Annotated in this window: 37 protein-coding genes and 1 pseudogene; 27 read left to right on the top strand and 11 right to left on the bottom strand. The window is 62.8% G+C overall.

What is annotated here, in order from left to right; all coding sequences use genetic code 11:
* Positions 1–109: 109 nt before the first annotated feature.
* The 3 genes from fabB to EGJ86_RS21920 form a co-directional block, all read right to left on the bottom strand.
* Complete coding sequence (gene fabB / locus EGJ86_RS21935) at positions 110–1,330, bottom strand: beta-ketoacyl-ACP synthase I (protein WP_125836618.1); 1,221 nt, start codon at positions 1,328–1,330, stop codon at positions 110–112.
* A gap of 11 nt (positions 1,331–1,341) precedes the next feature.
* The gene (gene fabA / locus EGJ86_RS21930) at positions 1,342–1,857 is read right to left on the bottom strand and encodes a 3-hydroxyacyl-[acyl-carrier-protein] dehydratase FabA (protein WP_106732153.1); all 516 of its coding nucleotides are present in this window, start codon (positions 1,855–1,857) and stop codon (positions 1,342–1,344) included.
* Between the two features lie 484 nt (positions 1,858–2,341).
* Positions 2,342–4,240, bottom strand: a complete 1,899-nt coding sequence (locus EGJ86_RS21920) for a response regulator (RefSeq protein ID WP_177432907.1) — start codon at positions 4,238–4,240, stop codon at positions 2,342–2,344.
* A gap of 282 nt (positions 4,241–4,522) precedes the next feature.
* On the opposite strand from EGJ86_RS21920, the gene EGJ86_RS21915 reads away from it, so the two are divergent.
* From EGJ86_RS21915 to EGJ86_RS21865, 11 genes are all read left to right on the top strand, one after another.
* The gene (locus EGJ86_RS21915) at positions 4,523–5,545 is read left to right on the top strand and encodes an NAD(P)H-dependent glycerol-3-phosphate dehydrogenase (protein WP_125836616.1); all 1,023 of its coding nucleotides are present in this window, start codon (positions 4,523–4,525) and stop codon (positions 5,543–5,545) included.
* Positions 5,546–5,574: 29 nt separating this feature from the next.
* Positions 5,575–5,922 (top strand): DUF4389 domain-containing protein, encoded by a 348-nt coding sequence (locus EGJ86_RS21910; RefSeq protein ID WP_106732157.1) that lies wholly within the window; start codon positions 5,575–5,577, stop codon positions 5,920–5,922.
* Complete coding sequence (sixA, locus tag EGJ86_RS21905; RefSeq protein WP_125836615.1) at positions 5,919–6,377, top strand: phosphohistidine phosphatase SixA; 459 nt, start codon at positions 5,919–5,921, stop codon at positions 6,375–6,377. Before EGJ86_RS21910 ends, sixA begins: the two co-directional genes overlap by 4 nt.
* Positions 6,378–6,559: 182 nt before the next feature.
* Complete coding sequence (locus tag EGJ86_RS21900) at positions 6,560–8,227, top strand: AMP-binding protein (protein WP_125836614.1); 1,668 nt, start codon at positions 6,560–6,562, stop codon at positions 8,225–8,227.
* A gap of 53 nt (positions 8,228–8,280) precedes the next feature.
* Complete coding sequence (locus tag EGJ86_RS21895; RefSeq protein WP_099523817.1) at positions 8,281–8,724, top strand: hotdog fold thioesterase; 444 nt, start codon at positions 8,281–8,283, stop codon at positions 8,722–8,724.
* A 58-nt stretch (positions 8,725–8,782) separates the two neighbouring features.
* Positions 8,783–9,586 carry an AraC family transcriptional regulator gene (locus tag EGJ86_RS21890; RefSeq protein WP_106732161.1) on the top strand — a complete coding sequence of 268 codons (804 nt, stop codon included), beginning with the start codon at positions 8,783–8,785 and terminating at the stop codon, positions 9,584–9,586.
* 41 nt (positions 9,587–9,627) lie between these two features.
* Complete coding sequence (locus tag EGJ86_RS21885; protein WP_125836613.1) at positions 9,628–10,260, top strand: LysE family translocator; 633 nt, start codon at positions 9,628–9,630, stop codon at positions 10,258–10,260.
* 99 nt (positions 10,261–10,359) lie between these two features.
* The gene (locus tag EGJ86_RS21880; RefSeq protein ID WP_099523823.1) at positions 10,360–11,163 is read left to right on the top strand and encodes an alpha/beta fold hydrolase; all 804 of its coding nucleotides are present in this window, start codon (positions 10,360–10,362) and stop codon (positions 11,161–11,163) included.
* On the top strand, positions 11,160–12,023 hold the full coding sequence (locus tag EGJ86_RS21875; RefSeq protein WP_125836612.1) for an alpha/beta fold hydrolase: 864 nt from the start codon (positions 11,160–11,162) through the stop codon (positions 12,021–12,023). Before EGJ86_RS21880 ends, EGJ86_RS21875 begins: the two co-directional genes overlap by 4 nt.
* 139 nt (positions 12,024–12,162) lie before the next feature.
* Positions 12,163–12,966 (top strand): DUF4892 domain-containing protein, encoded by an 804-nt coding sequence (locus EGJ86_RS21870; protein WP_106732165.1) that lies wholly within the window; start codon positions 12,163–12,165, stop codon positions 12,964–12,966.
* A 74-nt stretch (positions 12,967–13,040) separates the two neighbouring features.
* On the top strand, positions 13,041–14,126 hold the full coding sequence (locus EGJ86_RS21865; protein ID WP_125836611.1) for an AI-2E family transporter: 1,086 nt from the start codon (positions 13,041–13,043) through the stop codon (positions 14,124–14,126).
* On the opposite strand, the gene EGJ86_RS21860 is transcribed toward EGJ86_RS21865, so the two are convergent.
* Complete coding sequence (locus EGJ86_RS21860) at positions 14,127–15,137, bottom strand: patatin-like phospholipase family protein (RefSeq protein ID WP_106732167.1); 1,011 nt, start codon at positions 15,135–15,137, stop codon at positions 14,127–14,129. It abuts the gene before it with no gap.
* Positions 15,138–15,370: 233 nt separating this feature from the next.
* Between EGJ86_RS21860 and EGJ86_RS21855 the strand changes: the two genes are divergently transcribed.
* The 9 genes and pseudogenes from EGJ86_RS21855 to EGJ86_RS21820 all read left to right on the top strand — a co-directional run bounded on the left by EGJ86_RS21855 (position 15,371) and on the right by EGJ86_RS21820 (position 24,088).
* Positions 15,371–15,649 carry a hypothetical protein gene (locus EGJ86_RS21855; protein WP_099523833.1) on the top strand — a complete coding sequence of 93 codons (279 nt, stop codon included), beginning with the start codon at positions 15,371–15,373 and terminating at the stop codon, positions 15,647–15,649.
* On the top strand, positions 15,649–16,254 hold the full coding sequence (locus EGJ86_RS21850) for a flavin reductase family protein (RefSeq protein ID WP_125836610.1): 606 nt from the start codon (positions 15,649–15,651) through the stop codon (positions 16,252–16,254). Before EGJ86_RS21855 ends, EGJ86_RS21850 begins: the two co-directional genes overlap by 1 nt.
* A gap of 168 nt (positions 16,255–16,422) precedes the next feature.
* Positions 16,423–17,532, top strand: a pseudogene (locus EGJ86_RS25715) (HAMP domain-containing protein); the annotation flags it as partial.
* Positions 17,515–18,390 (top strand): methyl-accepting chemotaxis protein, encoded by an 876-nt coding sequence (locus EGJ86_RS25710; RefSeq protein ID WP_370605065.1) that lies wholly within the window; start codon positions 17,515–17,517, stop codon positions 18,388–18,390. The pseudogene EGJ86_RS25715 and the gene EGJ86_RS25710, both read left to right, overlap by 18 nt.
* A gap of 95 nt (positions 18,391–18,485) precedes the next feature.
* Positions 18,486–19,403 (top strand): MoxR family ATPase, encoded by a 918-nt coding sequence (locus EGJ86_RS21840; protein WP_125836608.1) that lies wholly within the window; start codon positions 18,486–18,488, stop codon positions 19,401–19,403.
* A complete protein-coding gene (locus EGJ86_RS21835) occupies positions 19,403–20,359 on the top strand; it encodes a DUF58 domain-containing protein (protein ID WP_125836607.1) in 957 nt (318 codons plus the stop codon). Before EGJ86_RS21840 ends, EGJ86_RS21835 begins: the two co-directional genes overlap by 1 nt.
* On the top strand, positions 20,356–22,341 hold the full coding sequence (locus tag EGJ86_RS21830; protein ID WP_125836606.1) for a DUF3488 and transglutaminase-like domain-containing protein: 1,986 nt from the start codon (positions 20,356–20,358) through the stop codon (positions 22,339–22,341). Before EGJ86_RS21835 ends, EGJ86_RS21830 begins: the two co-directional genes overlap by 4 nt.
* A 72-nt stretch (positions 22,342–22,413) precedes the next feature.
* Positions 22,414–23,184 (top strand): CHAD domain-containing protein, encoded by a 771-nt coding sequence (locus tag EGJ86_RS21825; protein ID WP_125836605.1) that lies wholly within the window; start codon positions 22,414–22,416, stop codon positions 23,182–23,184.
* Positions 23,185–23,290: 106 nt separating this feature from the next.
* Positions 23,291–24,088, top strand: a complete 798-nt coding sequence (locus tag EGJ86_RS21820; protein WP_125836604.1) for an acyl-CoA thioesterase II — start codon at positions 23,291–23,293, stop codon at positions 24,086–24,088.
* A 149-nt stretch (positions 24,089–24,237) separates the two neighbouring features.
* Here EGJ86_RS21820 and EGJ86_RS21815 read toward each other — a convergent pair whose 3' ends face one another.
* A complete protein-coding gene (locus EGJ86_RS21815) occupies positions 24,238–25,701 on the bottom strand; it encodes a methyl-accepting chemotaxis protein (protein ID WP_125836603.1) in 1,464 nt (487 codons plus the stop codon).
* 98 nt (positions 25,702–25,799) lie between these two features.
* Positions 25,800–26,612 carry a TatD family hydrolase gene (locus EGJ86_RS21810; protein WP_125836602.1) on the bottom strand — a complete coding sequence of 271 codons (813 nt, stop codon included), beginning with the start codon at positions 26,610–26,612 and terminating at the stop codon, positions 25,800–25,802.
* A gap of 274 nt (positions 26,613–26,886) precedes the next feature.
* Here EGJ86_RS21810 and EGJ86_RS21805 point away from each other — a divergent pair, with 274 nt between their 5' ends.
* Complete coding sequence (locus tag EGJ86_RS21805; protein ID WP_106732177.1) at positions 26,887–28,302, top strand: transglycosylase SLT domain-containing protein; 1,416 nt, start codon at positions 26,887–26,889, stop codon at positions 28,300–28,302.
* A gap of 105 nt (positions 28,303–28,407) precedes the next feature.
* Positions 28,408–28,842, top strand: coding sequence for a DoxX family protein (locus tag EGJ86_RS21800; protein ID WP_106732178.1), 435 nt, complete (start codon positions 28,408–28,410; stop codon positions 28,840–28,842).
* A 63-nt stretch (positions 28,843–28,905) separates the two neighbouring features.
* Here EGJ86_RS21800 and EGJ86_RS21795 read toward each other — a convergent pair whose 3' ends face one another.
* Positions 28,906–29,841, bottom strand: coding sequence for a LysR family transcriptional regulator (locus EGJ86_RS21795; RefSeq protein ID WP_125836601.1), 936 nt, complete (start codon positions 29,839–29,841; stop codon positions 28,906–28,908).
* Between the two features lie 149 nt (positions 29,842–29,990).
* Between EGJ86_RS21795 and EGJ86_RS21790 the strand changes: the two genes are divergently transcribed.
* Positions 29,991–31,220, top strand: coding sequence for an acyl-CoA dehydrogenase (locus EGJ86_RS21790; RefSeq protein WP_099523860.1), 1,230 nt, complete (start codon positions 29,991–29,993; stop codon positions 31,218–31,220).
* A 62-nt stretch (positions 31,221–31,282) separates the two neighbouring features.
* On the opposite strand, the gene EGJ86_RS21785 is transcribed toward EGJ86_RS21790, so the two are convergent.
* The 4 genes from EGJ86_RS21785 to xthA all read right to left on the bottom strand — a co-directional run bounded on the left by EGJ86_RS21785 (position 31,283) and on the right by xthA (position 34,920).
* Positions 31,283–31,462 carry a hypothetical protein gene (locus EGJ86_RS21785; protein WP_106732179.1) on the bottom strand — a complete coding sequence of 60 codons (180 nt, stop codon included), beginning with the start codon at positions 31,460–31,462 and terminating at the stop codon, positions 31,283–31,285.
* Positions 31,463–31,471: 9 nt separating this feature from the next.
* Entirely contained in the window at positions 31,472–32,461 is a 990-nt protein-coding gene (locus EGJ86_RS21780; RefSeq protein WP_125836600.1) for a TerC family protein, read from the bottom strand.
* 162 nt (positions 32,462–32,623) lie between these two features.
* On the bottom strand, positions 32,624–34,006 hold the full coding sequence (locus EGJ86_RS21775; protein ID WP_125836599.1) for a substrate-binding domain-containing protein: 1,383 nt from the start codon (positions 34,004–34,006) through the stop codon (positions 32,624–32,626).
* Between the two features lie 101 nt (positions 34,007–34,107).
* Positions 34,108–34,920: an exodeoxyribonuclease III gene (xthA, locus tag EGJ86_RS21770; RefSeq protein WP_125836598.1), complete on the bottom strand. Its 813-nt coding sequence runs from the start codon at positions 34,918–34,920 to the stop codon at positions 34,108–34,110.
* A gap of 135 nt (positions 34,921–35,055) precedes the next feature.
* Between xthA and EGJ86_RS21765 the strand changes: the two genes are divergently transcribed.
* From EGJ86_RS21765 to tpx, 4 genes are all read left to right on the top strand, one after another.
* Positions 35,056–35,700 carry an N-acetyltransferase gene (locus EGJ86_RS21765; protein ID WP_099523871.1) on the top strand — a complete coding sequence of 215 codons (645 nt, stop codon included), beginning with the start codon at positions 35,056–35,058 and terminating at the stop codon, positions 35,698–35,700.
* A gap of 68 nt (positions 35,701–35,768) precedes the next feature.
* Positions 35,769–37,496: an autotransporter assembly complex family protein gene (locus EGJ86_RS21760; protein WP_125836597.1), complete on the top strand. Its 1,728-nt coding sequence runs from the start codon at positions 35,769–35,771 to the stop codon at positions 37,494–37,496.
* On the top strand, positions 37,493–41,176 hold the full coding sequence (locus EGJ86_RS21755) for a translocation/assembly module TamB domain-containing protein (RefSeq protein WP_125836596.1): 3,684 nt from the start codon (positions 37,493–37,495) through the stop codon (positions 41,174–41,176). The genes EGJ86_RS21760 and EGJ86_RS21755 overlap by 4 nt, the downstream gene beginning before the upstream one ends.
* Before the next feature lie 174 nt (positions 41,177–41,350).
* The gene (tpx, locus tag EGJ86_RS21750) at positions 41,351–41,851 is read left to right on the top strand and encodes a thiol peroxidase (protein ID WP_125836595.1); all 501 of its coding nucleotides are present in this window, start codon (positions 41,351–41,353) and stop codon (positions 41,849–41,851) included.
* Positions 41,852–42,061: the final 210 nt, after the last annotated feature.

The following is a 42,061-nucleotide window of genomic DNA, read 5'->3' as shown; positions in this document are numbered from 1 at the left end:
AACGACAATGCCCCCATCGACTGATGGAGGCATTGTCTTCACCTTGCACTCAGACTGCTAGGTTTTCACACAGTCTGCGAGGGCGCCGTTTCCTTTACCGCAGCAGCAGTTACTTGCCGGTCCAGCGCTTGAGCACCAGGGTGGCGTTGGTGCCGCCGAAGCCGAAGCTGTTGCTCATCACGGTATCGAGCTTGGCGTTCTCAACGGTGCTGAGCTGGATCGGCATATCAGCCACTTCCGGGTCGAGTTCGTCGATGTTGGCCGACGCGGCGATGAAGTTACCTTCCATCATCAGCATGCAGTAGATCGCTTCCTGCACGCCGGCAGCGCCGAGGCTGTGACCGGACAGGCTCTTGGTCGAGCTGATGGCTGGGGCCTTGTCGCCGAACACAGCGCGCACGCCTTTGATTTCCGCAACGTCGCCAACCGGCGTCGAGGTGCCGTGGGTGTTCAGGTAATCGATCGGGGTGTCGACAGTGGCCAGCGCCTGCTGCATGCAGCGGATAGCACCTTCACCGCTTGGGGCGACCATGTCGTAGCCATCGGAGGTCGCGCCGTAGCCGACGATTTCCGCGTAGATCTTGGCGCCACGGGCCAGAGCGTGTTCCAGCTCCTCGACCACGACCATGCCGCCACCGCCGGCGATGACGAAACCGTCACGCTTGGCGTCGTAGGCGCGCGAGGCTTTTTCCGGGGTCTCGTTGTACTGGGTGGAGAGGGCGCCCATGGCGTCGAACAGGCAGCTTTGGCTCCAATGTTCTTCTTCACCGCCGCCGGCGAAGACCACGTCCTGCTTGCCCAGCTGGATCTGCTCCATGGCCTGGCCGATGCAGTGTGCGCTGGTGGCGCAGGCCGAGGAGATGGAGAAGTTGACGCCCTTGATCTTGAACGGAGTGGCCAGGCACGCGGATACGGTGCTGCCCATGGTGCGAGTTACACGGTATGGGCCGATGCGCTTGACGCCTTTCTCGCGCAGGGTATCGATGGCTTCCATCTGGTTGACGGTGGAAGCACCACCGGAACCGGCGATCAGACCGGTACGCGGGTTGGAAATCTGCTCTTCGCTGAGGCCGGAGTCCTTGATCGCCTGTTCCATGGACAGGTAGGCGTAAGCCGCAGCGTCGCCCATGAAGCGGAACAGTTTGCGGTCGATCAGCTCTTCCAGATTCAGGTTGACCGAACCGGAGACATGACTGCGCAGGCCCATTTCGGCGTACGAGGGGTTGAAACGGATGCCTGATTTGCCCGCGCGAAGGCTGCCGGCAACGGCTTCTTTGTCATTGCCCAGGCAGGAAACGATGCCCAGACCGGTGATCACTACACGACGCATGTGCAAGTCCTTCAGAAACTGTCGGTGGAGGTGAACAGGCCGACGCGCAGGCCTTCGGCGCTGTAGATCTCGCGCCCGTCGACGGCCACGGTGCCATCGGCGATGCCGAGGATCAGCGAGCGGCTGATGGTGCGCTTGATGTGAATGTTGTAGGTGACCTTCTTGGCGGTCGGCAGTACCTGACCGAAGAATTTCACTTCGCCGCTACCCAGGGCGCGGCCGCGGCCGGGGTTGCCTTGCCAGCCGAGGTAGAAGCCGACCAGTTGCCACATGGCGTCGAGACCGAGGCAGCCTGGCATTACCGGGTCGCCCTCGAAGTGGCACGCAAAGAACCACAGGTCCGGATTGATATCGAGCTCAGCGACGATTTCGCCCTTGCCGTACTTGCCGCCGGTTTCGCTGATGTGAGCGATACGATCGATCATCAGCATGTTTGGGGCGGGCAGTTGCGCGTTCCCCGGGCCGAACAGTTCGCCGCGGCTGCAGGCGAGCAGGTCTTCCCGGGTGTAGGCGTTTTGTCTTGTCATGCGAGCTCCTCAATTGTCCCCACGCTTCTAAGGCTGGGCGAATCGTCCTGGCCGGCGACGTCTTTCTAAATGTAGGCGTCTGCCGGCAGCCTAGTCATAGACTGTTGCGTTGTGGTGAAAGTCACAGCGCAGTGAGTACAGTTGTACTCTGCTGGTTCTGCATTGTCACATTAGGGTCTGCTCCCGTTTCATTCGCGAGCCGCGTTGCTGCGAGAAATGGCCCCCGGTTAGGCGCAGGACGCCGGTAATGGCCGCCCCTTGCCAAGTCCTGCAACAACAGCGGGGGCCATTTCCCGTGCAACCCGAAGGGCCGGGCCTGTTTTGTCGCGATGCGGCGTTACTCGATGGCTCATTTGGGCGACCAAACTTCGCATCTCGCGCCTTGCCTCGCGACAAAACAGGCTCCGGCGCGACCGCGAATGAAACCGGAGCAGACCCTCGCAGTTTCCCCTTGTAACGCCGGCTTGTCACGGGCGCTACTCGCCTATGGTCGGGGTGACAGCCAGCGCAACAGAATGCGTTGCAAGTCTGCTCGTTTGAACGGCTTTGCCAGGTAATCGTTCATTCCCGCTTCCAGGCAGGCTTCGCGGTCACCCTGCAGGGCATTGGCGGTCAGGGCGATGATCGGCACCTGTTGGCATTGCTGGAGTTGGCGGATCTGCCGCGTCGCCTCGTAACCGTCCATCAGCGGCAGTCTGCAATCCATCAGGATGGCGGCGTAGTCGTGCTGGCTGCAGTTTTGTACGGCCTGCTGACCATCGCCGACCAGACTGACCTGATAGCCCAGGCTGCGCAGCATGGCTTCGATGACCGTCTGGTTGACCGGGTTGTCTTCCACCAGCAGCACTGCCTGGCCGTCGCCGCTGCTCAGGCTCTGATTGTCACTGCTTTGTGCCTGCTCGCTGCGGGCCAGAAAGGGTAAAGGTATCTCCAGGGTGAACACCGAGCCTTCGCCCAGTCGGCTTTCCGCGCGCAAGGTGCCGCCCATGCGCTCGGCCAAGGTGCGAGCGATCGGCAGGCCGAGGCCGGTGCCGCCGTAACGGCGGGAAATCGAGGTGTCGGCCTGCTGAAAGGCGTCGAACATGTGTTCCAGGCGCTCGTCGTCGATGCCAATACCGCTGTCGCGCACGGCGCAGGTGAACCACAGCACTTGGTCGTCCAGCTGCTGCCAGCGGGTTTGCACACGAATCTGGCCTTCTTCGGTGAACTTCAGTGCGTTGCCGATCAGGTTGACCAGAATCTGCCGGATGCGAGTGGGGTCGCCTTGCATCTCCAACTGCTCCAGGCCTGGCTGGTTTTCCAGCAGCAGTTTCAGGCCGCGTTGCTGGGCGCTGTGCTGGAACACCTGAACCGAACCCTGCAGTAGCTCCAGCAGGCTGAAAGGGATGGCCTCGAGCTCCAGTGCGCCGCGTTCGATCCGCGAGAAATCGAGGATATCGTTGATCACCTTGAGCAGGTGTTCGGTGGATTCGGTGGCCAGGGCGGCGTATTCGGTTTGCTCGTCATTCAGGCTGGTGGTTTCCAGCAGTTGCAGCATGCCCAGTACGCCATTCATCGGCGTGCGCAGTTCGTGGCTCATCATCGCCAGGAAGTCGGATTTGGCGCGGTTGGCCTGCTCGGACTCCTCACGCGCCTGGATCAGCTCGGCAATCGCCTTTTGCTGCTCGTGACCGCTCTGCTCGAGGGCGCAGGCGAGGTTGTTGATGTGCCGGGCGAGGTCGGTTAGCTCGTCATTACCGCGCTCGATCAGCGAAGGTCGATAATCGCCGCTCTGGATGCGTTCCAGAGCTTGGCTCATGGCGCTCAACGGCTGCGCCAGACGCCTGGCCAGGCGCCTGGCGAGGAGAAAGGTCAGCAGCAACGCCAGCAGCGACAGAATCCCGGCCTTGAACAGTATCTCCTGCTGGCGCGTGTTGAAGGTGTCGTTGGACATGCCCACTACCACCCGGCCCAGGTAGCCGTCGCCGAGTGTCTTGCCCAAAGGTGGCAGCGCTTGCGTGCGGGCAGGCTGGCCTTGCAGGCGAATGGGGGCCTGGAACACCTCGACTTGCGGCGTGCTATGGCCTTGTTCCTTGGGGCGTTCGACATACACCAGGATATTGTCGTCACGGTCGCGCACTTCGGCGAAGCGCACGTCGGGGGTGCTCAGGATGGCACGCAGCAGGCTTTCCAGTGTGTTGAGGTTGTCGTTGAGCACGCCGTATTCGGTGGCCGGCGCCAGTTGATTGGCGATCAGCTGGCCGATATGGCCCTGCTCCAAGCGCAGGTCCTGCAGGCGGGTGAAGGTGAGGAAGCCGGTCAGCAGCAGGGTCAGCAGCAGGGCCGGGCCGACACTGATCAGCTGGGTGCGGGTGTGAATGTTCCAGCCGCGACGCTGGTTCATGGCTCTACCATCCTTGGAAAGCGGCGCTGCTGCCTGACGAGAGGTGCAGGGTGGGGGCAAGGGGCTGCCTGTGGGCACGAATCGTCCTTGGCAATTAACGTCGATCCAGCATGTTAACCGACCCCACGCGCTTTGCCAGCGCCAGGTGTCTGCACTCTGCGGTAATTCTCGTTTGCCCCACCTAACTGACGGCCAGCGCTGAACTTTTGCCCTGGCCGGGCACTCTCGGCTCCGTATAATGCACGCAGACCGCCATTACCAATGGCCTCATTCGGAAGACCTATGACACAGCTCCAACCCATTGCCGTACTCGGCGGCGGCAGCTTCGGCACCGCTCTGGCCAACCTGCTGGCAGAGAACGGCCAGCGCGTCCTGCAATGGATGCGTGACCCCGAGCAGGCCGAGCAGATGCGCCAGAGTGGCGAAAACCCGCGCTACCTGAAGGGGGTCAAGCTGCATAGCGGTATCGAGCCGACCAGTGACCTCAGTGGTGTACTGCAGCAGGCCGAGCTGGTGCTGGTCGCATTGCCTTCCAGCGCCTTGCGCGATGCCCTGCAACCGGTGGCGCCACTGCTGGCAGGCAAGATGCTGATCAGCACCACCAAGGGCATCGAAGCCAAGACCTTCAAGCTGATGAGCCAGATTCTCGAGGAGATCGCTCCCGAGGCGCGTATTGGCGTGCTGTCCGGGCCGAATCTGGCCAAGGAAGTGGCTGATCACGCGCTGACCGCGACAGTGATCGCCAGTGAAGACGAAGAGCTGTGCTCGCGCGTGCAGCAGGCCTTGCATGGCCGGACCTTCCGCGTCTATGCCAGTGCCGACCGTTTCGGCGTCGAGCTCGGCGGCGCGTTGAAGAACGTTTACGCCATCATGTCCGGCATGGCGGCGGCGCTGGGCATGGGTGAGAACACCAAAAGCATGCTGATTACCCGTGCCCTGGCGGAAATGACCCGTTTCGCGGTCAAGCTCGGCGCCAACCCGATGACCTTTCTCGGTCTGGCTGGCGTCGGCGACCTGATCGTCACCTGTTCGTCACCGAAAAGCCGCAACTATCAGGTCGGCTTCGCCCTGGGCGAAGGCCTCAGCCTGGACGACGCGGTGCAGCGCCTTGGCGAAGTCGCCGAAGGGGTCAATACGCTGAAGGTACTCAAGGCCCGTGCCGAAGAACTGGACGTCTACATGCCGCTGGTCGCTGGCCTGCATGCCATCCTCTTCGAGGGGCGTACGCTGGCTCAGGTCATCGAATTGCTGATGCTCGGTGAACCCAAGACCGACGTCGATTTCATCCCCACTGCAGGTTTCTGAACCCGATAGCCAATCAAGGAGAGTGACTCATGAGCGATGAAAAGCAGGAGTTGGCGCGTGAATCGATTCTGTTGCGCATTCTGTGGATGGTGATCTTTCTCATCATCTGGCAGTTGGCCGAATTGCTGCTCGGCGCCGTGGTGCTGCTGCAGCTTGGTTATCGTCTGTTCTACGACGCGCCGAACGCCAGCCTGCTTGGCTTTGGCGACAGCCTCAGCCAGTACCTGGCGCAGATCGGTCGTTTCGGCACCTTCAATACCGATGAAAAACCTTGGCCGTTCGCCGATTGGCCAACGCCGCGTGCGCCTGAAGGCGAAACCGCGCACAGCATTCCTCCTGCGCCGCATCCTGTGCGCGATGAGGAGCCAAAGCTGTGAGGTTATGGCTGCTGCGCCATGGTGAGGCCGAGCCACAGGCGGCCAGTGATGCTGCTCGCGAGCTCACCGCTCATGGTCGCAAGGAAGTGCAGCAGGCCGCGGCTCAGCTCGCCGGCCGGCCGTTGACGGCCATCGTCGCCAGCCCCTATGTGCGTGCCCAGCAGACTGCCGAGCTGGTACGCAGCGAACTGGGGTTCACTGGCAAGATAAACACCGTGACCTGGCTGACGCCCGATAGCGATCCCCGTGAAGCCCTGAAGTATCTCGATGAGCGTGAGCGCGCAGAGGTGCTGCTGGTCAGCCATCAACCGCTGATTGGCGCGCTGGGTGGGCTGCTGGTACACGGTCACCGGCAGGAACCGCTGCCCATACGCACCGCCAGCCTGGCTGAGCTGGAAGGTGATATCCCGGCTGCCGGGCTGATGGAGCTTCTGGCGCTGATCCACCCCCGTTGACCCTTCGTTCTGTGGCGCCGCTTGTGGCGTCACAGCTGCGTCGTGCCTGGCCTGTCGCTTCTTGGCGGCAAATGTTCCAGGCGAGAAACATTTCTTAACTTGCACCTCTTTTGTCTGCGTGGAATATTCAACCAAGCAAGTGCTTGGTTGATTCCTACAAAAACAACAAAGGAGGAAGCCCTGTGGCTGATGCAATCCGTTTGCCGCTCGAGCTGTTTTACGAACGTGAAGCAAGGCACCCGAACAAACGCTACATGGTGCAACCTTTGGGGGGCGGCCAGCTGCTGGAGCTGAGCTGGGCCGATGTCGGTGAGCAGGCTCGTCGCGCAGCCAGTTGGTTGCGCAGTCGCGAGCTGCCACAGGGTAGCCGCATCGCCATCATCTCCAAGAACTGCGCGCACTGGATCGTTGCCGATCTGGCGATCTGGATGGCGGGCCACGTTTCGGTACCGTTGTATCCCAACCTGACTGCCGACTCGATGCGCCAGGTGCTGGAACATTCAGAAGCTGCTCTGGCCTTCGTCGGCAAGCTCGATGATTGGGCGTCGATGGCGCCGGGCCTGCCGCAGGGGTTGCCGACAGTCAGCCTGCCGCTACATCCGCAGGGCAGCTTCGACTACAGCTGGGATGACCTGCAGCGCAGCGCGCCTATTCAGGATGACCCCAAGCCCGCAGCCAACCAGCTGGCCACCATTATCTACACCTCAGGCACCACTGGCACGCCCAAGGGCGTGATGCACAACTTCTCCAATTTCGGTTTTGCCGCCAGCAACGCCATCAAGCTGTTCGGTGTGGGCGAGGATGATCGGCTGATCTCCTATCTGCCGCTGTGTCACGTGGCCGAGCGCATGTTCGTCGAGTTAGCGTCCATCTACGCGGGGCAGACGATCTTCTTTGCCGAGAGCCTGGATACCTTTCTGGAGGATCTCAAGCGCGCGCGGCCGACCGTGATGTTCGGCGTGCCGCGTATCTGGACCAAGTTCCAGATGGGCGTGTACAGCAAGATGCCGGCGCAGAAGCTCGAGCGCCTGCTGCGGCTGCCAATCATCGGCCATTTCATCGGTCGTAAGGTACTCGCCGGCCTTGGCCTGGACGCCATTCGCTACGCGCTGTCCGGCGCTGCGCCAGTGCCTGAAACACTGCTCAACTGGTATCGCCGCCTGGGCATGGAGATCCAGGAGGTTTATGGCATGACCGAGAACTGTGGTTACTCCCACGTCTGTTTGCCAGGCAAGTTCAAACAGGGCTGGATTGGCCAGAACAACCCGGGTGTCGAGGTGCGCATTGCCGAGGATGGCGAAGTTCAGGTGCGCAGTGGCGCGACCATGCAGGGCTACTTCAAGGACCCGATGAAGACCGCCGAGACGCTGACTGACGACGGCTTTCTGCGTACCGGGGACAAGGGCGAGCAGGACGCCGAAGGTAACCTGCGTCTTACCGGGCGTATCAAGGAAATCTTCAAGACCAGCAAGGGCAAGTATGTCGCGCCGGCACCGATCGAAAATCGCATCGGTGAACACTCGCGTATCGAGCAGGTGTGCGTGGTCGGCGACGGCCTGCCGCAGCCCATCGCTCTATGCGTGCTCTCCGATGTAGGGCGCCAGGAGGCGGCCAATGACAGCCGCGATGAGCTTGAAAGCAGCCTCAAGGCCTTGCTCGCCGAGGTCAATGGTCGTCTCGATCATCATGAGCGGCTGCAAGGCCTGGTACTGGTCAAGGAGGTCTGGGCGGTGGAGAACGGTTTCCTCACCCCAACCCTGAAGATCAAGCGCGCGGTTATCGAAGGCACCTACGGCGAGCGTTTCGCCGAATGGCAGCAGCGCAGCGAAGCCGTGCTCTGGCACGATTGAGTATCAGTGGGCCGGGCTGACCGGCCCGGTTTCAACGCACAAGGGACACGCTCATGGGATTGTGGCAACGAACGCCCGATATCGATGCACTCAACGCGACCTTGAAAAATAGCATCGGCGAGGTGCTGGACATTCGTTTCGACGCCTTCGACGACGAATCGCTCAGCGCCAGCATGGTGATCGACTCGCGCACTCATCAGCCATACGGCCTGCTGCACGGTGGCGCCTCGGTGGTGCTGGCGGAAACCCTCGGCTCCACCGCCAGCTACCTGTGCATCGACAGCAGCCGTTTCTACTGCGTCGGCCTGGAGGTCAATGCCAACCATCTACGCGGTTTGCGCAGCGGGCGCGTGCATGCAGTGGCGCGGCCAGTGCATCTGGGCCGCACCACGCATGTCTGGGATATTCGCCTGAGTGGCGATGACGGCAAGGCCAGTTGCATCTCGCGGCTGACCATGGCCATCGTGCCTCTGGGTGAGCAACCGCCGAAACTATAATTTTCGGCCTGCAATTTCATCCAAGATTTGCCTGATCCATGGCGCTACAGTACGCGCCATGGATCACATCACTCACATTCAAAGCAGCTTGCCCGGCGTTCGTCTGATCGACGCCGAGTACCGCCGCTTCGCCTTTCCTCGGCATTTTCATCTGGAATACCACGTCGGCCTGCTGATCCAGGGGCAGCATCGCTACGCCTATGGCGGTGAGCGCCGGCATGTCGGGGCAGGGGACGTGTTGTTGATGGCGCCGGAAGGGATTCATGACGGCGCCTGCCTCGATGGCCAGAGTTACCGCATTCGGGTGATGGCGTTCGATCCCTCCTGGTTGGATGAAGCCAGTCGCACCCTGAGTGAGGGGCGTCAAGGCGCGCCGAGACTGATCACCAGCAGTTTGCGTCACCCCCTGTTATCGCTGCATCTGCAGCGCTTTCACGCGGCGATGCTGGACGGCTCGCAACTGGCCCAGGAAGAAGCGCTCTGGCAGGCGTTGGCCCATTTGCTGGAGATGGGTTCGACGTTGCGTGTCAGCGAGCCGCATCGCGTTTTCGATCCGCGCACCTGGCAGCGGCTGCGCGACTGGCTGGAAAGTCGTCTGGACGATCCGCCTTCGTTGGATGAAATCGCCGCTTTCTGCGCCATGAGTCCGTGGCAGGCGTTGCGGCGTTTCCGCGAGCACACCGGCCTGCCACCGCATCAGTGGCTGACGCAGCTGCGTTTGCAGCGGGCATTGCCGCTGGTGCTGGCCGGTGAGCCTCTGAGCGAGATCGCCTTGCGCCTGGGCTTCTACGACCAGGCGCATTTCTCACGCTTGTTCCGCCGCACCTACGGTCTGCCACCGGCGCGTCTGCGTCAGGGCTGAGCCACTCACACATCGCGTTTTTCATGTTCCTGGAGATCACCATGCAGGAGACGTCCGTCTTGCTGTCGCTGGCTGCCGTGTTCGCGGTGGCCCTTATCAGTCCCGGCCCGGATGTGGCGCTGGTGGTGCGCACCGCCCTGCATCAAGGGCAGCGTGCAGGTTTGCTTAGTGCGCTTGGGCTAGCGTGCGGCATTCTTCTGCATGGCACGCTGGTGCTCAGTGGCGTGGCTTTGCTGCTCAGTCGCACCGAATGGTTGTTCGACCTGGTGCAGGTCGGCGGCGCGCTTTATCTGGGGTGGCTGGGCATTGGTGCGGTGCGGGCCTGGTGGCGCGGCGGCGCCGGGCCAACACGGTTGGAGGGCGAACTGGCGCCTTCGCTGTTCGGTCCCTGGCTGCGCGGTGTATTCACCAACCTGGGCAACCCCAAGGCACTGGTGTTCTTCCTGGCGCTGCTCAGCAGTCTGGTGCCGGCGGACATGTCGCTGCCCGGCAAGGTGGCCTGTGCTGCTCTGTTGTTCGGCCTGAGCCTGTTCTGGTTTGGCCTGCTCGGTATGACCCTGAGCCGACCGCTGATGCGTCAGCGGCTGCTGCAGGTGGCGCCGACCATCGACTTCGTTTGCGGCCTGGTATTTCTGCTGGTGGCGGCCAGTATCGTCGGACGTCTGCTGCTGTAGCTCTTACCATTGCGCCGCCATCAATGGCCGTTACGGTCATTGCCACTGCTGCGTAGCTGCCGGAGAATCCAGGCATATTCGCCTTCTCGAGTTTGATGCATGCCGCAGCCGGTCTTTTTCGCTCATGCCAACGGCTTTCCGTCCGCCACCTACGGCAAACTTTTCGCCGCGCTGGCGCCGGATTTTCAGGTGCAGCACCTGGAGCAGCACGGTCATGACTCGCGTTTTCCGGTCAATGACAACTGGTCGAATCTGGTCGATGAGCTGATCCATCATCTTGAGGACGGCGGCGAGCCGGTTTGGGGCGTTGGCCATTCGCTCGGCGGCGTGCTGCACTATCACGCCGCTTTGCTTCGCCCCGAGCTATATCGTGGGGTAGTGATGCTCGATTCGCCGGTGCTGACGCTGGCTGACCGCATGGTGATTCGCGCCGCCAAGCGCTTTGGTTTCATCGATCGCATCACGCCTGCCGGCCGTACCCTGGGGCGCCGCGAAGCCTTTGCCGATCTTGTCGAGGCGCGCGATTACTTCGCCGGCAAGAGCCTGTTCCGCCGCTTCGATCCCGAGTGTCTGGATGCCTATGTCAGTCACGGTCTGCAACGGGCGGAGCAGGGGCTGCGCCTGAAATTCGACCCGGCCACCGAGATCAGCATCTATCGCAGCGTGCCGCATACCTCGCCGGGTAGGCCGCAGCAGCTGGCTGTGCCGCTGGCCTTGGTGCGTGGCCGCCACAGTAGAGTGGTATTACCGCATCATGCGCATCTGCTGCGGCGCATGCCGCGGGCCGAATATCACAACCTGCCGGGCGGACACATGTTCCCGCTGGAGCGCCCTCAGGCGACTGCCGACCTTTTGCGTCAGCTGTTCACCCGTTGGGCTGGTAGCCAGGAGCAACGTGCATGAGCATGGGTTTCGAGGAAGTTCGTCTGAGTTTGCCGCATATCGAGCTGGCCGCTCATCTCTACGGGCCGGAGGACGGTGTGCCGGTGCTGGCGCTGCACGGTTGGCTGGATAACGCGGCGAGCTTCGCGCGGCTGGCGCCGAAGCTCGAGGGGGTGCGCATCGTCGCCCTGGACTTCGCCGGTCATGGTCACTCCGAGCATCGTTCGGCTGGCGCCGGTTACGCGCTATGGGACTATGCCTTTGACGTCCTGCAGGTCGCCGAGCAGTTTGGCTGGGAGCGATTTTCCATCCTGGGTCACTCCATGGGCGCGATCACTGCGGTGTTGCTGGCAGGGGCGATGCCGGAGCGGATCGCGCGCTTGGCGCTGATTGACGGGCTGGTGCCTTATACCGGTGAGGCCGAACAGGCGCCGGAAAAGCTGGGTGAAGCGCTGCGCGCCAGGCAGGCGCTCACCGACAAGCGCAAGCCGGTGTATGCCGAGATGGCGCGTGCTGTCGAAGCTCGTATGAAGGGCGTGGGGGCGGGCAGTCGTGAGGCGGCCGAACTGCTTGCGCAGCGAGGGTTGATGCCGGTGCCGGGCGGTTACACCTGGCGTACCGATAGCCGCCTGACCCTGCCGTCGCCGCTGCGTCTGAGCTGGGCCCATGCCCAAGCGTTCGTTCGCGCGCTGCAATGCCCGGTCAGCCTGGTGTTGGCGGAGCAGGGCATGATGGGCGCGCAGTCGGCCGTGCGCAGCTTGCTGCAGAATCTGCCGTTCGACGTGCACCGTCTGCCCGGCGGACACCACCTGCATCTGGATGATGAAGCCGGCGCGCAGCTCGTAGCGGATTGTTTCAATCCATTCCTGCGCTTGCCTTGACTTGCCTGCAGTCGTGGGGAAAGGTGTGGCGGTCTGCCATGGAGGATCGCATGATCGACCCGTTAAACGTCGCCACTCGCTGCTCAGCAAGCCCGTCTGCCGCTTCCCTTCAACAGGTTTCCACTCGATGACGGGGCGCATGAAGCTGTTCTCGGCAGCGCTTGCCACCTTTTGCAGTGGGGCCGTGCTGGCAGCCGATCTGCCTGGCAGTCGCGACCTTGAGGTATTGCCGCGTTTCCCCGCCAGTCACATCGTCGCCTTCAAGGAAGCGCCTGATGTTGAGCGCATCTACCCGCAAGGCTCCATTCGCCGCATCAGCGGGCGGTTGCGCTATGAGCGGGAGGTTCTGGTACAGGGCCAGCACAGCGCGGTGACTTATGAACTGCCACGCACCCACAGTGCCGATCAGGTCTTCACCGAAGCGCGGGAAACCCTGCTGGAGAAGGGCGCGGAACTGCTTTACTGGTGCCAAGGCCGAGAATGTGGCGCGAGCAGCCTGTGGGCCAACTCGGTGTTCGGTAACGCCACGCTGTATGGCTCCGACGACCAGCAGGCGTATGCACTGTTGCGCCTGGCCGAGCCGAACCACGAGAGCTTGCTGGCGCTGTACAGCATCACCCGTGGAAATCGCCGCGCTTACTTGCATGCCGAGCAACTGGATGCTGAAGCCCCTCTGGGGGTATTGCTGCCGACGCCCGCGACCTTGCTGCGTCAGTTGCGTACCGATGGGCAACTGAAACTGCCCGACGAAGCCAAGGCCGACAGCGCCTGGGTGGAAGTGCTGGCGCGCAGTCTCAATCTCGACAGCACCTTGCGCGTCAGCCTCGCCGGTAGCCAGGCCGAAGCCTGGCGCGAGGCGTTGATCGAGCAGCGTGTGCGCGAAGCCCGCCTGGAGTTGGGTGAAAGTTCGGATGAAACACTGAGCGTGCGTTTGTTGCGTTAAGCTAGCACTCGCAATCGCCATAACAGAGCGCCCGTAAGGGCGCTTTGTCGTTTCGTCGAATGGAGTTTCGCTTGATGGCCACTAATGATCGTCTGCTGGTGCAGATTCTTCTGCTCGGCCTGCTGGCCGCCAGCCTCTGGGTGCTGGCACCATTCTGGTCGGCGTTGTTCTGGGCCGCCGTGCTGGCCTTTGCCAGCTGGCCGCTGATGCGTCTGCTGACGCAGTTGCTCAATGGGCGCATGTCGCTGGCAGCGGGCATCCTCACCGGCGTCTGGGTGATCATGGTGGCGGTGCCGCTGGTGTGGCTGGGGTTCAACCTGGCTGACCATATCAAGGATGCCAACGCGTTGGTCAAGGATCTGCAGGTCGAAGGTCTACCGCCACCGCCAAGCTGGCTGGGCAGTATTCCGCTGGTTGGTGATCGCCTGGTGGAGCTGTGGCGCACCATCGATCAGCAGGGCGCAGCCTTCTTCGATACGCTGCGGCCCTATCTGGGGCAGGTCGGCAACTGGCTGGTGGCACGTAGTGCGAAGATCGGTGCGGGCATGGTCGAACTGGCCCTGAGCCTGGTGCTGGTGTTCTTTTTCTACCGTGACGGGCCGCGCCTGGCGGTGTTCGTGCACAGCCTGCTGGAACGACTGATCGGTGAGCGTGCCGATCATTACCTGGAGCTGGTCGCCGGCACCGTGCAGCGGGTGGTAAACGGCGTGATTGGCACCGCCGCCGCGCAGGCCGTGCTGGCTTACATCGGTTTCGTCATCGCCGGGGTGCCGGGCGCCCTGGTGCTGGGCCTGCTGACCTTCGCCTTCAGCTTCATCATGATCCCTCCGCTGATTTGGGGCCCCGCCGTGGCCTGGTTGGTGTGGCAGGGCGAGATCGGCATGGCGATCTTCCTGGGTATCTGGGGCTTTTTCATCATCAGTGGGGTGGACAACATCCTCAAACCCTACCTGATCAGCCGTGGCGGCAACCTGCCGCTGGTGGTGGTGCTGCTCGGCGTATTCGGCGGCATTCTGGCCTTCGGCTTCATGGGCCTGTTCCTTGGCCCGACCTTGCTGGCGGTGGCCTACAGCCTGCTCAGCGACTGGGTGGCGGACAAGGCGCCGCCGGCAGAAGCAGTGGTCGACAAACCACTGCCGGGCGAGGAAACACGCGTCTGATCAGCCGCGTTCGCTTTCGTATTTATCGAGGGTGTCGCGAGCGATCTGCCGACCCAGCATGATCAGCTCCGGCGCCTTGTAGAACTCGAAGAAGCGGCAGGCCCGCTTGGGTACGTTGATCAGGATGTCCGGCGGGTAGCCGGCGATCTTGTACTGCGCCAATGAGGTCTGCATCACCTCGAAGCTCTGGTTGACCAGCTCCAGTAGTGACGCCGGCCCGCTGAATTCGGCTACCCGTGAGCCGCTGGCGGATTTTGGCGCGGGTTCATCATCCTCTTTGCGACTAGGCGCCGCGGCCGGGCTGATGTCATCGGCGAGGCTCTGTTCCTCGGCGAGCAGCAGGGTTTCGTCCTCGCTCTTGCGGCGAAAACTGGGCAGACGCGAGCCGAGCGACGTCATCAACTGGTCGATGCGCCCCTTGAGAGCGGCAGGGCGTTCGATCACTGGCAACTGGTAGTGATTCTGGTTGGTGGCGTTGAGGTTGACCGCGATGATCAGGTCGCAGTGGCTGGACACCACCGGGACGATCGGCAACGGGTTGAGCAGGCCGCCGTCGACCAGCATGCGCTTGCCCTGGATGACCGGGGTGAATAGGCTCGGGATCGCCGCCGAGGCACGCATCGCCTGGTGCAGGCAGCCTTCCTGGAACCAGATTTCCTGCTGGTTGGTGAGATCGGTGGCGACGGCGGTGAAGGGGATGGCGAGGTTTTCGATATCCACGTCGCCAACGATTTCCTGAATGCGCCCGAACACGCGCTCACCGCGAATCGCACCGAGACGGAAGCTGACATCGAGCAGGCGCAGCACGTCGAGATAATCCAGGCTTTCCGTCCATTCACGGTATTCGCGCAACTTGCCGGCAGCGAAAATACCGCCGACCACCGCGCCCATCGAGCAGCCGGCGATGCAGCCGATTTCATAACCGCGCGCTTGCAATTCCTCGATCACGCCGATGTGCGCATAGCCGCGCGCACCTCCGGAGCCCAGCACCAGCGCCACTTTCTTGCTCATCGATAACTTCCCTCTGTGAAGGCTCCGACCTTACTCGGGCGCTGAGGCTCAGCCAAGGGCGCGTTTGCTAGAATCTGCCGGCTGACGCTTCGCAGGGGCGATGGGCTCGCCATCCGTTCGTCGGCGCCGGTATGATCAGGCAAGCGAAGCGGCGGGCGCCGGGCACTTTCCCCATGCCGCAGCGTCATAGTCTGGGCCAACCCGTAGTCATATCCGTTCGAGGAGTGTGGTCGATGAAACACTGGATCTGTTTGCCGCTGCTTGCGGTGACGCTCGTCGGCTGTGCCGGCAAGACCGTCTACCGTGAGACCTGCGCCAATCAGCTGGATGCCGCCTGGAAGGAACTGAGCATCGCCGAGGCCGAAGGCTTCGCCGGTACCGTGAGCTATTCCAAGGCATTCTCTCTGCTCACCGCTGCCAAGACCCAGCAGCAGTTTGAAGCCTACGCAGGCTGTACCAGCAAGGCCGAACGTGCGCGCTTCTACATTCGTGAATCGCGAGCGGGGCGTTGATGCAACTCGATTTCGCCGATCTGAGCCCGCTTGAGGCCTACCGCTGGCTGGCCTCCAGTGTCACCCCGCGGCCCATCGCCTGGGTTTCGACCCGCTCGACCGACGGCGTGGCCAACCTGGCGCCGTTCAGTTTCTTTCAGGTGATCAGCGACAACCCCCCGACCTTGCTGGTCAACGTCAATACTCGCGATGACGGCAGCCTCAAGGACAGCCTGCGCAATGCCCAGGCCAGTGGCGAACTGGCGATCCAACTGGTCAGCTTCGCCCAGGCCGAGGCGATGAATGCCAGTGCTGCGATCCTGCCCCATGAGGTCAGCGAGTTCACCCGCTGTGGTATCGCCAGCCAGCCGTGTGAGCGCATCGACGTGCAGCGCGTCGTTGGTGCAGCGGTGACCTTCGAATGCCGCGTAGCGCAGATCCAGCCCTATCCGCCGCAACAGCCCAATTGCCACCTGATCTTCGCCGAAGTGCTGCTGGCGCACATCGATGATGCGGTGCTCAACGAGCAGGGACGTATCGACCCGCTCAAGCTCGATCTGGTCGGTCGCCTGGGGGGCAGCGCCTACTGCCGCACACGGGATCTTTTCCAGATGCAGCGGCCCTGAACCCGTTCTGAAAACGACGTCGAGTTAACTCTCCCGGCCATATTGCTGTCTGCTGGCTTGTCGCCAGTAATGTTGCACTCCTATGTTCCAGAATTGTCTGGCCGTTGAATAACGCAGGTAGTTTTTCAACGGCCTGTTTGGGCTGGCTGCAGTAGGCAGGGGGGTGTCATGGGTGGCTCATTGAGCAAGCGGCTGGCCAGTCTGAGCACGGCCAGCAAGTTGATGCTGGGTTTTGCTCTGGTATTGATTCTGACTGTTCTGGTAGCGGTTACTGGTCTGCTGGCGTTGCGCGAAGTCAGTGCTGGCGCCGAGCTGCAGCAACGCATGAGTGCGCTTGGCGAGCAGGTGCTGCGCATGCGCCAGAGTGAGCAGGCGTTCGCGCTGAGTGGCGACAGCCAGCACGCCGAGCGGCTGGCAGAGCAGGCTGAGAGTATTTTGCAGGCCGGACAGGCACTGCAAGGTGAGCTCGATAGCGACACGGCTGCCATTCTGGCGCAGGTCGAGCCCGCACTTGCCGACTACCGCAGCGCTTTTGCCCGTTACGTTGAACTCACCGACAACATGCAGCTGTCCCTGCAAGCCGCTGACTGGCTGGTGGTCAGTGCGGCCAACAGCCTGGATCTGCTGCAGGAGGGGTTGGCCGAAGATGGCGTCGACCTGCTCAAGAGCACCCAAGGGGAGCGTGGTGGTGACTCGGTTGCGCAGGCTGGCAAGGTCAGCAAGATCCATCAGTTGCTGCTGCAGGCGTTGGATCAGGCACGCCAGCGTCTGGAGACCAGTCGGCGCAGCGATAGCAGTGAGCAGGCGGAAATTGCCCAGGCCGGCGAGGCGCAAGCCCTGGCTGCCGAATTGCGCGATGCGCTGGATGATCCCGGTTATGCCGCGGTGCTTGGTGAGGTGGTGGTCAATGTCGACTCCTTCAATGAGCGTCTGAAGGAATACGCCACCCAGTTGCAGCAACAAAAACAGGTATATGGGCAACTGGTTGCTCAGGTCGAGCAGTTGCTGCAGCGGGTCGAGCTGGCCCTAGAAACCCAGCGTCAGGCCATGCATGCCGAGCGTCAGGCCAGCAGTGGCCTGATCATCGCGGCGGCGGCCCTGGCGCTGCTGTTTGGCCTCAGCGCGGCAATCATGATCAGCCTGGCCATCGTGCGTCCGCTCAAGCGAGTGATCGGCCTCGCTGAATCCATCGCCGCTGGCGACCTCAGTGTGCGCATCGAACTGGATCGTCGTGACGAGATCGGTCAGTTACTCGCTGCCATGCAAGGAATGTCCGCCAACCTGCGCGATATGGTTGGTCGCCTTCAGGGGGGCGTGGCGCAGATTTCCAGTTCTGCCCAGACCCTCTCGACCACTGCCGAGCAGACGCGCCAGGGCGTCAATGGTCAGAAGCTGGAGACCGATCAGGTCGCCACCGCCATGAGTCAGATGACGGCCACGGTGCACGAGGTGGCGCGCAATGCCGAGGCCGCAGCAGCTTCCACCGAGCAGGCTGACCAGCGTGTCGGTGCCGGTAGCCAGGTAGTGCGCCAGACCCTGCAGCGCATCGAACAATTGGCTCGTGCCATGGACGCAACCACCGAGAGCATTCAGCGCCTGAGCCAGGACACTCAGCGTATCGATGCGGTACTCGACGTGATCAAGAGCGTTGCCGAACAAACTAACCTGCTGGCGCTCAACGCGGCCATCGAAGCGGCGCGTGCCGGAGAGCAGGGGCGTGGCTTTGCTGTGGTTGCCGATGAGGTACGGGCGTTGGCAAAACGCACTCAGCAATCCACCGCGGAAATCGAGTCGCTGATCGCGGCCTTGCGCGAGGGTAGCCGCCGCGCCGTGACGGACATGGAGCAGAGCGCCAGCCTGGTGAACCTCACGGTTGGCGACGCCAACCAGACCGAAGGCGCTCTGGCGGCCATTGCCGAGGCGGTGAGCCTGATCTCGGAGATGAACCAGCAGATCGCTGCCGCGGCCGAGCAGCAGACCGCCGTGGCCGAGGAAATCAACCGCAGCGTCACCTCGATCCGCGATATTGCCGATCAGTCAGCTACGGCCATGGACGAAACCGCTGCGTCGAGCATCCAGCTGGCTGAGCTGGGGCGGGAGCTGCAGGGCATGGCAGGGCACTTTCGCCTGACATAGCGTCTGCCCTCACAGTTTCGTGAGCAAACTTTACATAGCGCTATGCCACGCCTCGGCGCCCCAGTAGCATCGGTGTTCTGCATAAGGAGCCAACGATGCGAACCAAACTCGATGCCTGTCTCGACTCGGTCAATCAGGTATTGCTGGGCAAAGAGGCGCAGGTGCGCCTGGCCCTGACCTGCCTGCTGGCGCGTGGTCACCTGCTGATCGAAGACCTGCCGGGCATGGGCAAGACGACCCTCAGCCATGCCCTGGCGCGCGTGCTGGGGCTGAGCTTTCAGCGTATCCAGTTCACCTCTGACCTGCTGCCGGGCGACATTCTTGGTACCTCGGTATTCGACAAGGACAGCGGGCAGTTCGTCTTTCATCCCGGGCCGATCTTTGCTGAGCTGGTGCTGGCGGACGAGATCAACCGCGCTACACCGAAGAGCCAGAGTGCGTTACTCGAAGCCATGGAAGAAGGGCAGGTGACCATCGAGGGCGCGACCCGGCCGCTGCCCGAGCCGTTCTTCGTCATCGCCACGCAGAACCCGGTCAGCAGCGGCGGCACCTTCGCCTTGCCCGAATCCCAACTCGATCGCTTTCTCATGCGTCTGTCACTGGGCTATCCGGCGCAAGCGGCGGAGCGGGCCTTGCTGCTGGGCGATGCCCGGCGCGATCTGTTGCCGCGCATGGAATCCATTCTCGACCATGCCGAACTGGCCCGCCTGCAGGCGCAGGTGACCAAGGTGCGTGCCAGCGATGCGCTGATCGACTATGTGCTGCGTCTGGTCGAGGCGACGCGTAGTCAGCCGCAGTTCGCCTGGGGGGTGTCACCGCGGGCCAGTCTGGCGTTGTTGGCTGCAGCGCGGGCCTGGGCGCTGCTGGCCGAACGTGATTACGTGATTCCCGAAGACGTGCAAGCGGTGCTGCCTTCAGTCGTGGGGCACCGTCTGCGCGAGCGCGCCGACCCTACCGGTCATGGTGGTGGCAGTCTGGTGCAATGGTTGCTGCGTGAAGTGCCGGCGCTCTGATGCGTGCAGAGCTGAAGCCGCTCTGGCGGCGCTGGTTGGCCAGGCGTATTCCGCCAGCGGCCAGCGTGCGTTTGAATCAGCGGCGCATTTTCATTCTGCCCAGCCGGGTCGGGGCTGTGTTTGCCGTGGCACTTCTGCTGATGCTGCTGGTGGGCATCAATTATCAGAACAGCCTGGCCTATGGCCTGACCTTCCTGCTGGTATCGGTGTTCGTCGTCACCATCCTGCATACCTACCGCAACCTGGCCGGGCTGGTGCTCAAGGCTGGTGGTGGCGGGGCAGTGTTTGTCGGCGAGCAGGCGCGCTTTCGCGTGCGTCTTGAGAGCCCTGAGCGCGAGCACCAGGCCGTGGCGCTGGGCTGGCCACCGTCTGAGCTGGTGGTGCGCGATGTGCCGCGCCAGGGGCAGACCGAAGTGGATTTGAGCCAGCCAGCCGTGAGACGTGGCTGGCTGCGACCCGAGCGCCTGAGAGTGGAAAGCCGTTTTCCGTTGGGCTTGCTGGTGGCCTGGAGCTGGGTCGATCTGGATCAGGCTGTGCTGGTCTACCCGCGGCCGTTGGAGGGAGAACTGCCGTTGTCGGCAGGCCTGGGCGCCGAGGAGGAGGAAGAGGGCATGCGTGCGCGCGGCCAGGGCGCCGATGATTTCCAGGGCCTGCGCGAGTATCAGCCGGGCGATTCGAAACGGCGTCTGGACTGGAAGGCCTATTCACGTGGCCAGGGCCTGCTGGTCAAGGATTTCGCCATGCTCAGCGGCCGCGATCTATGGTTGGACTTCGACAGTCTGGGTGGCGACAGCGAAATGCGTTTGTCGCTGCTCTGTTACTGGGTGCTGCAGTTCACCGAGCGGCAACAGGCATTCGGCTTGCAACTGCCTGGGCAGGTGATCGCACCGGATTACGGTGAGGGGCATCGCGATGCTTGCCTGCGCGCCCTGGCGTTGTTCGGAGCGCGCGCATGAGCAGCCTGCCGGGTATTCCAAGGATCGCTCTGACCTGGTTGCTGGTCGCCCAGGTGCTGGTGATCGTTCCGCACCTGGTGCATCTGCCGCTGTGGATGATCGCGCTGTGGCTTGGTGCTGCCGGTTGGCGTGTGCAGATCTTCCGCATGCGTGCGCGCTATCCCAATGGCTGGGCCAAGGGCGGCCTGGTGCTGCTGGTGGTGGCTGGCATCCTGCTTTCGCGCGGCACACTGGTGGGGCTGGATGCCGCGTCGGTGCTGCTGATCGCCACCTTCACCCTCAAGCTGCTGGAGATGCGCACGCGGCGTGATGCGCTGGTGCTGATCTTCCTCGGTTTCTTCTGCGTGGTGACCGCCTATCTGTTCGAGGACGGCATTCTTGCCGCGCTCTACAGCCTGCTGCCGGTTACGGCGCTGCTGACTGCGCTGGTCGGCCTGCAGCACAGTGGTTTTGCCGAGCGCCCCTGGCCACCCCTGCGCTTGGCGGGTGGCCTGGTGCTGCAAGCGATACCGCTGATGCTGTTGCTGTTCGTGTTCTTTCCGCGCATGGGGCCGTTGTGGTCGCTGCCAATGCCCAGCGACAAGGGCGTCACTGGACTGTCGGACAGCATGGAGCCAGCCGATATCGCTGAGCTCAGTCGCTCCTCGGCACTGGCCTTTCGCGCCAGCTTCGAGGGTGAGGTGCCGGCGAGAGGGCAGCTGTATTGGCGTGCTTTGACGCTGGAGCGTTTCGATGGCAGACGCTGGTCGCAGTCCAGTTACGCTGATGTACCCGTCGCGCCGCAGTGGAGCAAGGCCGGCGAACCGCTCGATTACAGCATCATCATGCAGCCCAGCGGCAAGCGTTGGCTGTACGCCCTGGATGTCGGCGAGATGGCGCAGGACAGCGGGCGGATGATGAACGACTTCCGTTGGCAGAGGCTGCGTCCGGTAGATAGGCCCCTGCTATACCAGGTGCGTTCCTGGCCTGAGGCAGCACGTGAAGCATCGGCCGAGCCACCCGGTTTGCGCCAGGCACTGCAACTGCCCGAGCAGGGCGACCCGCGCAGTCGCGCCTGGGCGGCTGAGCTGAAGGCAAAGTACCCGCAGAGCGATGCGCTGGTGGCCGCAGTGCTGCAGCATTTCAACCGTGAACCCTACGTCTACACGCTGCGCCCGCAGCCTCTCGGGCGTGACAGCATCGATGAGTTCCTGTTCGACACCCGGCGCGGTTTCTGTGCGCACTACGCTGGCGCGATGACCTTCGTGCTGCGCGCGGCGGGCATTCCTGCACGAGTCGTTGCCGGTTATCAGGGCGGTGAGCTCAATCCCAATGGCAACTACATCCAGGTACGCCAGTTCGATGCTCACGCCTGGGTCGAGTACTGGCAGCCGGGTCGTGGCTGGCGCAGCATCGATCCAACGTTCCAGGTCGCCCCCGAGCGCATCGAACAAGGGCTGGAAGAGGCCTTGAGCGCGGAGGATGGCTTTCTCGATGATCAACCCTTCTCGCCGCTACGCTACCGCGAACTGGCCTGGCTCAATCAGCTGCGCATGAGCTGGGAGAATCTCAATTACGGCTGGCAGCGCTGGGTGCTGGGTTACCAGGGTGAACAGCAGCTGAAACTGCTGCAGAACTGGTTCGGCAGCCTCGATTGGCAGCGTCTGGCGCTCGCTCTGGTGGGCACTGGCGCGCTTTTGATTGGCCTGCTGGCGCTGTGGCTGCTCAAACCCTGGCAACAGCGGGCTGATCCGCAACGCCAGGCGTTTCGCAAGTTCGAGCGGCTGTTGGCGCGCCATGACGTGCGCCGGGAAGCGGGTGAGGGCGCACGCTCCTTCGCGTTGCGCGCGGCGCGGCAGTTGCCCGAGCAGGCGGAGCAGATCGAGACATTTGCCCGATGCTTCGAGCAGCAGCGCTATGCCGGCGGGCCAGCGTCACGTGATGCTTTGCGGCAAGCACTGAGTGATTTGCGCAGAGCATTGCCCTGGCGCTTGTCGCGTTAGCGACCATTGGCCACTTGCTTGAGTGGGTGGTCGGGCTGTTAGCTTGATGCATCTTCGTTTGGAGGAGCGAGCATGAGCGATTTCATCGAGCATTGCCTGGGCCGCGTCCTGGCTCTGCAAGTGCGTTTGTATGCCTGCCAGGCACGGCTGGCCGACTGTACCGACACCGAGGCATTGCACGATTTACGCATCGCCCTGCGGCAATTGCGTAGCCTGTTGCGTCCGTTACGCGGTTTGCCGGCTGTAGATGTTCTGGAGCAGGGAGCAGCGGTGCTGGGCCGCCTCAGCGGGCCACTGCGTGATCGCGAAGTCCTGGTCGCCGAGTTGGCGCGCATGGGCCTTGCCCATCTGGCGCCTGTAGATGAGGCGCAGCGCGCCGCAGGCTACGCTGCCATTGCCAGTAGTCGCGAGTTGACGGACCTGATGCTGTTGCTCGACGGCTGGCCGGCGAATTGGCGTGAAGCCGCCAGGCAAGGCCAGTTGAACGATATAGACAAACGCATCCGGCGTCGCCTGCGCCGTCAGCAACGACAACTGGCCCGTGCGTTGCGCGATCCGGCGCATGATCGTCACCGCCTGCGCCTGTTGATCAAGCGCGTGCGTTACGCCGCTGAAACCTACCCCGCACAAAGTCGTTTGAGCAAGGCGGCGCAGCTCAGGCTCAAGCGTGCGCAAAGCGCGCTAGGCGACTGGCACGATCGGCTGCAGTGGCTGGCACAGGCTGATGCGATGGTGTCCCTGGAACCTTGCCGGGCCATCTGGCTGCAGGCTCTGCTGACTGCAGAGGGGCGCGCCGATGATGCCTTGCTGGCGCTGTATGGCGACCTGCCGAACGCAGACTAAGGTGTCATTCTCGCCGCAAATATGACCGAATAGGCATCCTTGCGGACTATCGTTCAGTCGTCAGCATCCCCTAAGATCGTCGCCATCGATGAATGCCGAGGTGCATATGATCTTTTCCGAAATGCTTGAGGCGGTGCGCCGCGATCCCAATGCCGTGGTGATCCCGGCTGAGTGGGGGCAGGGCCGCGCCAGTTTCGGCGGCCTGGTGGCGGCTCTGGCGTTCGAGGCCATGCGCGCCAAGGTGCCGCAGGGTCGTCCGGTGCGCTCGCTGGCTATCACCTTCGTCGGCCCCGTGGCGCCGGATGTTCCCGTCAGTTTTCAGGCCGAGGTGCTACGCGAGGGCAAGGCGGTCAGCCAGATGTTCCTACGCGCGGTTCAGGACGGGCAGGTGGTGACCGTGGTGCAGGGCAGCTTTGGCGCAGCGCGCCCGTCGGCGATTGCCGGGGAGGCGCTTGCCGCGCCGCAGAGCACGCCGGTGGAGCAGTGCCAGGAGTTACCCTACGTGCGCAACGTCACGCCGGAGTTCACGCGCTTTCTGGCCATGCGCTGGGGCATCGGCGGCATGCCTTTCAGCAACACGCCATCGCGGCAGATGGGCGGCTGGGTGCGTTTGCGTGGTGAGCGCGAGCCACAGGCGCTCAGCGAGGCGCACTTGCTGGCACTGGTCGATGCCTGGCCGCCTGCGGTGCTGCCCTATCTGAAAAGCCCCGCGCCGGGCAGCTCGCTGACCTGGACCATCGAGTTCGTTCAGCCGCTACACACTCTCAGCAGCGAAGACTGGTGCCTGTATCGCGCAGACATCGAATATGCCCGCGATGGTTACGGGCACGTAGCGGCGGCGATGTGGACCCACGCAGGTGAGCTGATCGCCCTGAGCCGGCAGACCGTCACCGTCTTTGGTTGAATCAGTGGCGCCAGGCAGCGCTTCAGTAACAGGCGCTTCAGGGCATCGCCCCTGTTGGTAAGAGGCTCTGCGGGCTCGGCCGTGGGCTTGCCGCGCCAGGGAGGTTTCCAGCAGGCACGAGCCACATATGCGATTGCCTGGCAGCGTCTTTACAGGCGCAACTGGCCGATGGCCTTGTTCAGCTCGCCCGCCAGCTGTGCCAGTTGCTGACTGGTGGCGGCCGATTCGAGGGTCTGGCCGACGGTCTGCTCGGTCACGTCACGGATGCCCACCACCGAGCGGCTCATTTCTTCGGCCACCTGGCTCTGCTGCGTGGCAGCCACGGCAATCTGCGTGTTGCTGTCGCGCATCAGGGCCACGGCGGCAGTGATGGCGGCCAGCGATTCCCCGGCCTCCTGCGCCAGTTGCACGCAGTGATTGGCGTTTTCCGAACTTTCGCGCATGAATTCGACAGCGTCGCGGGTGCCACCCTGCAGGTTGCCGATCATCTGGGTGATTTCGTCGGTTGAGTCCTGCACGCGCTTGGCCAGGTTGCGCACCTCGTCGGCGACCACGGCGAAACCGCGGCCCATTTCACCGGCGCGGGCGGCCTCGATGGCGGCATTAAGGGCGAGCAGGTTGGTTTGCTCGGCGATGCCGTGAATCACGCCGACCACGCGACTGATGTGCTGACTGTCTTCGGCCAGGCGCTCGATGCTGCCGGCGCTTTGGCGCACGCCTTGCGACAGGGCCGCGATGGATTGCTCGACCCGTTCGACGACCTGCTGGCCAGCGCGTGCGAGCTGATCGGCATTGAGAGACTGGTCGCGAGTGGTGCCGGCGTGGTCGGCAATATGTTGAACGGTGGCCGACATCTCGTTGATTGCGGTAGCGGCCTGATCGGTCTCGCTCTGCTGGCTGAGCATGCCCTGACGCACGGCCCCCATGCGCTCGGCCATATCGCGGGTGCTGCTGTCCAACTCGCAGGCCACCTGGCCGACGGTGCCGACCACGCGCTGATAGCCGGCTTGCATGGCGTTGAAGGCGGCGGCCATCTGGCCGACCTCGTCACGGCTGTCCAGCGGTACGCGCAGGGACAGATCTCCGCTGCGTTCGGCTTGCAGCATCACATCCTTGAGGGTGTTGAGGTGACTGAGCAGAAAACGTATCAACAACTGCGAGGCAGCCAGCAGTAACAGCATCAACACGGCGACGGCAATGGCATAGGTCAGCGCGTGCTGGGTGAACAGGTCGAGCAGGCTGGGTGCGCGCACCATGATCGCCAGATCACGTCCATCGCTGAGGGTGATGCGCTGTGCACCCACTACCGGCGAATCACCGAATAGGGCGTCGTGCGACAGTGCCTGCCAGCCGCTGGCGTCAGGAGCTCCCTGAGCGCCCGGCAGGCTGCCTTGCACCATCTGGATATTGGCTGCGTTGGGCAAGGTGGTCTGCTCTGGCCACTGCTGCAGCACGCGCGCTTGGGACACAGCTGCCTGGCGCGCATCGGCGCTGCGCGCCTGCTGCTCGATGTGCAAGGCGAATAGCACCAGGATCAGGCTGATGACGAGGACAACGGCGTTGACCGCCCAGAATTTGTACTTAAGAGAAAGATCGCTGATCCAGGCGCTCATGTTGTTGTTATCCGTCTCGCTGCGTTCTATTGGCCAAGTGCCAGTAGTATGCCTTGACTGGTAGCCATAACCTTGACGTCAATCAATACTCTGGCGCCTTAGTCTTCCACTATGGCTGGCATGCCGAAGAACGCTCGCGCACAGGTTGTGGTCTGTGCTGCCAGGGTTTCCTCGCTTTGCCCGCGGTGCAGCGCCACCTCGCGCAGCACCTCGCCGAGAAAGGCGGGCTCGTTACGCCCGCTCTTGGGTTTGGGTCGCAGGCTGCGCGGCAGCAGGAAGGGCGCATCGGTCTCCAACATCAGGCGCTCGCCGGGGATGTCCTTGAGCAGCGGGTGCAGATGCGTGCCGCGACGTTCGTCACAGACCCAGCCGGTGATGCCGATATGCAGGTCGAGATCGAGATAGGCATAGAGTGCACGGCGTTCGCCAGTAAAGCAGTGCACCACCGCTGCGGGCAACTGATCACGATAGCCACGCAGGATCTCCAGCAGGCGCTGGCTGGCGTCGCGCTCATGCAGAAACACCGGCATTTGCAGTTCGACGGCCAGGGCCAGCTGTTCTTCCAGGGCTTTTTCCTGCGCCGGACGCGGCGAGAAGTCGCGATCGAAGTCCAGGCCGCATTCACCCACGGCGCGTACTTGCGGTTGCGCCAGCAGCGCCTTGAGAGTATTGCTGCTGGCGCCGTTCCACGAGCTGGCATCATGCGGGTGAACCCCGGCGGTACTGAACAGACGTTGGCCACTGCTATCCAGCTGTCGGCAAAGTGCGAGACTCGCCTCGCTTTCATTCAGACTGGTGCCGGTCAGCACCAGCTGACACACGCCGGCTGCGTAGGCACGTTCGAGCAGCGCCTCGGCCTGCACAGCGAGGCTGGGGTGGGTGAGATTGACGGCAATATCGATGAGTTGCATGGTGCCACCTGTTGAACGCGAAGGGGCAGAATAGCAGATGGTGTCCGTTCGTCAGGAAGTCGATTTAAAACAATAAGTTGGTCGCTGTTTTTAAGGTTGATGCAAGGTTGTGGGGTGGCGCTGCAGCGTCTGGCTGTGCCAATCTCCGCGCCCCGCCAGCCTTGGCAACCTGTTTGGCGGGTTTACGGCTGGTGGCGGTCTGTCGCGCAAGGGCGTGCAGCCGGTTGCCAACCGGATCAGGTTTCGGCGGCCAACCGCCTTCTCTGGAGAGTCGATGTCGCGATTGCTGCTGATCCTGTGCCTGCTGGCCGCACTGCCGTTGTCGGTCAGTGCGCGCGTGGCCGGCCCGCCGGAGGTAGGCAGTCAGGCCCGCAGTGCACGCGATCTGCCGGCGATTCGCAGCAGCGGTGAGCTGCGCGTGCTGGTCAACCAGAGCCGCAACAGCTCGGGCTCGGTCAAGGGCCAGAGCATCGGCGTGGAGTACCACCGCCTGCGTGCGTTCGAGCAGTACCTCAATCGCAATTCCCGTGATGGCCGCAGCCTCAGGCTGAAGATCATCCCCAAGGCCAAGGATCAGTTACTCGGCGCCCTGCAGCGCGGCGAGGGCGATCTGGTCGCACCCGGCGAATTGCTCAATGTGCGCACCGGGCATGATGTCAGTGCCAGCACGGCGATTCGCCGTGAGGTGCCTCTGGTGCTGGTCTCCAAGCAGGGCAATCGGCATTACCGCAGCCTTGAACAATTGGCCGGGCGTAGCCTCTCGTTACCGGCGGGTAGCGCTGTGGGCGAAGCGCTGAGGTTGATCAACCAGCAACTGGCTGATCGCAAACTGCCGCCTATTGTGGTCGAGTGGGTCGACCCCAGCCTGGCCGTCGAGGATGTACTGGAAATGGTCCAGGCCGGCATCTTCGAACGTACGGCGGTAGAGCTGCCGATCGCCGAGCGCTGGGCCAAGGTGATGCCCAAGTTGCGCGTCGACAAGCATTTGATCCTGGCGCGTGATGGCGACATGAAATGGTTCGTGCGCCCCGATGCGCCGATGCTGCGTGCCAGCATCGACCGTTTCTTCAGCAGCTATCAGAGCCCGGCCGACCAGGATGCGGCGTTTCAACGTGTCTATCGCCGCTTGTACAAGGTGCATTCGCCACTAGGGCGCACTGAACGACAGCGCCTGGAGAAAGTGCGCCCGGTGCTGCAGCAGCATGCCGAGCAGCATGGTTTCGATTGGCTGATGCTGGCTGCGCTGGCATTCAAGGAGTCGACGTTGAACCCATCGGCGCGCGGTGCCAGTGGCGCGACCGGGTTGATGCAGATCACCCCGGCGGCGGCGCGTAGCGTGGGGGTGAGCAATATCCAGAACCTCGACGGTAACGTTCAGGCCAGCAGCAAGTACCTGGCGATGATCCGCCGCAACTTCTTCAACAGCCCGCAGCTCAATGAGCGCGAGCGCATGGCGTTCGTCCTGGCGGGCTACAACCTGGGGCCGCAACGGGTGCAGAGTCTGCGTGCCGAGGCACGCAGACGTGGCCTCAACCCCAATCAGTGGTTCTTTCAGGTCGAGCGTGTGGCCATGGAAGAGATGGGCATGGGCGTGGTGAGTTATGTGAATGCGGTGAATAAGTACTACCTTGCTTATGACCGTGAGCGCTATTTGCTCGAGCCGCAGTTACGGCGTCTGACGGCCAACTAAATATCAAATTAATCGATTTATATAAGCGGTATTTTGCTGTTTTATGATCAAATAAATTGGATATTCTATGCGCCATCTACCCCACACAACGAAGGATGCCTTGCAATGAACAACCTGATCAAAAGCATTACCGCTAGCCAAGCCGGCCTGGGTATCACCATCCTGCGCATCGTCGCCGGCATTACCTTCGCCGCCCACGGCTCGCAGAAACTGTTTGGTTGGTTTGGCGGTTATGGTCTGGCGGGTGTTGCGCAGTGGATGGAGAGCATCGGTCTGGCTCCCGGTTACCTGATGGCGCTGGCGGCCGGTAGTGCCGAGTTCTTCGGCGGTGTGGCGCTGATCATCGGCCTGCTGGTGCGTCCGGCTGCGGCGGTACTGGCGGTGACCATGCTGGTGGCGATCTTCACCGTGCACCTGGCCAACGGTTTCTTCATGAGCAACAACGGTTACGAGTTCGCCCTGGCCCTGCTGGCCATCAGCGTCGCGCTGGTGTTCGAAGGTGCTGGCAAGCTGTCGGTCGATAGCAAGCTCGCTCGCTGATTCGACCCCGTAACAACGAGAAGGCCCGCTAATGCGGGCCTTCTTGCGTTCAGGGGTGGGCAATCATGCGGCAGGGGTTTGTTCGGTCTTCTTCTCCTGCGCGGCGACCTGCTGCGCCAGTTCGATCATCTGTTCGCGCATCCAGCGGTTGGCCGGGTCCTGATCGGTGCTCTCGTGCCAGTACAGGTGGGTTTCCAGAGCCGGAACGTCACCGACCGGCAGCGTCACGTGGTGAAGGTTATGGCGACGGGCAAAGCGCTCCGGCACGGTCATCACCATGTCGGTCTGCTGCATCACGCTGCTGGCCATCAGATAGTGTTGCGAGCGCAGGGCAATCTTGCGCTGAATGCCCATCTTGCCCAGCGCCAGGTCGACGTATCCGAGGCCGCTGCGGCGGCTGGAGATGTGGATGTGGGTGAGCGACAGGTATTCGTCGAGGCTGATTTTTTCCTTGGCCAGCGGGTGCCCCTGGCGCATGGCGCAGACGTAACGATCATCGAGCAGCTTGACGTGACGCACCTGCGGGTCGGTATTGAGTGGCGCGTCGACGGCAAAGTCGAGACGGCCGGCGGCCAGCTCTTTGGTGGTTTCACGGCGTTTGGCCAGGAAGCTCTCGATGCACACGCTTGGCGCCAGGCGACGCAGGCGCTGGAACAGTGGCGGCAGGAGGATCTGCTCCGACAGGTCGGTCATGCTGATGCGGTAGGTCTTGCCGGCCTGCTGCGGGTTGAAGGTGCGGCTTTCCTGCACTGAAACGCGCAGCAGCTGCAGGGCGTTACGCACCGAACCGATAATGTTCTGCGCCATGGGTGTCGGCACCATGCCTTGGGCGGTGCGTACGAACAGCGGGTCGTTGAAGGTTTCGCGCAGGCGGGCGAGGGCGTTGGACACCGCCGGCTGGGTGATGCCGACGATTTGTCCGGCGCGGGTCAGATTGGCCTCGGTGTAGATGGCGTCGAAGACGATGAAGAGATTCAGATCCACCTTGGTCAGGTTCATGCCGGCAGTGCTCCAGGGGCGTCGATATCAGTCGATCATATATCGGTTATGAATGTTCATACACGCTGAAAATAGGTTCGATAAATCTTAAGCGCTGTTCTAGCATCATTTCCACAACCTCTCACCCTTTGTCACAAACAGGTAACCCCATGGATTTCGCCTATTCCCCGAAGGTTCAAGAGCTGCGTGAACGTGTCAGCGCATTCATGGAGGCGCACGTTTATCCGGCCGAAGCGGTATTCGAGCAGCAGGTGGCAGAAGGTGATCGCTGGCAGCCGACCGCGATCATGGAAGAGCTGAAGAACAAGGCCAAAGCCGAAGGTCTGTGGAATCTGTTCCTGCCCGAGTCCGACTATGGCGCCGGCCTGACCAACACCGAATACGCGCCGCTGGCCGAGATCATGGGGCGCTCGCTGATCGGCCCGGAGCCGTTCAATTGCGCCGCGCCGGACACCGGCAACATGGAGGTGCTGGTGCGCTACGGCAACGAGGCGCAGAAGCAGCAGTGGCTGGAGCCGTTGCTGTCTGGCGAGATTCGCTCCGCCTTCGCCATGACCGAGCCGGGCGTGGCATCGAGCGACGCCACCAACATGCAGGCCAATGCTCGCCGCGAGGGCGATGAGTGGGTGATCAACGGCCGCAAATGGTGGACCTCGGGCGCCTGTGATCCGCGCTGCAAGGTGATGATCTTCATGGGCCTGACCAATCCGGACGCGCCGCGTCACCAGCAGCACTCGATGATCCTGGTGCCGATGGATGCCCCGGGCGTCACCGTGCTGCGTCCGTTGCCGGTATTCGGCTACGACGATGCGCCGCATGGCCATGCCGAAGTGCTGTTCGAGAACGTGCGGGTGCCATACGACAGTGTGTTGCTGGGCGAGGGCCGTGGCTTCGAGATCGCCCAGGGCCGCCTCGGCCCAGGCCGTATCCACCACTGCATGCGTTCGATCGGCATGGCCGAGCGTGCCCTGGAACTGATGTGCAAGCGCGCCGTGAGCCGCACGGCCTTCGGTAAGCCGTTGGCACGCCTGGGTGGCAATATCGATCACATCGCCGATTCGCGCATGGAGATCAACCAGGCACGCCTGCTGACTCTGAACGCGGCTTACATGATGGATACCGTTGGCAACAAGATCGCCGCCAGCGAAATCGCCCAGATCAAGGTGGTGGCGCCTAACGTGGCGCTCAAGGTGATCGACCGGGCGATCCAGATGCACGGCGGTGCCGGTGTCTCCAACGACTTCCCGCTGGCTTACTGGTACGCCATGCAGCGCACTCTGCGTCTGGCCGACGGCCCGGACGAGGTGCACCGCGCCGCCATCGGCAAGTTCGAGATCGGCAAGTACGTGCCGCGTGACGTGATGAAAGCCAGCCGCTGATGCAGTGGTGGTAAGAAAAGAGGCCCGCTTTTATGCGGGCCTCTTCTTTTGTGTCTGCAGGGTCAGGGCAGTCTGTCGTCCGAACGCTGCTCCTGGCCCAGCCAGCCCAGACGCATATGCAGTTGGGCGGCGAAGGCGCGTGCAGCGGCCTCGTCCTGAAAGGTCAATGCGCGTCGTCCGAGTTTCACCTGCCAGAACCGTTGACCCTGGCGCTCGATGAGTTCTATGCAGACTTCGCGCATCGCTTCTCCTCAGGTAGCGCTGGCCTTGTCTCGCGTCTTCAGCAACGACAGGAGTACACCACCGGTCAGCAGACCCAAGGTTACGCCAAGTGAGAGCAGGGCGGGAACCTTGATCAGATCGTGCAGGAAGATCTTGCCGCCGATGTACATCAGCACCAGCGCCAGGGCGTACTTCAGGTAGATGAAGCGGTGCATCAGTGCAGCCAGGGCGAAGTACAGCGCACGCAGGCCGAGAATGGCGAAGATGTTCGAGGTGTAGACGATGAACGGATCCTGCGAGATGGCCAGAACCGCCGGTACGCTGTCCACGGCGAACACCAGGTCGGCCAGTTCGATCAGCACCAGTGCCAGCAGCAGCGGGGTGGCATAGAGCAGCGGCTTGCCACTGACCTTGTCTTTCAGGCGCACCAGGAATTTGCCTTCGTGCAGATCATCGGTGACGCGAATGTGCTTGCGCACGAAGCGGATCACCGGATTCTGCGCCAGATCCGGATGCGACTCTTCGTCACCGCCGCTGCGCAACATCTTGATGCCGCTGAACAGCAGGAAGGCGCCGAAGATGTAGAGAATCCAGTCGAACTGCTGCACCAGGGCCGTGCCCAGGCCGATCATGATCGCGCGCAGCACGATGACCCCGAGAATGCCCCAGAACAGCACGCGATGCTGGTACTTACGCGGGATGTTGAAGTAGCCGAGGATCATCGCCATGACGAAGACGTTGTCCATCGACAGCGATTGCTCCACCAGGAAACCGGTGTAGTACTCCATCGCCTTGGTGCCGCCGAGCTGCCACCAGATCCAGCCGCCGAAGGCGACCCCAACACTGAAGTAGCCGGAATACAGCAGCAGGCTCTCGCGCATCTCGATTTCATGCTGATCGCGATGCAGCACGCCGAGGTCGAGTACCAGTAGAGTGATGATCAGTACCAGGAAAGCTAGCCAGAACCAGCCGGGGGTACCGAAGATGGGGGATGTCAAAAAGGCAAGTAGAGCGTCCATGAGCCCTCCCTTATGTCTGCCTGAGTTGAAAGAAATCCACTCAGTGACTCCGACATCACGGTGAGAACACTCACCGCCAGAGGGGCCCGGCGTCACGCGGTGCAAAGGCTAACGCCGAGTCGAGAAGCTGCCAAGCCCCCTGCAGAGGAATATTTTCTGGCGTCAGTACACCCAGATCTCGACGCGGCGATTGCGGATGCGGCCGTTGTCCTGATCATTGGCCGCCACCGGCAGTTCGCTGCCCATGCCGGTGATTTCGCGAAACAGTACGCCCTGTCTGGCCAGCTCGCGGCGCACTGCCATGGCGCGCAGCTTCGACAGTAGTTCGGCGCGCTCGGGATCGTTCTTTGGGTCGCCAAAGCCGACCAGCACCACTTTGTTCTGCAGCTTGTCGTTCTGTTTGAGGTAATCAAATACCCGCTGCAGATCACGTTGGGCCTTGTTGTCCAGAGTGGCGCTGCCCTCCTGGAAACGGAAGTTCACTGACAGACGCTCGGCCTGCTGTGTCAGTTGCTGGTACTCGGCTGGCATCTGCACATCTGTGGCGACCTTGACCGCCTGGACGGTCTGGGCGATGAAGCCGCTGCTGTCGACGATGGCCTGGCCGCGTGGGCTGTGGGTGAACTCGATCAGTGCACGTACCCATGGGTTGGTCAGTTGCGGGTCGTTGTAGAGAAACAGGCGACGCGCCAGGGGGTAGTCCTCGGTAGCGATCAGCGTGGTACTCGGTGGCATCGGGTGAGAATCGCCAGCCGCGACTGCGACAGCCTTGGTCTGACGAATGTAGGGTAGGCCGATGAAGCCTATGCCATTGGGGTCGCTGCTTACCGAGTCTGACAGCTGGGTGCTGGATTCGAAGCGTTGCGCGCTGGTCGCCAGCGTGCGTCCGCCCGGAGCCAGCACCAGCTCCTTGAAGGTGTCATAGGTGCCGGAATTGTCGTCGCGCGCATAGGCGCGAACCCTGCCGGGCTTGCCACCTAGCGCCGCCCAGTCATTGATCTCGCCGGAGAACAGTTGCGCGATCTGCTCGACGCTGAGGGCGGCAACCGGGTTTGACGGGTGAACGATGATCGCCAGGCCGTCGATGGCGATGACCTGCTCGCTCTGCGGGCTATGCATGTCGCCCAGCGTGGCCAGGGTAGCGGCTTCGCCATCCTTGATCTGTCGCGACGAGGCGGCCAGGTCGGCGCTGCCATCCTTGAGCGAAGTAAAACCGGTACCCGAACCATGGGCCGCGACCTCGACGATGACCAAACGGCCGTCGGTCTGGCGCGCCAGCACGCGCTGTTCGTTTTCCCGGACGCCGTCTTCGCTGTGGATGTCTCGCAGGCCCTGAGCTTCGAACAACCCTTTGACCAGCTCTGGACCGAGCTTGGCGCCAATGGTGTTGGAGCCCTGGATGCGCAGCACCGGCTGGCTACCTTCGGAGGCAGGCAGCGCGGCAAAAACGGAGAGAGGCAGGGCGTAGCAGATGAAACCGATCAGCAGCAGAGACAGAGTGCGACCCCAGAGGTCGCGGTCGATGGCAGGCAGGGCGCGCGGCATGCGGCAGGCACCTTCTAGTGGGTGAGAGAAAGTGCCACGCAGATTAAGTCAGTCAGATTGCAGTCATGTGACGGGGCGCGTCATCTCTCGCGCCCCTGGTTTCAGGCCAGCTCCAGCCAGATCGGCGCATGGTCCGATGGCTTGTCCATGCCGCGCAGATCGTAGTCGATGCCGGCATCCTTGAAGCGCGCCTGCAGCGGCTGACTGGCGAGGATCACGTCGATGCGCAGACCGCGCTTGGGCTCGTCTTCGAAGCCGCGGCTGCGGTAATCGAACCAGCTGAAGCGGTCATTCACCTCGGGGTTAAGGTGGCGGAAGCTGTCTACCAGGCCCCAGCTCTTGAGGGTCGCCAGCCACTCGCGCTCTTCCGGCAGGAAGCTGCACTTGCCGGTTTTCAGCCAGCGCAGGCGATTAGGTTCGCCGATGCCGATGTCGCAATCTTCCGGGCTGATGTTGATGTCGCCCATCACCACCAGCGCCTGCTGCGGGTCGAAATGCTCGACCAGCAGTTGCTGCAGGTCGGCATAGAAGCGCTGTTTGGCCGGGAACTTCACCGGGTGATCGCGGCTTTCGCCTTGTGGGAAATAGCCATTCATGACGGTGACCGGGTTGCCATCGGCATCGGCGAAAGTGCCGTAGATGAAGCGCCGCTGGGAATCTTCATTATCGCCGGGGAAACCCTTGTACAGGCTCAGCGGCGCCTGGCGCGAGAGCAGGGCGACGCCGTAGTGGCCTTTCTGACCGTGGTAATGCACGTGGTAGCCGAGCTGGCGAATCTCCGCTTCGGGGAACTGCTCATCGGACACCTTGGTTTCCTGCAGGCCGATCACATCCGGCTGGTGCTTTTCGATCAAAGCTTGCAATTGATGAGGGCGCGCACGCAGGCCATTGATATTGAACGAGACGATTTTCATGGGCAGCGGGTCCTGGGCAAAAGGTGATGCTAGCCGATCCTCGACGCTCGCGGCCAGCGCCTGGCGGGTGCCGGGTGGTGGTGCTAAGTTGGCTGTGACGCGCTGAACCACAACTTATAAAAACAGAGGTCCGCCATGCCCCATAACGCCCCAGCAGAAGTGCGCATGCTCGATGGTGGTTACGCCCGCGAGGTGCGTTCGCTGCTCTACCATGCCTATCGTCATGAGCCGACCTTCGCTTACCTGTTCGAAGCCGAACGCCCGGGTTTCGATCAGCGCGTGCGCGCGACGATTCGCGAGTTGGTGCAGCAGCACTTCGCCGAAGACCAGCCGGCCATCGGCCTGCTGATCGATGATCGGTTGATCGGTGCAGCGCTGATCGCACCGCCACAGCGTCGCCTGGATATCACCGAAAGCTGGGGTTGGCGTCTGCGCATGCTGCTGAGCACCGGCTTTGGCTGCACCAAACGCTACCTCGAATACCACGATGCGGTGCTCGCCAGCCTGCCTCCCGGTCCTTATCACGTGCTTCCGCTCCTGGGCATTCACCCGGAGTTCCAGGGCCAGCATCGCGGCGAACAACTGCTCGAGGCGCTGCACGATTGGTGCGCGCAGGACAGCGGCTCGCAAGGGGTGGTGCTGGACACCGGCAACGCGCGCTATCTGGAGTTCTATCGGCGCCAGGGTTACGAAGAAATTGGTGAGCTGGCCATTGGCCCGGTGGTCGAGCACGTATTCTTCCATCCCAACCCTCAGCCAGTGGTCAAAGCAAGCGCCTGAACCCCGGCTGTCTGGCAGAAACGCAACGGCTCTGGCGCGGGCTGTAGTCCGTGGTAGCATCCCTCGCCATGAGTGTATATGGACATATTCAGCGCAGCCTGGCGCTGCTGCTGATCAGTACGGGTGCCTTCGCAGCGAGCGAACTCGACGTACGAATCACCCCGAGCAATTCGGCTCTCAAGGCCAATATCGAAGGTTATGTCGGCAGCCTGGATGGGCGCGACGCGCAGTCGTTGCGGCGCTTGCGTCGTATCGCCGAGAGCGAGGCCGACAAGGCGGCTCAGGCCCTGGGTTATTACCAGGCGCGCATTCGTAGCCGGATCGAAGAGGGGGAAACACCGCGCCTGGTGCTCGAGGTGGAGCCCGGCGAACGCATCCGTCTGCGCAATGTCGACATCCGCATCGAGGGGCCTGCCAGCGAGCTACCGGCCTTTCGCGTGCCCAATGCCAGCCGTCTGAAAGCCGGCTCGGTGCTCAATCATGGGCGCTATGAGGACGCCAAGCGGCTGATCCAGAATCAGGCGTCGCGCTACGGTTTCTTCGACGGTCGCTTCTCTCGCCAGAGCCTGGAGATCGATCTGGCCGCCGGGGTGGCCGATATCGAGCTGGTATTCGTCAGTGGGCCGCGCTACAGCCTGGGCGATATCGCTTTCAGCGGTGACTTCCCCTTCGATGAAGAGCTGCTGCTGCGCATGGTGCCGTTCGATCCGGACACCCCCTACGACTCCGAATTGATCGCCGAGCTGTATCAGGCGCTGCAGTCCAGTGGTTATTTCGAATCGGTGCGGGTCGATGCCATCCCGACCCAGGCCGACCAGCTGCGCATTCCCGTGGCGGTGGCGCTGCAGGTACGTGAGCCGCGCACTATGGGTCTGGGGCTGGGTTTTTCCACCGACGTCGGGCCGCGTCTGCGCGCCAACTGGACGCGCCACTGGCGCAATCCGCAGGGGCATAGCTACGGCATCGAAACCGAGCTATCCGCACCGCGGCAGAACGTTGGCCTGTGGTACGACATTCCCGGTGATCCGCCACTGACCGACAAGTTGCGCCTGGCCGGCGGTTATCAGTATGAAGAGCTGGCCAGCAAGGACAGCCTGAGCCGGCTGCTCACCCTCGGCCCGGAATGGCACAGCCAGCGCCCTGGTGGCTGGCAACGCGTGTTGTCGGTGAAATGGCAGCGCGAGGAATATCGCCTGGGCGATGATTCCGGGTTGAGCACCTTGCTGATGCCTGGCGTCAGCTATTCGCTGTTGCGCAGCGACAACCGGCTCGACCCTAACCAGGGCTACCGCGTGCAGTTCGACTTGCGCGGCGCCGTCGAGGGCGTGCTGTCCGATGCCAACGTGCTGCATGGCAATGTCATGCTCAAGGGCCTGACCACCGTATTCGACAATCACCGTTTGCTCGGCCGCGTGCAGTTCGGCGGTACCGAAACCAATGGTTTCTCCGCTGTGCCGCCCTCGCTGCGCTTCTTCGCCGGTGGCGATCAGAGCGTGCGCGGTTACGACTATCAGAGCCTGTCGCCGGAGAACAACCGAGGTGACAAGATCGGCGGCCGTTACCTGTTCACCGCCAGCGCCGAGTACCAGTACAGCCTCACTGACAAGTGGCGCCTGGCGACCTTCATCGACCAGGGCAATTCCTTCAATTCGCTGGACATTCCCACCCTGAAGACTGGCGTTGGTTTCGGCGTGCGCTGGGTTTCGCCGGTGGGCCCGCTGCGCCTGGACCTTGCCCGCGCGCTGGATGATGACGGTGGTGTGCGCCTGCATTTCTCCATGGGGCCTGAACTATGAGCCGTCGCCTGTTGAAATGGCTGGCCGGCGGTCTGCTCGGCCTGGTGTTGCTGCTCGTAGCCGCTTTGTGGGCGCTGCTCGGTACGCAGGGCGGTAGCCGTTGGCTGCTGGCCCAAGTGCCTGGGGTGCAGGTCGACAATTTCGCAGGACGTCTCGGGGGTGCCTGGCAGGCCGATGCGCTGATCTGGCAGCAGGACGAGCTGAGTGTTGAGTTGCAGCAGCTGGACATGACCTGGTCACCGTCCTGCCTACTGCGCCTGACGCTGTGCCTGGATCGTCTGCATCTGCAGCAGGTGGCCGTGACTCTGCCCGAAAGTGGGGAGGCCAGCGATGAGCCGTTGAGCCTGCCGAACCTCAACCTGCCACTGCGCTTGCAATTGGGTGATATCCAGCTGGGCGAACTGCGACTGGACGGCCAGACGCAACTGAGCGATCTCGAACTGATCGCCAGCTGGAACGAGCAGGGCGTGGAGCTGCAGCGCCTGGCCTTGCAGCGTGACGACCTGAGCCTGGACGTCAGTGGTCAACTGACACCACAGAGCAATTGGCCGCTGGCCCTGAGTGGCCGCCTGCAGTTGCCGGAGGTCGATGGCAAGGCTTGGCAGGTGGCGCTGCAGGTGGGCGGCGAATTGCAACGCAACCTGACGATCGAGGCCGATAGCAGTGGCTATCTCGATGCTCGTCTGGAAGGACAGGTGCAGGCGCTGGTCGAGCACCTGCCCGCTGAACTGCGCCTGACCAGCCAGGATTTCCAGGCCAGCAGCGGTTTGCCGCAGACGCTGCACCTGCAGGCGCTTACCTTGTCGGCAAAGGGTGATCTGAGCAGCGGCTATCGCATCGACGGTAGCGCCACTCTGCCCGCCGAACAGGCGCCGATGCCGCTGACCTTGCGTGGCAGGGTCGATGCCAAGGGCGCGGATATCGAATTGCTGCGCATCGAGGCAGAGGATCAGCAGCACCTGCAGCTCAGCGGCATGCTCGCCTGGAGCGAGGCGTTTCAGGCTGATGCCAAGCTCGATTGGCTGAATTTCCCCTGGCAGCGCCTGTACCCGCTGGATGAGCCGCCGCCCGTGGCACTGCAGCAACTGCAGGCCGAAGTCAGCTACAGCGAAGGTAATTACCTGGGTAACTTCGCTGCGCAGCTCAAGGGGCCGGCAGGGGACTTCAGCCTGAGCAGTCCGGTCAGTGGCGATCTCGGCCAGGTCAGCTTGCCGCAATTGCAGCTGGTGACTGGCCAGGGCCGTGCCGAAGGGGTGATCAAGATCGGTTTCGCCGACGCTATCGATTGGCAGGCCATGCTGCAGCTCAGTGCCCTCGACCCGGGTTACTGGCTGGCTGAGATGCCGGGTAATCTGGCGGGGCCGCTGACTACCTCGGGTAGCTTCAATGCCGGTGCGCTGCAGGCCAAGGCCGATATCGACCTCAACGGCCGCCTGCGTGGCCAGCCAGCGCAATTACAGGTACAGGGCGCTGGTGCCGGCGAGCAGTGGCAGCTCGAGCGATTACTGGTGCGTCTGGGCGATAACCGGATCAGCGGCCAGGGTGCGCTGGATCAGCGTTTGCGTGGCCAACTGGAACTGGCGTTGCCGCGTCTTGGGCAACTCTGGCCCGGCCTGCAAGGCCAGATACAGGGCCAGCTGTCCCTGGCCGGTACGCTGCAAGCGCCGCAAGGCCAGCTTGCGTTGAGCGGGGAGCGTCTTGCTTTTGGCGATACTAGTCTGCGCCGCCTGCAGCTGGACGCGACGCTGGATGCTCGCCAGCAGGCGCGCATCGGTTTGAATCTGCGCGGTATCCGTATCGGCGACACTTATCTTGGGCGCCTACAGGCCGAGGGGCGTGGCGACCAGCGCCGTCAGGCACTGGAGCTGGATCTGCAAGGCCCGCTGCTGCAGCTGGCCTTGGCACTGGACGGTAACCTCAGTGAGCAGGGTGATTGGCGCGGGCGCATTGCCAGTGGCCGTGTGCAGAGCGGCGGCCAGGACTGGCAACTGCAGCAGGCTGCGAGCCTGGAGCGCCTGGCCAGCGGCCGCCTGAACCTGGGTGCGCATTGCTGGCAGTCCGGTGACGCCAGCCTCTGTGGCGGGCAGCAACGGCTGATGCCGCAGCCCAGCCTGGATTGGCGCCTGGAGAACTTCCCCCTGGCCAGCCTGCAGCCTTGGTTGCCCGATGATTTCGCCTGGCAGGGGCGTCTCGACGGACAGCTCAAGGTCGAGCTGCCCGACAGTGGCCCCAACGGCCAGGTCTCGCTGAATGCCGGCAGTGGCAACCTGCGTATTCGTCAGCCGGATGAAGAGCAGTGGCTGGACTTCCCCTACGACAGCCTGCGCCTGGATAGCACGCTACGCCCGCAGCGGGTAGACAGTGAACTGCGTTTCGTCAGTAGCCGTCTGGGTGAGTTGGTGTTGCAGGCGCAGATCGACCCCCGTCCGGAGAACAAACCGCTGAATGGCGAGTTCCGCCTGAGCGGCTTCGATCTGGCGGTGTTGCGCCCGTTCGTGCCCGTCGCCGATAAAATCGAAGGGCGCCTGCAGGGCAGCGGCAATATTTCCGGGTATCTGCTGACGCCGCAGATCAACGGCCAGATACGCCTGGAGGGCGGCGAGTTGTCCGGTAACCAACTGCCGGTAAGCCTGGAGAATTTGCAGCTACAGGCATTGATCGCGGGTGAGCAGGTGCAGCTATCAGGTAACTGGCGCAGTGGCGAACACGGCCGCGGTAACCTGAGCGGTGAACTGAACTGGGCCGATGGGTTGATCGCTGATCTATCGATGCAGGGGCAGCGTCTGCCGGTGAAGGTCGAGCCTTACGCTGAGCTGGAGGTCGAGCCCGAACTGCAATTACAACTGCGTGCCCAGCGTCTGGCGATCAGCGGCAAAGTTGGCGTGCCGCGCGGCCTGATCAGCGTGCGCGAGTTGCCGCCGTCTACCGTGAAAGTCTCCAACGACGCGCGGGTGGTCGGTCGGGAAGTGCCGGAAGCCGAGCAAGGCATGGGCATTGCCATGGATGTCGATGTCGAGGTTGGCCAGGACAAGCTGGCCTTCAGCGGTTTCGGCCTGACTGCCGACCTGCGTGGACGCGTGCATATTGGCAACGACCTCGATACGCGTGGTGAATTGGATCTGGTCAACGGGCGCTACCGTGCTTACGGCCAGCGCCTGACCATTCGCCGCGCGCGCTTGTTGTTTACCGGGCCCATCGACCAGCCGTTCCTCGACGTCGAAGCGATTCGCCGGGTCGACACCGTGGTGGCCGGTATTCGCCTGTCCGGCAGCGCCGAGCAACCCACGACTACTGTATTCGCCGAACCTGCCATGAGTCAGGAGCAGGCACTGTCCTATCTGGTGCTGGGCCGGCCACTGGGGCAGAGCAGTGGTGACAACAATATGTTGGGCCAGGCGGCACTGGCACTCGGCCTGGCCGGCAGCAGCTCGATTACCACCGGCCTGGCCAACAGTCTGGGTATTCAGGACTTCCAGCTCGACACCGAGGGCAGTGGCGTGACCACCAGTGTGGTGGCCAGCGGCAATATCACCGAGCGCCTCAGCCTGCGTTACGGCGTTGGCGTGTTCGAGCCGGCCAATACCATCGCCCTGCGTTATGAGCTGAGTCGGCGTCTGTACCTTGAGGCCGCCAGTGGCCTGGCCAGTTCGCTCGACCTGTTCTATCGCCGGGACTTCTGATGGTCGCACGATCTTTTGCTAAATCCCTACATGGCTGCGGGTGTATCGGCCGCGCTTCTGCGCTAGTCTGGACGGATGGTCGGGCCGTGACCTGCCATTCGATGGGCCAGTCGCCTCGGCGAACCCCATGTCACATATTTGCCCTTCAACTCCCTGAATGATAAGGAAACTCCCATGGCGCAAGTCACTCTCAAAGGCAACCCGGTGCAGGTCGACGGTCAACTGCCGCAGGCCGGCCAACAAGCGCCGGCGTTCAGCCTGGTCGCTGGCGACCTGAGCGACGTCACCCTGGCCAGCCTGGCTGGCAAGCGCAAGGTGCTGAACATCTTCCCGAGCGTCGACACCCCGACCTGTGCCACCTCCGTGCGCAAGTTCAACGCCGAAGCCGGTCAACTGAACAACACCGTGGTGCTGTGCATCTCCGCTGACCTGCCATTCGCCCAGGCGCGCTTCTGCGGTGCCGAAGGTCTGGAAAGCGTGGTCAACCTGTCGAGCCTGCGCGGTGCCGAGTTCCTCAAGAACTACGGCGTTGCCATCGTCAGCGGCCCGCTGACTGGTCTGGCTGCTCGCGCAGTGGTTGTGCTGGATGAAAACGACAAGGTGCTGCATAGCGAGCTGGTTGGCGAAATCGCCCACGAGCCGGACTACGCCGCTGCCCTGGCGGTATTGAAGTAACGCGCCGCGCGCTCGGTGAAACGGCCTGCCTAGCAGGCCGTTTTTATTTGCCCCTGGCAAAAACGCCTGGAGCCTTTCGTGGGGGGGGGGGGGGGGGCGCCCGGCGGGGGGGGGGGGGGGGGGGGGGGGGGGGGGGGTGTGAGGGGGGGGGGGGGGGGGGCGGGGGGGGGGGGGTGGGGGGTGGGGGTAGTCACGCCACCACACAGGATG

The organism is Pseudomonas sp. o96-267 (genome assembly GCF_003935465.1).
Taxonomy (GTDB): domain Bacteria; phylum Pseudomonadota; class Gammaproteobacteria; order Pseudomonadales; family Pseudomonadaceae; genus Aquipseudomonas; species Aquipseudomonas sediminis.
Note: the sequence above shows the minus strand (reverse complement) of the source record. Positions and strands in the feature narration are given on the sequence as shown.

What these genes read in the sequence shown, in the direction of transcription:
- EGJ86_RS21885 (WP_125836613.1), top strand. Translation starts at nt 9,628, where the DNA reads ATGCAGGAGACGTCCGTCTTGCTGTCGCTGGCTGCCGTGTTCGCGGTG.
- EGJ86_RS21780 (WP_125836600.1), bottom strand. Translation starts at nt 32,461, where the DNA reads ATGGACGCTCTACTTGCCTTTTTGACATCCCCCATCTTCGGTACCCCC.
- EGJ86_RS21835 (WP_125836607.1), top strand. Translation starts at nt 19,403, where the DNA reads ATGCGTGCAGAGCTGAAGCCGCTCTGGCGGCGCTGGTTGGCCAGGCGT.
- EGJ86_RS21880 (WP_099523823.1), top strand. Translation starts at nt 10,360, where the DNA reads ATGCCGCAGCCGGTCTTTTTCGCTCATGCCAACGGCTTTCCGTCCGCC.
- EGJ86_RS21825 (WP_125836605.1), top strand. Translation starts at nt 22,414, where the DNA reads ATGAGCGATTTCATCGAGCATTGCCTGGGCCGCGTCCTGGCTCTGCAA.
- EGJ86_RS21815 (WP_125836603.1), bottom strand. Translation starts at nt 25,701, where the DNA reads ATGAGCGCCTGGATCAGCGATCTTTCTCTTAAGTACAAATTCTGGGCG.
- EGJ86_RS21765 (WP_099523871.1), top strand. Translation starts at nt 35,056, where the DNA reads ATGCCCCATAACGCCCCAGCAGAAGTGCGCATGCTCGATGGTGGTTAC.
- tpx (WP_125836595.1), top strand. Translation starts at nt 41,351, where the DNA reads ATGGCGCAAGTCACTCTCAAAGGCAACCCGGTGCAGGTCGACGGTCAA.
- EGJ86_RS21850 (WP_125836610.1), top strand. Translation starts at nt 15,649, where the DNA reads ATGCAACTCGATTTCGCCGATCTGAGCCCGCTTGAGGCCTACCGCTGG.
- EGJ86_RS21895 (WP_099523817.1), top strand. Translation starts at nt 8,281, where the DNA reads ATGGGATTGTGGCAACGAACGCCCGATATCGATGCACTCAACGCGACC.
- EGJ86_RS21910 (WP_106732157.1), top strand. Translation starts at nt 5,575, where the DNA reads ATGAGCGATGAAAAGCAGGAGTTGGCGCGTGAATCGATTCTGTTGCGC.
- EGJ86_RS21865 (WP_125836611.1), top strand. Translation starts at nt 13,041, where the DNA reads ATGGCCACTAATGATCGTCTGCTGGTGCAGATTCTTCTGCTCGGCCTG.
- EGJ86_RS21800 (WP_106732178.1), top strand. Translation starts at nt 28,408, where the DNA reads ATGAACAACCTGATCAAAAGCATTACCGCTAGCCAAGCCGGCCTGGGT.
- EGJ86_RS21855 (WP_099523833.1), top strand. Translation starts at nt 15,371, where the DNA reads ATGAAACACTGGATCTGTTTGCCGCTGCTTGCGGTGACGCTCGTCGGC.
- EGJ86_RS21920 (WP_177432907.1), bottom strand. Translation starts at nt 4,240, where the DNA reads ATGAACCAGCGTCGCGGCTGGAACATTCACACCCGCACCCAGCTGATC.
- fabA (WP_106732153.1), bottom strand. Translation starts at nt 1,857, where the DNA reads ATGACAAGACAAAACGCCTACACCCGGGAAGACCTGCTCGCCTGCAGC.
- EGJ86_RS21870 (WP_106732165.1), top strand. Translation starts at nt 12,163, where the DNA reads ATGAAGCTGTTCTCGGCAGCGCTTGCCACCTTTTGCAGTGGGGCCGTG.
- EGJ86_RS21805 (WP_106732177.1), top strand. Translation starts at nt 26,887, where the DNA reads ATGTCGCGATTGCTGCTGATCCTGTGCCTGCTGGCCGCACTGCCGTTG.
- EGJ86_RS21755 (WP_125836596.1), top strand. Translation starts at nt 37,493, where the DNA reads ATGAGCCGTCGCCTGTTGAAATGGCTGGCCGGCGGTCTGCTCGGCCTG.
- EGJ86_RS21795 (WP_125836601.1), bottom strand. Translation starts at nt 29,841, where the DNA reads ATGAACCTGACCAAGGTGGATCTGAATCTCTTCATCGTCTTCGACGCC.
- EGJ86_RS21915 (WP_125836616.1), top strand. Translation starts at nt 4,523, where the DNA reads ATGACACAGCTCCAACCCATTGCCGTACTCGGCGGCGGCAGCTTCGGC.
- EGJ86_RS21875 (WP_125836612.1), top strand. Translation starts at nt 11,160, where the DNA reads ATGAGCATGGGTTTCGAGGAAGTTCGTCTGAGTTTGCCGCATATCGAG.
- EGJ86_RS21790 (WP_099523860.1), top strand. Translation starts at nt 29,991, where the DNA reads ATGGATTTCGCCTATTCCCCGAAGGTTCAAGAGCTGCGTGAACGTGTC.
- EGJ86_RS21840 (WP_125836608.1), top strand. Translation starts at nt 18,486, where the DNA reads ATGCGAACCAAACTCGATGCCTGTCTCGACTCGGTCAATCAGGTATTG.
- EGJ86_RS21860 (WP_106732167.1), bottom strand. Translation starts at nt 15,137, where the DNA reads ATGAGCAAGAAAGTGGCGCTGGTGCTGGGCTCCGGAGGTGCGCGCGGC.
- EGJ86_RS21775 (WP_125836599.1), bottom strand. Translation starts at nt 34,006, where the DNA reads ATGCCGCGCGCCCTGCCTGCCATCGACCGCGACCTCTGGGGTCGCACT.
- EGJ86_RS21820 (WP_125836604.1), top strand. Translation starts at nt 23,291, where the DNA reads ATGATCTTTTCCGAAATGCTTGAGGCGGTGCGCCGCGATCCCAATGCC.
- EGJ86_RS25710 (WP_370605065.1), top strand. Translation starts at nt 17,515, where the DNA reads ATGCAAGGAATGTCCGCCAACCTGCGCGATATGGTTGGTCGCCTTCAG.
- EGJ86_RS21810 (WP_125836602.1), bottom strand. Translation starts at nt 26,612, where the DNA reads ATGCAACTCATCGATATTGCCGTCAATCTCACCCACCCCAGCCTCGCT.
- EGJ86_RS21830 (WP_125836606.1), top strand. Translation starts at nt 20,356, where the DNA reads ATGAGCAGCCTGCCGGGTATTCCAAGGATCGCTCTGACCTGGTTGCTG.
- EGJ86_RS21760 (WP_125836597.1), top strand. Translation starts at nt 35,769, where the DNA reads ATGAGTGTATATGGACATATTCAGCGCAGCCTGGCGCTGCTGCTGATC.
- EGJ86_RS21785 (WP_106732179.1), bottom strand. Translation starts at nt 31,462, where the DNA reads ATGCGCGAAGTCTGCATAGAACTCATCGAGCGCCAGGGTCAACGGTTC.
- xthA (WP_125836598.1), bottom strand. Translation starts at nt 34,920, where the DNA reads ATGAAAATCGTCTCGTTCAATATCAATGGCCTGCGTGCGCGCCCTCAT.
- fabB (WP_125836618.1), bottom strand. Translation starts at nt 1,330, where the DNA reads ATGCGTCGTGTAGTGATCACCGGTCTGGGCATCGTTTCCTGCCTGGGC.
- EGJ86_RS21890 (WP_106732161.1), top strand. Translation starts at nt 8,783, where the DNA reads ATGGATCACATCACTCACATTCAAAGCAGCTTGCCCGGCGTTCGTCTG.